Annotated in this window: 48 protein-coding genes, 1 tRNA gene, 1 pseudogene and 1 CRISPR repeat array (2 of these 51 only partly in view); of the genes and pseudogenes, 29 read left to right on the forward strand and 21 right to left on the reverse strand. The window is 45.1% G+C overall.

Annotated elements, in window-relative coordinates; translation table 11 throughout:
- Positions 1–392 carry the beginning of a glycosyltransferase family 2 protein gene (locus ACZ5XY_RS03150; protein ID WP_464742895.1) on the reverse strand. 1,210 nt of this gene lie to the left of the window's left edge, so 392 of the gene's 1,602 nt are visible here — the first part of the coding sequence; the start codon lies at positions 390–392; the stop codon falls past the left edge of the window.
- Positions 393–759: 367 nt separating this feature from the next.
- On the reverse strand, positions 760–2,106 hold the full coding sequence (gdhA, locus tag ACZ5XY_RS03155) for an NADP-specific glutamate dehydrogenase (protein WP_464742897.1): 1,347 nt from the start codon (positions 2,104–2,106) through the stop codon (positions 760–762).
- Positions 2,107–2,754: 648 nt separating this feature from the next.
- On the opposite strand from gdhA, the gene ACZ5XY_RS03160 reads away from it, so the two are divergent.
- The 5 genes from ACZ5XY_RS03160 (at position 2,755) to ACZ5XY_RS03180 (ending at position 6,000) form a co-directional block, all read left to right on the forward strand.
- Entirely contained in the window at positions 2,755–3,117 is a 363-nt protein-coding gene (locus ACZ5XY_RS03160; RefSeq protein WP_464742899.1) for a roadblock/LC7 domain-containing protein, read from the forward strand.
- 256 nt (positions 3,118–3,373) lie between these two features.
- Entirely contained in the window at positions 3,374–3,868 is a 495-nt protein-coding gene (locus ACZ5XY_RS03165; protein WP_464742901.1) for a PAS domain-containing protein, read from the forward strand.
- Between the two features lie 2 nt (positions 3,869–3,870).
- Positions 3,871–4,620 carry a PhnD/SsuA/transferrin family substrate-binding protein gene (locus tag ACZ5XY_RS03170; RefSeq protein WP_464742903.1) on the forward strand — a complete coding sequence of 250 codons (750 nt, stop codon included), beginning with the start codon at positions 3,871–3,873 and terminating at the stop codon, positions 4,618–4,620.
- Positions 4,621–4,689: 69 nt separating this feature from the next.
- On the forward strand, positions 4,690–5,337 hold the full coding sequence (locus ACZ5XY_RS03175) for a hypothetical protein (RefSeq protein WP_464742905.1): 648 nt from the start codon (positions 4,690–4,692) through the stop codon (positions 5,335–5,337).
- A 48-nt stretch (positions 5,338–5,385) separates the two neighbouring features.
- Complete coding sequence (locus ACZ5XY_RS03180; protein ID WP_464742907.1) at positions 5,386–6,000, forward strand: hypothetical protein; 615 nt, start codon at positions 5,386–5,388, stop codon at positions 5,998–6,000.
- A 3-nt stretch (positions 6,001–6,003) separates the two neighbouring features.
- Here ACZ5XY_RS03180 and ACZ5XY_RS03185 read toward each other — a convergent pair whose 3' ends face one another.
- A complete protein-coding gene (locus ACZ5XY_RS03185; RefSeq protein WP_464742909.1) occupies positions 6,004–6,390 on the reverse strand; it encodes a tautomerase family protein in 387 nt (128 codons plus the stop codon).
- A 230-nt stretch (positions 6,391–6,620) separates the two neighbouring features.
- Here ACZ5XY_RS03185 and tenA point away from each other — a divergent pair, with 230 nt between their 5' ends.
- Together tenA and ACZ5XY_RS03195 are read left to right on the forward strand one after the other, a co-directional pair.
- A complete protein-coding gene (tenA, locus tag ACZ5XY_RS03190; protein WP_464742911.1) occupies positions 6,621–7,274 on the forward strand; it encodes a thiaminase II in 654 nt (217 codons plus the stop codon).
- Positions 7,275–7,331: 57 nt separating this feature from the next.
- On the forward strand, positions 7,332–8,030 hold the full coding sequence (locus ACZ5XY_RS03195) for a class I SAM-dependent DNA methyltransferase (protein ID WP_464742913.1): 699 nt from the start codon (positions 7,332–7,334) through the stop codon (positions 8,028–8,030).
- A gap of 107 nt (positions 8,031–8,137) precedes the next feature.
- Here ACZ5XY_RS03195 and bhcD read toward each other — a convergent pair whose 3' ends face one another.
- From bhcD to ACZ5XY_RS03235, 8 genes are all read right to left on the reverse strand, one after another.
- A complete protein-coding gene (gene bhcD, locus ACZ5XY_RS03200) occupies positions 8,138–9,127 on the reverse strand; it encodes an iminosuccinate reductase BhcD (RefSeq protein ID WP_464742915.1) in 990 nt (329 codons plus the stop codon).
- 39 nt (positions 9,128–9,166) lie between these two features.
- Positions 9,167–10,318 (reverse strand): 3-hydroxy-D-aspartate aldolase BhcC, encoded by a 1,152-nt coding sequence (gene bhcC, locus ACZ5XY_RS03205; RefSeq protein ID WP_464742917.1) that lies wholly within the window; start codon positions 10,316–10,318, stop codon positions 9,167–9,169.
- 68 nt (positions 10,319–10,386) lie between these two features.
- Entirely contained in the window at positions 10,387–11,373 is a 987-nt protein-coding gene (gene bhcB / locus ACZ5XY_RS03210; RefSeq protein WP_464742919.1) for a beta-hydroxyaspartate dehydratase BhcB, read from the reverse strand.
- Between the two features lie 847 nt (positions 11,374–12,220).
- Complete coding sequence (locus ACZ5XY_RS03215) at positions 12,221–12,397, reverse strand: hypothetical protein (RefSeq protein ID WP_464742920.1); 177 nt, start codon at positions 12,395–12,397, stop codon at positions 12,221–12,223.
- A gap of 63 nt (positions 12,398–12,460) precedes the next feature.
- A complete protein-coding gene (locus ACZ5XY_RS03220; protein ID WP_464742921.1) occupies positions 12,461–12,952 on the reverse strand; it encodes a flavin reductase in 492 nt (163 codons plus the stop codon).
- A gap of 56 nt (positions 12,953–13,008) precedes the next feature.
- The gene (locus tag ACZ5XY_RS03225) at positions 13,009–14,046 is read right to left on the reverse strand and encodes a methionine synthase (RefSeq protein WP_464742922.1); all 1,038 of its coding nucleotides are present in this window, start codon (positions 14,044–14,046) and stop codon (positions 13,009–13,011) included.
- A 53-nt stretch (positions 14,047–14,099) separates the two neighbouring features.
- Positions 14,100–15,092: a DUF1852 domain-containing protein gene (locus tag ACZ5XY_RS03230; protein WP_464742923.1), complete on the reverse strand. Its 993-nt coding sequence runs from the start codon at positions 15,090–15,092 to the stop codon at positions 14,100–14,102.
- 167 nt (positions 15,093–15,259) lie between these two features.
- Entirely contained in the window at positions 15,260–16,234 is a 975-nt protein-coding gene (locus ACZ5XY_RS03235; protein WP_464742924.1) for a glutathione S-transferase family protein, read from the reverse strand.
- A gap of 447 nt (positions 16,235–16,681) precedes the next feature.
- Between ACZ5XY_RS03235 and ACZ5XY_RS03240 the strand changes: the two genes are divergently transcribed.
- The 11 genes and pseudogenes from ACZ5XY_RS03240 to cas2 all read left to right on the forward strand — a co-directional run bounded on the left by ACZ5XY_RS03240 (position 16,682) and on the right by cas2 (position 28,560).
- A complete protein-coding gene (locus tag ACZ5XY_RS03240) occupies positions 16,682–17,677 on the forward strand; it encodes a diaminopimelate dehydrogenase (protein ID WP_464742925.1) in 996 nt (331 codons plus the stop codon).
- A 214-nt stretch (positions 17,678–17,891) separates the two neighbouring features.
- Positions 17,892–17,968 (forward strand) — tRNA-Val (locus ACZ5XY_RS03245).
- A gap of 286 nt (positions 17,969–18,254) precedes the next feature.
- A pseudogene (locus ACZ5XY_RS03250) lies at positions 18,255–19,476 on the forward strand (Arm DNA-binding domain-containing protein).
- On the forward strand, positions 19,463–19,738 hold the full coding sequence (locus ACZ5XY_RS03255) for a hypothetical protein (RefSeq protein ID WP_464742926.1): 276 nt from the start codon (positions 19,463–19,465) through the stop codon (positions 19,736–19,738). The pseudogene ACZ5XY_RS03250 and the gene ACZ5XY_RS03255 overlap by 14 nt, the downstream one beginning before the upstream one ends.
- Positions 19,739–19,898: 160 nt before the next feature.
- Positions 19,899–22,538, forward strand: a complete 2,640-nt coding sequence (gene cas3 / locus ACZ5XY_RS03260) for a CRISPR-associated helicase Cas3' (protein ID WP_464742927.1) — start codon at positions 19,899–19,901, stop codon at positions 22,536–22,538.
- A 63-nt stretch (positions 22,539–22,601) separates the two neighbouring features.
- The gene (gene cas5c / locus ACZ5XY_RS03265; RefSeq protein ID WP_464742928.1) at positions 22,602–23,351 is read left to right on the forward strand and encodes a type I-C CRISPR-associated protein Cas5c; all 750 of its coding nucleotides are present in this window, start codon (positions 22,602–22,604) and stop codon (positions 23,349–23,351) included.
- Positions 23,348–25,519, forward strand: a complete 2,172-nt coding sequence (cas8c, locus tag ACZ5XY_RS03270) for a type I-C CRISPR-associated protein Cas8c/Csd1 (RefSeq protein ID WP_464742929.1) — start codon at positions 23,348–23,350, stop codon at positions 25,517–25,519. Before cas5c ends, cas8c begins: the two co-directional genes overlap by 4 nt.
- A gap of 48 nt (positions 25,520–25,567) precedes the next feature.
- Positions 25,568–26,446: a type I-C CRISPR-associated protein Cas7/Csd2 gene (cas7c, locus tag ACZ5XY_RS03275; protein ID WP_464742930.1), complete on the forward strand. Its 879-nt coding sequence runs from the start codon at positions 25,568–25,570 to the stop codon at positions 26,444–26,446.
- Between the two features lie 82 nt (positions 26,447–26,528).
- Positions 26,529–27,164: a CRISPR-associated protein Cas4 gene (gene cas4 / locus ACZ5XY_RS03280; protein WP_464742931.1), complete on the forward strand. Its 636-nt coding sequence runs from the start codon at positions 26,529–26,531 to the stop codon at positions 27,162–27,164.
- A gap of 55 nt (positions 27,165–27,219) precedes the next feature.
- Positions 27,220–28,251 (forward strand): type I-C CRISPR-associated endonuclease Cas1c, encoded by a 1,032-nt coding sequence (cas1c, locus tag ACZ5XY_RS03285; protein ID WP_464742932.1) that lies wholly within the window; start codon positions 27,220–27,222, stop codon positions 28,249–28,251.
- Between the two features lie 18 nt (positions 28,252–28,269).
- A complete protein-coding gene (gene cas2, locus ACZ5XY_RS03290; RefSeq protein ID WP_464742933.1) occupies positions 28,270–28,560 on the forward strand; it encodes a CRISPR-associated endonuclease Cas2 in 291 nt (96 codons plus the stop codon).
- Positions 28,561–28,791: 231 nt separating this feature from the next.
- Positions 28,792–33,147: direct repeats of the CRISPR family, unit length 32 nt; unit sequence TTCGCACCCATCACGGGTGCGTGGATTGAAAC.
- 25 nt (positions 33,148–33,172) lie between these two features.
- Here the strand turns inward: cas2 and ACZ5XY_RS03295 are convergent.
- Positions 33,173–33,952 (reverse strand): Fic family protein, encoded by a 780-nt coding sequence (locus ACZ5XY_RS03295; protein ID WP_464742934.1) that lies wholly within the window; start codon positions 33,950–33,952, stop codon positions 33,173–33,175.
- 307 nt (positions 33,953–34,259) lie between these two features.
- On the opposite strand from ACZ5XY_RS03295, the gene ACZ5XY_RS03300 reads away from it, so the two are divergent.
- From ACZ5XY_RS03300 to ACZ5XY_RS03325, 6 genes are all read left to right on the forward strand, one after another.
- Complete coding sequence (locus ACZ5XY_RS03300; protein WP_464742935.1) at positions 34,260–35,123, forward strand: LysR substrate-binding domain-containing protein; 864 nt, start codon at positions 34,260–34,262, stop codon at positions 35,121–35,123.
- A gap of 476 nt (positions 35,124–35,599) precedes the next feature.
- Positions 35,600–35,956, forward strand: coding sequence for a dicarboxylate/amino acid:cation symporter (locus tag ACZ5XY_RS03305; RefSeq protein WP_464742936.1), 357 nt, complete (start codon positions 35,600–35,602; stop codon positions 35,954–35,956).
- A gap of 71 nt (positions 35,957–36,027) precedes the next feature.
- Positions 36,028–37,440: an aspartate ammonia-lyase gene (locus tag ACZ5XY_RS03310; protein ID WP_464742937.1), complete on the forward strand. Its 1,413-nt coding sequence runs from the start codon at positions 36,028–36,030 to the stop codon at positions 37,438–37,440.
- Positions 37,441–37,574: 134 nt separating this feature from the next.
- Complete coding sequence (gene frmR / locus ACZ5XY_RS03315) at positions 37,575–37,850, forward strand: formaldehyde-responsive transcriptional repressor FrmR (protein WP_464742938.1); 276 nt, start codon at positions 37,575–37,577, stop codon at positions 37,848–37,850.
- A gap of 58 nt (positions 37,851–37,908) precedes the next feature.
- A complete protein-coding gene (locus tag ACZ5XY_RS03320; RefSeq protein WP_464742940.1) occupies positions 37,909–39,018 on the forward strand; it encodes an S-(hydroxymethyl)glutathione dehydrogenase/class III alcohol dehydrogenase in 1,110 nt (369 codons plus the stop codon).
- A gap of 353 nt (positions 39,019–39,371) precedes the next feature.
- Entirely contained in the window at positions 39,372–40,187 is an 816-nt protein-coding gene (locus tag ACZ5XY_RS03325; RefSeq protein ID WP_464742942.1) for a carbonic anhydrase, read from the forward strand.
- Positions 40,188–40,323: 136 nt separating this feature from the next.
- Here the strand turns inward: ACZ5XY_RS03325 and ACZ5XY_RS03330 are convergent, their stop codons facing one another.
- The 3 genes from ACZ5XY_RS03330 to ACZ5XY_RS03340 all read right to left on the reverse strand — a co-directional run bounded on the left by ACZ5XY_RS03330 (position 40,324) and on the right by ACZ5XY_RS03340 (position 42,459).
- Positions 40,324–41,277 (reverse strand): NAD(P)-dependent oxidoreductase, encoded by a 954-nt coding sequence (locus tag ACZ5XY_RS03330; protein WP_464742944.1) that lies wholly within the window; start codon positions 41,275–41,277, stop codon positions 40,324–40,326.
- 152 nt (positions 41,278–41,429) lie between these two features.
- Entirely contained in the window at positions 41,430–41,648 is a 219-nt protein-coding gene (locus ACZ5XY_RS03335; protein ID WP_464742946.1) for a hypothetical protein, read from the reverse strand.
- Between the two features lie 76 nt (positions 41,649–41,724).
- The gene (locus tag ACZ5XY_RS03340) at positions 41,725–42,459 is read right to left on the reverse strand and encodes a Na+/H+ antiporter NhaC family protein (RefSeq protein WP_464742948.1); all 735 of its coding nucleotides are present in this window, start codon (positions 42,457–42,459) and stop codon (positions 41,725–41,727) included.
- 282 nt (positions 42,460–42,741) lie between these two features.
- Here ACZ5XY_RS03340 and ACZ5XY_RS03345 point away from each other — a divergent pair, with 282 nt between their 5' ends.
- The 5 genes from ACZ5XY_RS03345 (at position 42,742) to ACZ5XY_RS03365 (ending at position 48,939) form a co-directional block, all read left to right on the forward strand.
- A complete protein-coding gene (locus ACZ5XY_RS03345; protein ID WP_464742950.1) occupies positions 42,742–43,524 on the forward strand; it encodes a hypothetical protein in 783 nt (260 codons plus the stop codon).
- A gap of 69 nt (positions 43,525–43,593) precedes the next feature.
- Entirely contained in the window at positions 43,594–44,052 is a 459-nt protein-coding gene (locus tag ACZ5XY_RS03350; protein ID WP_464742952.1) for a DIP1984 family protein, read from the forward strand.
- A 443-nt stretch (positions 44,053–44,495) separates the two neighbouring features.
- Positions 44,496–46,964, forward strand: a complete 2,469-nt coding sequence (locus ACZ5XY_RS03355; RefSeq protein WP_464742954.1) for a TonB-dependent siderophore receptor — start codon at positions 44,496–44,498, stop codon at positions 46,962–46,964.
- Positions 46,965–47,072: 108 nt separating this feature from the next.
- Positions 47,073–47,780, forward strand: coding sequence for a Fe2+-dependent dioxygenase (locus ACZ5XY_RS03360; protein ID WP_464742956.1), 708 nt, complete (start codon positions 47,073–47,075; stop codon positions 47,778–47,780).
- A 1-nt stretch (position 47,781) separates the two neighbouring features.
- Entirely contained in the window at positions 47,782–48,939 is a 1,158-nt protein-coding gene (locus ACZ5XY_RS03365) for an alpha-hydroxy acid oxidase (protein WP_464742958.1), read from the forward strand.
- On the opposite strand, the gene ACZ5XY_RS03370 is transcribed toward ACZ5XY_RS03365, so the two are convergent.
- The 6 genes from ACZ5XY_RS03370 to ACZ5XY_RS03395 form a co-directional block, all read right to left on the reverse strand.
- On the reverse strand, positions 48,925–51,150 hold the full coding sequence (locus ACZ5XY_RS03370) for a transglutaminase TgpA family protein (RefSeq protein ID WP_464742960.1): 2,226 nt from the start codon (positions 51,148–51,150) through the stop codon (positions 48,925–48,927). The two genes, ACZ5XY_RS03365 and ACZ5XY_RS03370, sit on opposite strands and share 15 nt — an antisense overlap.
- Positions 51,147–52,163, reverse strand: a complete 1,017-nt coding sequence (locus ACZ5XY_RS03375; protein WP_464742962.1) for a hypothetical protein — start codon at positions 52,161–52,163, stop codon at positions 51,147–51,149. Before ACZ5XY_RS03375 ends, ACZ5XY_RS03370 begins: the two co-directional genes overlap by 4 nt.
- A gap of 13 nt (positions 52,164–52,176) precedes the next feature.
- A complete protein-coding gene (locus ACZ5XY_RS03380; protein WP_464742964.1) occupies positions 52,177–53,172 on the reverse strand; it encodes an AAA family ATPase in 996 nt (331 codons plus the stop codon).
- Between the two features lie 101 nt (positions 53,173–53,273).
- On the reverse strand, positions 53,274–53,822 hold the full coding sequence (locus ACZ5XY_RS03385) for a c-type cytochrome (RefSeq protein ID WP_464742966.1): 549 nt from the start codon (positions 53,820–53,822) through the stop codon (positions 53,274–53,276).
- 27 nt (positions 53,823–53,849) lie between these two features.
- Positions 53,850–55,940: an EAL domain-containing protein gene (locus ACZ5XY_RS03390; protein ID WP_464742968.1), complete on the reverse strand. Its 2,091-nt coding sequence runs from the start codon at positions 55,938–55,940 to the stop codon at positions 53,850–53,852.
- Positions 55,941–56,212: 272 nt separating this feature from the next.
- A protein-coding gene (locus ACZ5XY_RS03395; RefSeq protein ID WP_464742970.1) for a hypothetical protein crosses the window boundary here: on the reverse strand, positions 56,213–57,671 show its 3' portion. It continues 392 nt past the right edge of the window; the window shows 1,459 of its 1,851 coding nt (coding positions 393–1,851); its start codon lies beyond the right edge, outside the window — the gene reads right to left on this strand; the stop codon is at positions 56,213–56,215.

A 57,671-nucleotide genomic window follows, 5' to 3' on the forward strand; every position in this document is an offset into this window, starting at 1 on the left:
ATGGCTTCTGCAATCTTAGCGCGCGCCTGCGGCAAGGCTTGATAATCACTGTCCACCACCACAATATGGCTGCAAGCTGGGCTCATCAAATCAAGCGCTAAATTCAGCGCGCCGGCTTTAAACCCTTTGATAAAATCTACGTGATAAAAGCGAACCTTAAGCGCAGGATTTAGGCTTTGACAAAATTTAGCCAGCGGCTCGTAACATTCTTTTTTAGTGTTGTTATTGTCAATGATTAAAATCTCATCACCATCCGCTTTGGTTTTGAGCAAGGATTTAATCGTCGCAATTACCAATTGTGGCGGCTCAGCACAGGTCATCAATTGAAAGCTTAATTTTAGTGGCTGACCTGTCTTTGGTAATTGCTGAGCCGCTGCCATGTTCGTTGTCATTTTTTTATTCCTAAATTGACTGCTCACTAACGAAAATTATTTGTTTGAAGTTATCTTGTCTAAAATTGTAGTTATTAAGATTTGCTAATTATAGAGTTTGAATAAAGTAAGCTTTTTTATAATAGTGAATATCTTTCTTATATAGTGCTTACCAAATGTATAGAAATCAGCAATAATGTAATCCTATGTAATTAATGTAAAAATCTTTTATAAATTAACGGCTTATCGTCCGGCAAACTTTAGGCTACGTCTTTTAGCAGAAATAAATTTTTGCATGAACCAAAAAAAACGCACCTAAGACTAGGTGCGTTTTTCAATTTTAGTTAAACAATTAAAGTAAGTATTTTTCCAGTGACAGAAGCTTAAGTTAGTTCAAAATACCGTAAGCAACCAAGGCATCAGCCACGCGCTTAAAGCCTACGATGTTAGCGCCTGCCATATAGTCAATATAACCCTTATCGGTCTGACCATAACGCTCAGAAGCTTCCGCTGAACTGTCATGAATATTTTTCATGATAGTTTTTAGCTGAGCATCAACTTCTTCAAAAGTTTTGTACTGACGAACGGAGTTTTGGGACATCTCAATGGCAGATACCGCAACGCCGCCTGCATTTGCCGCTTTTCCTGGGGCATAGTGGACGCGGTGCTCGCGAACATAGTCAATGGCGTCAGCGTCAAGCGGCATGTTAGCGCCCTCAACGATGTATTTGATGCCATTTTCAACCATTTGTTTGGCGTCAGCTTCGGTGATTTCGTTTTGGGTGGCTGATGGGATGGCAATGTCCGCTTTGATAAACCAAGGCTTTTGGTTCGCGTGCCATTCGCCGCCAAACTTATTCACATAATCAGCAAGGGGTTTGCTTTGCTCTTTTTGAGCTTTGAGCCAATCAATTTTATCTTGATTAAAGCCGTTGGCATCATAAAGCGTGCCTTGAGAATCAGAAACGCTCAGCACCGTTGCCCCAAGCATGTGCGCTTTTTCAGCAGCATGAAGTGACACGTTACCTGCCCCTGATACCAAAACGCGTTTGCCATCGATGCGGTCATTTTGAGCTTCAAGCATACTTTCTAAAAAGTAAACCGCGCCATAGCCGGTGGCTTCAGTTCGCATCAAGCTGCCACCGAAACCAACGCCTTTTCCAGTTAGTACGCCGCCTGACTCGCGAGTTAGGTTTTTGTACATGGCATACATGTAGCTGACCTCACGACCGCCAACGCCAATATCCCCTGCTGGAACGTCCATGTCTTTACTGACGTACGGGTAAAGTTCGCGCATAAAGGCGTAGCAAAAACGGCGAATTTCGCTGTCCGATTTGCCTTTAGGGTCAAAATCTGAACCGCCTTTACCGCCACCAATCGGCAGTCCGGTTAAGGCATTTTTAAAAATTTGCTCAAAGCCTAAAAATTTTAATACCGATTCGGTAACGGTAGGATGAAAACGCAGACCGCCTTTATAAGGTCCTAAGGCGTTGCTGAACTGGACACGCCAGCCGCGATTGACTTGAATTTCGCCTTTGTCATTTTCCCAATTGATGCGAAAATTAAAAATACGGTCAGGTTCAGTCAAACGTTCAAAAATCTTTAGGGTTTCGTATTCAGGATGGGCATCGTATAACGGTTGAATGGTGATAGCAACTTCTTTGACGGCTTGGATGAATTCGGGTTGATGCGCGTAATTGGCTTCAACTTTTGCGATGGCCTGACTAATACTCATACGTGTTCCTTAGCGGGATAGCGGGAGGGGTGGTGCTTGGCTGCCGGGTCAATAATTTGACTAATTCCGGAGCAGATGGAAAGACAAACCCTTGATGAGGCGCAAAAGCGCGGTTAATTAAGAGTAGGCTAATGAAAAGTCTGCGGGCTCTTACTGCTGATCGCTATTTTAGCGCAAGATGCTCTTGTTGCTGGCATCCGGTATTGAGGTAGGTCATCATCAATCAATGATAACAATACGGCATGCTGAAACATGAACCTATCAAAAAAGCACTGTGCAAAATAGCAAAGCGGTTGATGCGATTTGCGATGAGCCGCTTGGCTTTTCGTATTTAATTTACACGGCTAATAAAAAATGTCAATTATTAAATTTGATTTAACCAATATTTATTATTACAAAATTTTAACACTACGGCAATATGGCTTATTACTAAGCTTACTTTTGTTGTGAACAAAAATCATCTAAAGGGATGAGCGGTTAAAAAATTGAATCAAAAGGTATTGATTGCTTTTCCCTATATTTATTAAAGAACATTATATCAATGTTGACGGCAAACGCTTATAATAATCCACCTTGGCACAAAACTATTTTTGAGCGTCACCCACAGATGGTTTGTATCCGATCCACAATCAGCTATAGGATATTTTTATGCGTACAGATTCGTTCCAGCAAATTCTTGAAGATTTAAACAGCTCATCAGCGGATGTCGAGGCTTCTGCCCTTATCTCAACCGATGGTTTGATGATTGCCTCAGCGCTGCCTACCGGTATTGATGAGGATCGGGTTGGCGCCATGTCAGCGGCTCTGTTATCTTTAGGGGAACGTGCTGGTCGTGAGCTTGCTCGTGGTGGGATTGATCGCATTATGATTCAAGGTGAGCTTGGCTACGTGATCATGACATCAGCGGGTGAAGAAGCGGTGCTAACCATTTTAGCCAAACCAAATGCCAAACTGGGGTTGATCTTCTTGGACATCAAGCGCGCATCAGAAGCCTTAGCAAAACTTATTTGATAAAATCAGCCAACTTTTTGGCATTATTGTTATAAAAAGATAGCTATTTTAAAAAAAACCATTCAGACTGTAGGGATTAACTATTTTTTAAGTAGCTGTCTTGAGGATTTATCCGCCTGTTTACTTAAAAATTTGTCTTGTCATTTAGCGCTAATGGCATAATGAGCCATTTTGGTATAATAAGGCATCAGCGTTAGCGCGTTTGGCAAAGCCACCTATCAAGAAGATAATAACGATAATGAATAAGGAGATTGTTATGGGTTCATCCCTCCCCGATGCCCAAAAACCTGAGATGCCAGCTCAAGAGCTTACTCTAAACTATCATGATGGAACGTCTCGCGTGGTTTACGATACTGGAATCGAGCGCCCCTACCCTGACGGCAAGCTGATTGTTTCAAGAACGGATTTAGGCGGTAAATTAACTCATGTCAATGATGCATTCGTTGAAATTAGCGGTTATGAGGTTGATGAACTGATTGGCGCTCAGCATTATATTTTGCGCCACCCTGACATGCCCCGAGCGGCTTATAAAGATTTGTGGGAAAAAGCCAAAGCCGGCGAAAAATGGCACGGTTATGTGAAAAACCTTTGTAAAGATGGCAGCCATTACTGGGTTTACGCTACGGTTGTTCCCAATATCCGCCATGGCAAAACGGTTGGCTACACGTCCGTTCGTAGAAAGCCGTCGCGCAGTAAAATTGATGCCGCCATCGCGCAATACGCGCAAATGAAACAAGCTGAGGAGCAATGACCATGACTTCTTACAATATGCTGATTGCCCCTGATTTTTCGCCAGAACATTTTGCAGGTTGGCATTTATTTAACACCTTGCTGCAAAAGCGCGCTAAGCTGAATATGCGCTTGAATATGCCTGCCTCGCATGCTGAGCAAAACGAGCTGATTGACCAAGGTGACATCCAAATCATCTATGCCAACCCGTTCGATGCCGCCGCGCTCATTCGCGAGCAAGGCTACCGCGCGATTGCCCGACCGATTGCCAAACCTGATGAAATGGTGATTGTCACCAGTCAAAGCAGCGATATTGAGCAGCTTGAGGACTTAAAAGCTGGCGCAACCATTGCCATGACCAACAATCGCGACGTTAAGCTAATCGGTCTGCGCTTGCTTGAAGCCGTCGATTTGACAGAAGACGATCTAAATTGGGTCATCACCGAAACCTACCAAGCAGCAGCGCGCCAAGTCATGAAAGGTGAGGCGGCAGCGGCGTTTTTCTTATCTGAAACTTACCATAACTTCTCACGACTGACCAAATCGCAATTGCAAGTGCTAATAGAAAGCGATATTGCAGATATCAGTCACGTCTTACTGGTTAAAGAGGACTGCCCTGACGCTCAGCTGTTGACGGAGGTTTTGCTTTCTTTAGGTCAAGACGCGGACAGCAAAGAGGCTTTAAGCGAGCTTGGCATGCCTGAGGGCTTTGAAGCCATGGGCGAAGAGGACGCTGAGTTTATGCTTGATTTGATGGAAACCTTATTAAGCTAGCCGCCTTGGTGACCATTTGGATAGCTTTACGCTAAATTCAGCGGATGACAGTCAATAAGGGATATCATAATGCCAGATACCTTCATCAAAAAAAGCAATGAGCGTGCTGCCCGCAAAACTTTTCGCTACTTTTCAAGAAAAGTGTTCGTGGTCCCCAATAACCGCTATTATCATGAGCAGCGCATCAACGCCGCCCTCCTGCTTAATGAAAAAGAGCCGCTGCAAGGTGCGCTTGCCGATTTTTTTTATGGCTGTTGGTATGATGTCCCTTTTGATGTGGAAGAAATTTTTGATCGCGTTAAAGACCGATTGCAACCGCACATTCAACAGGCGTTCCAAAACTACATTAACAAACTTGACTACATTAAGCTTTGTAGCGAGTTTGCCACCCGCTGGAGTGTTTTGGTGACGCCATCCCTTAACGTTGAAACCCATCGATTGCGAATCAGCAGCGATGACGCGAAAGAGATTGCTAAAAACATCACCAATGAGCTTATGAGTGCTCGTGACAATAGCGACTGGCATGGCGTTGAACAATTAGAAAATGAGTTTTTTGCGCACTGCTTGGCTTGTAATGACCGTCTTGCATTTTCTATTGTTTGGTTCAGGCTTGGCAAAAGTGATTGGCAATTTGACGCGCGCTGGCGGGACTGTCAAGAACAGCTTGAGCAAGGGTCAGCTGACGCTCATTCAGCATCGTTGCCAAACGCCCTTTAATTTGCCCAACAACTAAAGGTTCATTTGATAACAAATAAGGGAGCAGTTATGGCGATTTTGAATAATGTCGATAAAACTTATATCACCTTGACCCCAGCAGGGGTATTTGAGGGTTTTTCACAAAGTGAGCCTAGTGCCAAGCAATTGGCGCTGCAAGCTTTGTTGTCGTACCGTGAAACGATGCTAGCAGCAACTTGGCTTGAAGAGTTCCCTGAGCTTTGGCTTGAAGACTTTATTGAGCAAGGTTTTATCGAGCGCCTTTCAAGCTTTTTGCCGGCACCGAACTTGCCACTTGATCAATTTTTGCCGTATGTGGTGGCAAGCTTGTCTGGAAAGCGCCGCGCCGCCATCGCTTCAGATGAGGGCTTTTGTTTGGCGCGAATTGGCTACTCGCAAGATGAAGCGGATATGTTAAGTGTTGCCGCAGCGGACTTTTCAGGGTTTATGCAGCGACAAAAGCAGCGCGGTTGGGCGGTTGAAAGTCGCGCCATTTCTTTTTTTCAAGAAGTTGATTTGCTCGTTCCTGAAACCAGTTTTGTGTTTTTATGGATTGATAACGCCGGTTATGCGCTTATTTTAGATGGTGAGCCGCTCACCAACAACCGTGCTTTTGTCGAGCTGATTTGGGGAATTAAAACCTCAGCATTACGCTTTGCCGGCTAAGTTTTAAACATTAACTTTATAGGTTAAGTCCAAAGCCTCGTCGCCTGTCATGCCACGAAAGCCCCAACAATGTGGCGGCTGCTCATGAATAGTGATCTCAATATCGACAGGATTAATGCCAACTTTGGCTTCAATTTGTTCAAAAAGCGCGTGAATCAGCGCTTTTTTTGTGGCAACCGTTCGCCCTGCCATCATATTAATGTCAATCACCGTATAGGCATCCGTCCGATCACTGGGATAATAAAAGTCAGCTTTATCTAGCGCCACAAATCGCTGAGCGCGCTTGTCTTCAGGAAGCCCCAGTACCGATTGCAAACAGCCATGAATGACCTCTGACAACTGCGCTTTGATAGGGTTTAATTGAACATCTATACCGTAAATAACGATCATCACCACCTCGAAGATAAAAAGCAATCGACAATTATAAGCTTTTATTTGGTTAACGGCTATCTTGTATTGGCATTTTTAAGAAAGTTTTTGGTTTTTTTGAGCCAAGTTACGCTTAAGCCAAGTCGTTCTATTTGCAAATTGATTCAGCTTGGGCAAACTATGCTATAGTCATCAGCAGTATTTTTTATCTTGTTTCCCGTTAATTTATTTTCATGTCATCAGCAAAAATTATGGATTTTCAAACCTTAAAGAACAACTGCCCAACGTGGGGCGCTTACATTCATCATGAGTTTGTTGAGCAAATAGCAAAAGGCACACTGGCTGCTGACAGCTTTCGCCATTATTTGGTTCAAGATTATTTATACCTCATTCATTACACGCGGATTATGGCGCTAAGTGTCTATAAAAGCCAAACGCTTGCGCAAATGCGCGTTGGTCAAGCTGGAATCAATGCCATGCTTGATTTAGAAATTGGCATGTATTTGGGTTTTTGCCGCGATTGGGGCTTGAATATTCAAGACGTTGAAAGCGCAACTGAATCCCCCGTCACCATTGCCTACTCACGCTATCTTTTAGATGCCGCGATGTCGGGGTCATTGGCGGAGCTTTATGCAGCTATTGCCCCTTGCTTAATGGGCTATGGGGAGATTGGTCAGCATTTAAAAACCAAAGGCTTTATCAAAAATAACCCCTATCAGCCTTGGATTGAGGTCTTTGCAAGTGACGAATTTTGGCAAATTACGGCGCAAAACGAGCAACAAATCAATGAATTATTAGCCAATGCCAATGCCACAGCCAAGCAACAGCAACGATATCAGCAGCTGTTTGATACCGCGGTAAACATGGAAATTAACTTTTGGCAAATGGCACTTAATTTGACTTAAGCTTTTTCACCATTTTCACCCCGTCAACTCTCAAAACAATGACAAAGGACAACAACTATGGCCGCTTTTGATGAACACGCCAATGCCTATGACCGCTGGTTTTTGGACAATCAAAACCTATTAACCAGCGAGCTTAATTTGGTGGCGCACTTTTTGGACAAAGACAGCACGATTTTATCGGTCGGCTGCGGTAGCGGGCTGTTTGAAATGCTGCTGGCAAAAGACCACGACATTCATATCAAAGATGGCGTTGAGCCGTCAAAGGATATGGCAGAAATCGCCAAAAAGCGTGGGTTAACAGTTGCTATCAGCCCTGCTGAAACTTATGACTTTGAGCCAAACAAATTTGATATTATCATGTTTAATGGTAGCGTCAGCTATATCAGTGATTTAGAGCGTTGTATTCAAAAAGCATTTACTGCCCTTAAATCTGGCGGCAAGCTCATTTTGATTGACGTTCCTAAAGAAAGTGGCTTTGCGACCCTTTATAATCTTGCCGCCACGCTTGGCACTTGGGATCATCCATTGCTTGAGCATATCTCACCGAATGACCCCTACCCGATTGAGTTGGTAAAATCAGCAAACTGGCGCACCTCGCAAGAAAAAATCGACACCATGCAAAAAGTAGGCTTTACGGATTTTGAATTCGCGCAAACGCTGACCACCCATCCCATGTTTGCTAATGATACCGTTCAAGAGGTGGTTTCTGGCTGCGACCGCGGCGATTATGTTGCCATTTGCGGCTATAAAAAGTAAGCTCTTAAAATTTAGACAAAAAAATAGCCAAATAATCACTTATTTGGCTATTTTTATATCAGCGCCTACAAGTTAAGCGCTGATCGTTGAATCTATTACAAAAGCAATTATAGCTCGATTTGCTGAGCTTCACCTTTTTTAACCGCAAGTTCAGCGGCAACAGAAGCGATTGCCAAGTCCTGCAGTCCAACGCCAGTACCATCAAAGATGGTGATTTCGTCGTCAGAGCTGCGACCTTTATGCTTACCATTGATAACATCACCAATTGGCGTGATGTCGCTTTCTTTAATTAAGCCTTGAGCCACCGCATGCTGAGCTTCACCAATGGTGATTGACTGGGCAATTTCATCAGTAAAGACGGTAGCTGCTGCGATTAATGCAGGGTCGACTTCTTGCTTACCTTTGGTATCGGTTCCCATACAAGCAATGTGCGTTCCAGGCTTGATCCACTCTTTCATAAGTAGCGGCTCAAACGCTGAGGTGATGGTAATAATCACATCTGCTTCAGCGCCCAATTGCTCACGCTCAACAGCTTCAAATGGGATTCCTGCCTCTTCAGCAATGGCTTGCAAGTTGCCCAAGCGGTCTTTATTTTCGTTCCAAGCAACGATTTTTTCAAAGTTGCGCTGCTCAAGTGCGGCGCGAAGTTGAAAGGTCGATTGGTGACCTGCGCCAATCATACCGAGCACTTTGCTGTCTTTTCGCGCTAGGTGCGCAATAGAAACGGCGGAAGCTGCGGCAGTACGAACTGCGGTCAGATAGTTGCCGCCAACAAGCGCGCGCAATTTGCCCGTATCAGGATCGAACAAAAAGATGGTCGATTGATGGTTGGTTAAGCCCTTGGCTTCATTTCCTGGCCAGTAACCGCCAGATTTTAATCCAAGCGCTTTTCCCGCGCGATCAAACCCTGATTTAAAGCCATAAAGCGCGTCGGCATAGCCAATCGCTTCACGGATGACGGGGAAATTGTAAGCATCACCACGCGCCATCGCTGCAAATACACTTTCAACTGCGCTAAAGGCAGATTCACGATCAATCACGGCTTTACAAGCGGCTTCTGATACGATAACTAGACCGCCTTTGTTTTCCACACTCATTACAAACTCCTTGTAGTTGCTTTTACGTCGTCGATTTGATTAGTAGCCGCGACCACGTGCAGAAACAGGCCAAAGGGCTTCAACTTTGCCGTTGCGAACGCCAACATAGTAGTCATGAATGTTACAAGTAGGATCACAGTGACCTGGAACCAATTTCAATTTTTCATTGATTTTTAGAACGCCGTTTGGATCGCTAACTACGCCGTGCTCATCTGAGCATTTTACGTATTCAACGTCATCACGACCGTAGATGAATGGCAAGCCACTATCCACTGATTGTGCTTTTAGACCAGCATCAACGATGGCTTTGTCGGCTTTAGCGTGGCTCATGACTGAAGTCAATAAGAACAAGGCGTTTTCCCACTCACCGGCATCAATTCGCTTGCCATCTTCATCCAAGATACGACCGTAGTCTGCATCCATGAACGCGTAAGAGCCGCACTGAAGTTCGTTATAAACGCCTGAGTTACTTTCAAAGTAGTAGCTACCAGTACCGCCGCCAGAAACAAACTCTGGCTTAAGACCAATTTCAGTCAAAGCGTCAACGGCATCTTTAACTTGGTCGATAGCCGCTTGAGTTTTGGCTTTACGGTCAGTGTAGCTGTCCATGTGCTGCATCGCGCCTTGGTAAGCTTGGATACCTGTGAACTTCAAGTTTTCAGCGGCATCAATGGCTTTGGCAATTTCAACAACGGCTTCAGTAGTAGTTACACCACAACGACCTGCGCCGCAGTCGATTTCGATGTAGCAGTTAAGCTCAGTGCCGTTACGAACAGCAGCTTCTGATAATTCAGCCACGTTGTCAACGTCGTCAACACAAACGGTGATGTTTGCGCCAAGTTTTGGCAATTTGGCTAAACGGTCGATTTTAGCAGGGTTACGAACTTGGTTTGAAACCAAAACGTCTTTGATGCCGCCGCGAACGAACACTTCAGCTTCAGAAACTTTTTGGCTGCAAATACCAACCGCGCCGCCAAGCTCTTCTTGCAATTTTTGAACGTCAACTGACTTGTGCATTTTACCGTGGCTACGGTGACGCATGTTGTGTTCTTTAGCGTAATCGCCCATTTTTTTGATGTTGCGCTCAAGCGCATCTAAATCAAGAATCAAGCAAGGGGTTTGGATATCTGCTTCGTCCATTCCTACAACCGCAGGAACGTTAAAACCAACTTCTAATTCAGTATCTGACATTTTAATTTCTCCATGTCGTCAGGGTAATAAAGGGTAAGGTAAAAATTTTGTCAAAATGCTTTGCTAAATTAGCACTCATTCCAAGGCAATTTATCAAGGTCAACGTTACCACCAGTGATAATCACGCCAACTTTTTTGCCGGCAAACACATCTTTGTTTTTCAAGATAACCGCTAATGGTACTGCGCAGCTTGGCTCAATGACGATTTTCATATGGCGCCAAGTCAATTTCATCGCTTCAATGATCTCTTCTTCAGTCGCGGTGAAAATGTCAGTAACATAGTTGCTCACAAAATGCCAAGTCAAGTCTTTTAAAGGCACTTTTAGACCATCGGCAACGGTGTTTGGCGCATCATCAGCAATGATGTGACCGGCTTTAAATGAGCGCGCTGCGTCGTCAGCGTTGACAGGTTCAGCGGCGTAGATTTTTACGTTTGGCGCAAGGTTTGACAAGGTCAAGCAAGTTCCTGAAATCATACCGCCGCCGCCGATTGGTGCAACTACCGCATCAAGGGTTTCGCCGCGCTCTTCCATTTGCTCAAGCAGCTCGCGTGAGCAGGTTGCTTGACCAGCAATAACGCGAGGGTCGTTGTACGGGTGCACGAAGTCGCCACCAGTTTCGGCTTGAACTTTGGCGAACACTTCTTCGCGTGAGCTGGTTGATGGCTGACATTCAGTGATGATACCGCCGTAGCCTTGAACCGCGTCTTTTTTCGCTTGTGGGGCGCTGTATGGCATCACAACGTTACAAGGAACGCCGCGCTGACCGGCCGCGTAAGATAATGATAACGCGTGGTTTCCTGAGCTGTGCGTACAAACGCCATTTTTGGCTTCTTCATCAGACAAGCCAAATACGGCGTTTGAGGCGCCGCGAACTTTAAACGCGCCTGCTTTTTGGAAGTTTTCGCATTTAAAGAACATCTCACAGCCTGCCAACTCGTTTAAAAAACGTGAAGTCAACACTGGGGTGCGATGAATATAAGGCTTGATACGCTCATGCGCCTCTAACATATCGTCTAGGGTTGGGATAACCAAACCGTCTTCATTTGTAATCATAAACATACTCCTTGAAAGTTTTATTGTGTTTTTACTAAATGCTTGCAACCTTATCAAAACCATAGATTTAGAGGAAATAGCCCAAACCTAACCTGTCTTTTTTAAGCCTTGCAAATTTCAATACCGCTTGTTTTGCTGTTAACGTGTTGTAGCTTTCATACAAATGCTGAATCAATTGACCATCACAATTTGCCCAAACTACAGTCATTAAGACTTTAAGCTTTGTATTAGCGGTCATTTAAAATATTGGTATTTTACGAAAAATAGGAATTGGTCAAACAATAGCCGCTTCCTAGCGCCTTATCGTCATTGCAACAATCATCATGGCGGCTATCTTTGCTCAGGTTTAACGATTAAAACTCAGGCACAAAGTATTGGCAAGCGCGATTATTACCGAGCAATGTTTGGTTCATTTTTACAAGGGGAGGTCAGCAAGCACTAGCCACTACAATCCTTGTAAACAAAAAACCGTTTTAAAAATTATTTCTTTAGGGTGTTAACCAAATTTTTAGCAAAGTCTTCCTGACTTTTAGTTTTTCTCATCTTGTAGATTCATACAATCATACTGAGATAGAGGTGTTGCAGAGGTTATCCTGCGGAGTTGATGATGATTTTTGCGATAATCATGGCGGTGAAAACTGTTTACGCCATGTTTGTGGCAAATATAGCTATTCACCACGCCGCTGAGTTTCTTTCTCAACAGAAATTTTTACTTAACATACCGAAAATTGCGCCAAATTTCAAGTTTAATTTAAATTAAATTGATTCAGGTCATGCTAGGCTATTGCGCCCACTGCTAAAACCAACAGTAAACGCTAGAGCATAAGTTATTAAAACTGCAAGGTTTTTAGCTGATTACCGCCATCCACCACTGCCCAAGCCATAAATTAACTGTTGTCCAAAATGAGGGAGGAGCGTTTTTCAACTGATTGGGAAACGCCGCTTCTAGCCGCTGACAAGTGGGGTATTGCTGCTGAAGCTTTTGTAAATAATACGCGTAGCCGTGATAAAAAAAGCCATCCAAGATGTCTTTAGGGTCAAGACTATCTTGATGGCAACTTTTGGTCTGTCAGTTCTAAGCTAGATATCAAACCATCTCAACTTGCCGCAACTGATGATAGCCGCGGTTAAAATAAACCAAGCTTTCTTCTTGATTACCCTGTTTGATGGCAATAACGCGGCACATAAAAATGCTGTGCGTGCCCACTTGCTGAATTTGCTCAATTTCACAATCAAAGCTAACAAGCGCATCGTCTAAAATCGGTGCGCCGGTTTTAAGCTGCGACCAACTGCCTTGCTTAAATCTGTCCTCAGAACACAGCTTTGATGCAAAAGTATTAGAAATATGCTCGTGCTGAGCGCCTAACACATTGACGCTCAAGGTTTTATTGGCGACAAAATGCGCGTGCGAACGTGATGAGTGATTCATGCAAACCAGTAACGTTGGCGGCGTATCGGTGACGCTACAAACGGCAGACGCGGTAAAGCCGTGGCTGCCGCTGTCGCCATTGGTCGTGATTACACTCACCGCCGTGGTGAGTCGCGCCATGGCATTTTTAAACTCAGTTGCTTCAATCATCACTCAATCCTAACATTAACTCTTTGATTTAGCCTGCTTGGTTTATTTTGCCCAGTTCAGCTTGACAGCTCTTGACGGACAAGCTTTGCGCCCAAACTTAGCGCTTCAAGCTTACCGCGCGCAACTTGTCTTGGCAGCGGCGCCATTCCGCAGTTGGTCGAGGGGTAAAGCTTATCGGCATCGACAAATTGCAAAGCTTTTCGCAAAGTATCTGCAACCTGCTCAGGCGTCTCAATACGATGCGTTGCCACATCAATCGCGCCAATCATCACTTTTTTACCACGGATGAGTTCAATTAAATCCATGGGAACGTGCGAATTTTGACATTCAAGCGAGACAATATCGATTTTTGACTGTTGCAATTTTGGGAACGCTTCTTCATATTGTCGCCACTCAGAGCCGAGCGTTTTCTTCCAATCGGTGTTGGCTTTGATGCCGTAGCCGTAGCAGATATGCACCGCCGTTTCGCACTTTAGTCCTTCAATGGCGCGCTCAAGGGTCGCCACGCCCCAATCGTTCACGTCATCAAAAAATACGTTAAATGCCGGCTCATCAAACTGAATAATATCCACGCCTGCCGCTTCTAACTCGCGAGCTTCTTGGTTTAAAATTTTAGCAAATTCCCAAGCCAATTTTTCGCGGCTTTTGTAATGATTGTCATAAAGGGTGTCAATCATGGTCATAGGACCGGGCAATGCCCACTTAATCGGCTTGTCCGTTTGCGAGCGCAAAAACTTAGCATCGTCAACAAACACCGGCTTTTGGCAGCTTACCGCGCCTACGACCGACGGCACGCTGGCATCATAACGGTTACGAATTCGGACGGTTTCGCGATTTTCAAAATCGACGCCATCTAAATGCTCAATAAAGGTGGTCACAAAATGCTGCCGCGTCTGCTCACCATCGCTGACAATGTCAATCCCTGCGTGAGTTTGCTCTTGCAAAGACAACCGCAGCGCGTCTTGTTTGGCTTCAAGCAGTTGCTCACCTTCTAATTCCCAAGGTGACCAAAGCTTTTCAGGCTCAGCAAGCCAGGATGGTTTGGGCAGACTTCCGGCGGTTGAGGTTGGTAATATTGGTAATAACAGTGCCATAATTTTTTATCTTTTCAATTCGTTGTAAATTTTAAGCTTTTGTTATGTTGGCATTAAGCAACGATTTGCTTAACGTCATAATTTGCCGCCCAGTTTTCTAAAATATTTTGGTAAGGCTTAATAAAATGCTCTTCGGTAAATTTGCCTTGCTTGACCGCCAATTGGCTGCGCTCTTCTCTATCATAGCCCACTTGGGTGAGCGAATAATCTTGGTAAGTTAAGCTTGGCTGATACACTTGCCCTGCCGCTGAGTTGGCATTGTAAATTTCAGGTCGGTAAATCTTTTGGAACGTTTCCATCGTACTAATTGTGCTAATCAATTCCAAATCGGTATAGTCGCTAAGTAAGTCGCCAGCAAAATAAAACGCAAGCGGGGCAACGCTGCCTTTGGGCATAAAATAACGAACCCTTAAGCCCATTTTATGAAAATAGTCATCGGTCAGTGAGTATTCATCTTGCTTGTATTCCACGCCCAAAACCGGATGCTCGTTGGTGGTTCGCTGATAGGTTTTACTGGTCGAAACGCTCAAGCAAATGACCGGTAATTTGTTAAAACTGGCTTTATAAGCGTCCGAATTTAGCAAATACTGAAACAATTTGCCATGAAGCTCACCAAATTCTTTGGGCGGCGGGCAAGATGGGTTTTTATCAAAATGCTCAAGCAGCACCACGCTAAAGTCATAATCGCGAACGTAAGACGAAAAACTATTGCCAACGATGCCATCAATTCGGCTGTCCGTTTTATGGTCAACAATCGTGGTTTTGAGCATTTCAATCACTGGAAACGCGTCGCCGTTGCCCTCAACGTCCATTTGCGCTGAAATAATATCCACTTCTACCGAATAACGGTCAGCAGTTGGGTTGTCCCAACTTGCCAAGGCATTAAAGCGGTTGTTAATCATATTCAGCGTTTTACGCAAATTGTCTTCACGCTGCTCGCCGCGAGCTAAGTTGGCAAAGTTGGTGGTCAAGCGCGTGCTGTTTGCCGGCTGATAGTTTTCATCAAAACGAATGCTGTTAATCGAACAGTTAAAATCGTGACTCATGTCGTTGCTACCTTAATTTTTTAAAGTAAAACCAAAGTTGTGTTGGTAGCAATCATACCCAATCTCTAACATGAATAAAAATGGTTTAAATTAAAGATAAGATGAATGAAATTCAACTAAGAAAAAGTATCTCTGAAAGGACGTTAAAGTTAGCGCCATAATTTAAGTCAACCCAGCGCCTCACGACCATGAGCACTATTAAAATCAATATCAGGTCCTAGCGGAATGATGTGGTTTGGGTTAATGGTGTCGTGGCTTTGGTAATAATGGGTTTTGATATGCGCCATATTGACCGTTTCTGCCACGCCTTTGGTCTGATACAAGTCACGCAAATAGCCCCAAAGGTTTGGATAATCCACGATTCGGCGAACATTGCATTTAAAATGTCCCACATAAACGCTATCAAAGCGAATTAAGGTGGTAAATAAGCGCCAATCGGCTTCGGTAATTTGGCTACCGGTTAAATAGCGCTGTTGACTTAAGCGGTTTTCTAGCGTGTCCAGCGCCTCAAACAATACTATGACGGCATCACTATAAGCCTGTTGCGTGGTGGCAAACCCTGCTTTATAAACGCCATTATTGATGGCGGGGTAAATAAACGCGTTGAGCTCATCAATCAGCGCAAGCATTGAGGGCGGCGCAAAATCAATAGGATTGGCGCCAATGTCATCAAACGCTGAATTAAACATGCGAATGATTTCAGAGGATTCATTGTTCACAATGGTGTTTAATGTTTTATCCCAAAGCACAGGAACCGTGACTTGACCGGTGTAGTCCGCTTGCGCTGCAAGATAAATTTCATATAAATATTGAGCGTTAAAGATGGGGTCGGCAATCACCCCTGCCGCCGCCTTAAACGTCCAACCGTTTTCGCCCATGACAGGGTTGACAATGGATAAGCTCACCAAATCGGTCAGCCCTTTAAGCTTGCGATAAATTAAGGTTCGATGTGCCCAAGGGCAAGCCAAAGACACATATAAATGATAGCGATTTGGCTCTGCTTGAAAGCCGCCCACCCCTGAGATACCTTTGCTGCCATCTTTGGTGACCCAATTTCTAAAACTTGAGGCTTTGCGCTCAAACCGCCCCGCTTTGGTCTCATACCAGCGGTCTTGCCATTTACCATCTACAAGAAGTCCCATAGCTTTCTCCTTAGTCTGCAAAAACTGACGTCTTTAAAACTGAGATCCTATCTTTACCTCAGCCTTTAATTCAGCCTTTAATTTAGCCGATTTTCGTCTTATATTAGCGAATATTTAAGGTGAAACGCGATTTTAGCAGTTAAAAATTACAAGATAATACAGTACTTTTCATTTGACTAAGGCTTGATCTTTCGTTGTCGCTTCTATTTTAGGTCATCTATTTAAGTTTTTATATTACAAACATATTATGTTTTTTTATAGAGTTTTAGGATGCTAAAATTTAAGTAAACAGCTATCAAAAAAATAGGTAAAATAAATCCTATTCCTGCTGAGCCTAACTTTAATAGTTGATTGTTTGCGGCAGGGATGATAGAGCAACTTTAAATGTAATCGTATTTTCTGTACAGTCATTGACTGTTTTGCTACACCAATCTAAGGCTAATGATAATGACCTCCGTAATTAAAGTCGCCATCGCCGGTTATGGTAACCTTGGCCGCGGCGCCCAAGCTGCGATTAAGCAAAGTCCAGATATGGAATTAGTCGGCGTATTCAGCCGCCGAGATCCTGCTACCGTCACCCTGATTGACCAAAGCGTTCCTGTTTACGCAATGGACGATATTGAATGCTTCAAAGATGACATTGATGTGCTTATCTTATGTGGTGGCTCCAAATCCGATTTGCCTGAGCAAGCACCAAAATTGGCAGGATTATTCAATATCGTTGACAGCTTTGATACTCATGCCAAAATTCCTGAGTATTTTGCCGCCCTTGACGCTCCTGCTCAAAAAGCCGGTAAAGTGGCAATGCTATCGGTAGGTTGGGATCCAGGGCTGTTTTCTATCAACCGCTTGTATGGCGAGGCGATTTTGCCTGTTGGTGAGACTTATACCTTTTGGGGTAAAGGCTTAAGCCAAGGTCATTCAGATGCGGTGCGCCGCGTTAATGGGGTCAAATCAGGCGTTCAATACACCATTCCTTCAGAATCTGCCATGGCGCGAGTTCGCAGCGGTGAACAGCCGACCTTAAGCACGCGTGAAAAACACACTCGCGAATGCTATATCGTCCTTGAAGAGGCGGCTGATGCCGATGCCGTTCGTCACAGCATCGTCACCATGCCAGATTATTTTGCGGACTATGACACCACCGTTCAATTTATCGATCAGCAGACTTTTGAGCGCGACCACAACAAAATGCCTCATGGTGGCTTCGTCATTCGCAGTGGCGTCAGTGGCATTGCTGATGAGCAAAATAGCCAAGTGCTTGAATTTTCATTAACGCTTGGCAGCAATCCTGAATTCACCGCAAGTGTACTTGTTGCCTATGCCCGAGCAGCTTATAAAATGAATCAAACCGGCGAAAAAGGTGCAAAAACCGTACTTGATGTCGCGCCAAGCCTCCTGTCTCCAAAAACTCCTGAGCTTTTACGTAAAGAGCTGCTATAAAGCTTGCTGTTACCACAAAAACAAAAAGCACCAACAGTTCTCTGTTGGTGCTTTTTTATTCAATAGCTTTTATTTTACTATTAAAATTTAAATTTATGATGAAATTTAAGCGTTTAAAATCAGTATTTTAGATAAAAATTGCTAATAGCCCTACAATAATTTAAAAATAATCCTTGCAAAGTCTTAAAAACTTGCTAAAATGCTCATCCTAAATAGGCGTATAGCTCAGTTGGTTAGAGCGCCACCTTGACATGGTGGAGGTCGCTAGTTCGAATCTAGTTACGCCTACCAAATTCAAACCCCCAGTTTAACGACTGGGGGTTTTTTATTGCGTTGATATTATTGGCGTTTTAGACAATTAGCGGAAGCTGATTCTAAAAATTCTACTACTAACTGATTAGGGTTGAAAAACCACTGTGCCCACATTGTGCCCAAGTTGCGCCTAATCATGTTTTTACACTAAAAACTTATTCAAGCTTTTGACCTCTACTCAAGACATCGTAAAACTGATCAAAACATCTAAATTCGTAATTAGAAATATTATTTTTTAGTCTCTTGGGAGGAGATTAAAAAAGACATGTGCACTGGTATTCAAGGTCGCATTAGAAGCCGCTATAAAAAACTGGTGGTCGACTTTCGATACATGGGCGTTCGTTACCGCGAAACGACCAATCTCGTCGATACTCCCGCCAATCGTAAGAAGCTTGAAAAAGTGCTTGAAAAAATGGAGGCGGAGATTACTTTAGGAATATTTGATTATGCTCATTATTTTCCTAAAAGTGATAAAGCAAAAGAGATGATTGCACTACGAGATCGTAGAGCCTGTATTGAAACTGATATGCCGGCGTTTAAAGAGTTTTCGAAGCTTTGGTTTTCTGAAAAAGAAATTGAATGGCGCGATACTTATAAAGGCAAAATCAATGACATTTTAACGATGTATCTACTGCCACATTTTGCCAATAAGCCGCTCGATACCATTAAAAAAACAGATGTCTTAGCCTTCCGTTCATCGCTCGCCAAAGTAACGTACGGTAAGACCAAGAAACATCTGTCAGCGGCACGCATCAATTCGATAATGGTACCTTTAGGTATGATACTAAAAGAGGGCGCAAAACGCTACAAATTTGAAAATCCTTATGAGGATATCAAATCGCTTAAGCAACCAAAAGCAGACATTCAGCCCTTTACTCTTGAAGAAGTTTGGCGTTTTATTGATGGCGTTCGCCAAGATTACCGTAATTATTATTTAGTTCGGTTTTTTACCGGAATGCGAACCAGTGAAATCGATGGTCTTACTTGGGATAATGTCGATTTTAACCGCCGCGAGATTGTAATTAAGCAGGCGTTAGTCAAAGGCAAGATTGTACCGCCAAAAACGCAAGAGTCTTACCGTGCAATTGCCATGTCGCCTTGGGTATTTGAGGCACTACAAGATCAAAAAAAGGTTACTTATAAGCGCTCAGATTATGTGTTTTGCGCTCATACGGGAGCGCCTCTGGATTACAACAATGTGAATAAGCAAGTTTGGCATCCAACGCTGCGACTTTTAGGACTTAAAACGCGAAACGCTTATCAGACGCGCCATACTGCAGCAACGCTTTGGCTAGCTGCCGGTGAGAGTCCTGAGTGGATTGCAAGTCAGATGGGGCATCTCTACCACTAAAATGCTATTTAATACTTATAGCCGCTATGTGCCAAACATGACCCGCCGTGATGGCAGCGCATTTGAGGCGTTAGTTAACCGTATTCAAATGGCTAAAAAAGCTGCAGATGTGGAGAATAGTCATGAAGATCATTGATTATGACAAGCTGCTCTGTGCCCACAAACGTAGCGGTTATATCACGGCTGATGCCAATCTGATTGGCAATCAGCTAATCAAAGATTTAGGAATCCAAGGCGGTACTGGTCTTGCTAGATTTTTAGAGGTAGATGTTTGCTTTGATAATCATAGAGCAGTGCGGATTTGGGTACAAAGGCAGCTCGATAAACAGCCGGATTATCTTATAAATGAGATGCGCAATCAGCTTGAATGTGAGCTAAATTATCTAATGGCAAATTAGCTTAGACTACAAAATATTGTCAACCTCAGATAGCGAAACGTTATCTGAGGTTTTTTTATGCGTCATCTGTTGTCGTTATTCTATAATTTTATGTTGCTCAAAAAAATAAACTAAGGTAGAGTCTATATAAAAGAACAGTTGTTCGGATTAGATAATATATATGAGTAATATTAGTGAAATGAGCCATTATATAAACGTGCCTGATAATAACTTTATTGCTCATGTGCGAAAAAGTGATGGTAGCGAGCAATTGCTCTATGACCATCTAATAGGTACAGCAGAAATAGCTAAAACCTTGGCGACTAAAATTGGCTTGCCGTTAACCGGTGAGCTAATCGGTTTGGTGCATGATTTAGGTAAATACAGTCAAGCATTTCAGACCTATATCAGAGACAGCATTACCTATGATAATTATAAAAATTTAGACCTAGATGAAGACGAAGAAGCGGAGATACTGCTTAAAGGCAAACCCAAACGGGGCTCAGTCGATCATTCTACTGCTGGTGCAATTTATTTGTATCAACAATTTGAAAGTTTATCAACAAGCCGAATCAAGCAAAGTACACAGGAAAAAATTAAAATAGGTCAAGGGCAACTGCTCGCCGATATTTTGTTCATTTGTGTGGCATCACATCACAGCGGGATGGTAAACGTCGTTGATAAAGAAGGACATCGCTATCTTCATTACCGTAAGCAAAAAGAAGAAGACAAGTCCCATTATCAAGAATCGTTAACTAATGCTACAAGCAACCTTTTATTTACGCATTTAAATAAAAATTTTAAAAGCGAAACGCTTAAAGAGTTTATTAATGTTATTGCCAATATATTGATTGATAAGTCATCAACTGCTAAACAAAAAGACTTTTATGTCGGCTTTTACGCACGAATGCTATTTAGCTGTCTTATAGATGCTGACCGCAGTAACAGCATTGCTTTTGAATATCCAAGCCAAGCTCACCTTTTACAATACTCTCGTCCCAATTGGCAAACCACCATAGATAAAGTCGAGGCGCTGTATGACAGTTTTGCCGATAAAGCCAAGCATAGTCCTCCTAATCCCATCAACTATCAACGTAACCTTATTGCTCGTACGTGCTATGAGACAGGGCAAAACGCGCAAGGTATTTATACTTTAACTGTCCCTACAGGCGGCGGGAAGACGCTTGCCAGTCTGCGCTTTGCTGTCCAACACGCTAAGCGCCATCATCTTGACCGCATCATCTATATCATTCCCTTTACCAGTATTATTGAGCAAAACGCTCAAGAAGTGCGGGATATTCTGGAAGAAAAGCAAGCTGATGGCAGTTATGTTGGCGACTGGGTGTTAGAGCAGCATTCTAATTTAGAGCCTGATTTACAGACATGGCAAAGCAAGCTCATTATGGACAACTGGAATGCGCCGATTGTATTTACCACGATGGTACAGTTTTTAGAAAGCTGTTTTGGTGGCGGTACTAAAGGCGTCAGACGTCTGCATCAACTAAGCCGCGCGGCACTTATCTTTGATGAAATTCAAACCCTGCCTATCAATTGCTACTATTTATTTTGTAACGCTATTAACTTTTTGACCCGTTATGCCAACTCAACAGCGGTGCTATGTACCGCAACTCAGCCTGTTTTGAATAATTTGCCCATCGCACATAACGGCAGCCTCAACCCAGCGGTAGAGATTATCGGTAATCGCGATCAATTGGCAGAACTATTCGATACCCTAAAAAGGGTAGAGATTCATGATCATACTGAACAGTCAAAAGATTTAGACAGTATGGCAGGTTATATTAGTGAGAATTTTGCAGAATTTGCCAGCACCTTAGTCATTGTAAATACCAAAATTTGGGCAAGTCAGCTCTATCAAACCTTATCAGAAGCCCTATCTGAAGATGAGCTATATCATTTGAGCACGGGACAATGTGCACGTCATCGTAAAGACTTACTTGCGCAAATTAGAGCACGCCTAAAACAAGGTTTGCCAACTTTGGTGATCTCAACCCAGCTCATTGAAGCGGGTGTTGACGTCTCTTTTGGATCCGTGATTCGCTTCTTAGCTGGGCTAGATAGCATCGCGCAAGCATCAGGACGTTGTAATCGTCATGGTGAAATGAAGGATGAAAATGGCAATCCCACTAAAGGGCAAGTCTTTATTGTCAAGCCAGATAAGGAAAGTCTCAGTAAACTGCCTACCATCAAACTGGGTAAAGAGCAGATGGAAAATCACATTTTACCGCTTTTATCTCGACCTGAAAATCGAGATAAACATCTGCTTGACCCCGATATTATGACTGATTTTTTTAAAGTGTTTTATACAACAGATTTTGCTAAGCAGCAAATGGCTTATCCCATCAAGCAGACTGATGGCAAGTATTTTGGTAGTGATACTATATTTGGTTGGACAAGCAATAATAGTCTAAATCCTGCCGTCGATAATGATAACGCCAGTAGACTTAAAAATGGTCAGTTCCCAAAGTTATGGCAATCATTCATGGATGCAGGACGTGCCTTTAAGGCTATTGATGCCCCGACCAAAGCTGTTATTGTACCGTATGGCGATGAAGGTCGTGAGTTGATTACCAAGCTGTATGGTACACAGGTCAATGATAAAGACTTTTATAAACTGGTACGAGAAGCCCAGCAATATAGTGTGAACGTTTTTCCTTATATGTTTGATAAATTGCAGCAAGAGCACGCTATAGAGCAGGTTAGAGATACCGGTATTTTTACTCTGTCGGAGACGTTCTACGATGAGCATATGGGCTTGAATCTAGTGGGAGATGGCAAGCTTGATTTTATAGAAGGGTTTTGAAACGAGGTAAAGGTTATATAGTCGAATTAATTAAAATTGTCTTAGAAGATAAAAGGATATCAAATGTCGCAAAATATAAAACCAAAAAACTCTATCGAGTTTCTCCTCACAGGGCGAAGCGCTCTATTCACTGACCCCATTACGCGGATTGGTGGTGAGAAGACCAGCTATCATTTGCCAACCTATGAAGCATTAAAAGGCGTCTGTAAAAGCATTTACTGGAAACCTAGTATTATTTGGTACATTGATAAGGTGCGCGTGATCAATCCTATCCGTACACAAACCAAAGGCATGAAACCGAGTAGATACCACAAAGATGGCAATGATCTAGCGTATTACACTTATCTTCATGACGTGGCTTATCAAGTTCAGGCGCATTTTGAATGGAATATGCATCGTCCAGAGCTAGAAGCTGACCGCATCGATGGTAAACACTATAGCATTGCCAAACGCATGGTTGATAAAGGTGGTCGCCAAGATATATTTCTAGGCACAAGAGAGTGTCAGGGCTATGTTGAACCTTGTGAGTTTGGTAATGGTAAAGGTTTTTATGATGATATTGACGAGCTAGGCTACGGGCTAATGTTTCATAGTTTTGCCTATCCCGATGAAACGGGCATAGATGAGTTACACAGTCGCTTTTGGCACGCCGTCATGCGTTTTGGTGTTATAGAGTTTCCTAAGCCAACTGATGATTTGCAAGCCGATAGCCGTAACGGTATGCCCAATCGCTTTGTACGTGACATGAGCGCCAAAACCTTTACCCTCGATGAGAATATTGAGTCTGTTACCCGTACGGAGGAGTTGCTATGAGCTGGTTGCAACGACTGTATCAGACCTATGAGCTGGCCAGTCAAAACGAAGAGATTCAAGCTCAAGAAAGCAGTTTGATGCCCTATTATCATGTCAATCAAAACGTGCAAATTATCGTTACTATCAACGATAAAGGTAATTTCGTTAATGCTGAGGTATGCCGAGACGGCAATGGTAGAGTTAAATCAAGCTACTTGGTTATTCCGGCCACCAATGCTTCTGCCAATCGTACTTCTAAACCAGTTGCTCATCCACTATCCGATAAGCTGCAATATGTAGCAAAAGACTTTCATGGCTACAGTAATAGTGATAAAGACGATTACTATCCTCTTTATGAGCAAGAATTAGCTGCTTGGTGCATCTCTAGTTCTGCTCATCCAAAAGCGCAAGCGGTACTGAGTTATGTGCAAAAAGGAACGCTAGTCAAAGATCTATTAGCCGCGAATGTCTTGATTGCTGATCCGGATGATAAAAACAAACTTGCCTATCCTGAACAAGCCGGCGACTATCCAGATAGTATTTTATCGTCTCTCAATAAAAATCTCAAAGGAGCATTTGACCAAGGTGCAGCGTTTATTGCTTGGCGAGTCACTGCCACAGAATTGGGAAAACAAGCTGAGCATGGTCAGTCTGAAACGTGGCGAGATGCGAGCTTGTTTGAGTCATGGCAGCAGTTTTACGCCACCCTTGATAGCACCGATGGCTTTTGTTATATCACCGGCAAAGACAGTCCGCTGGCAAGCAAACATCCCAACCGCATCCTGCGTAGCGCCACCAATGCCAAGCTGATATCTGCCAATGACTTATCGAGTTTTACCTTCTTAGGGCGCTTTACCGATGATGAAAAGTCCATTAAAGCGCATGGCTTACAAGGCGCAAATATCAGTGCAGTCGTCACTGAAAAAGCCCATGCTGCCCTGTCATGGCTATTGACTCGTCAAGGACGCGAAGAAGCCGGTCAAGCGGTCGTTGCTTGGGCAGTCTCAGGTGACAAACCGCCACAGCCGACTCAAGAAATCAATGAAACTGACCCTTTCGATGTTGAAGAGAACCTTGAGTCAATCAACTTACAAGAAGAGGAAACCCATCTTTTCACAATGACTGAAGATGAAAACTTTGATGATATAAACGATGAAACAGACGATGAGCCAGAACAGAACGAAAAAGGGGAAACGACAGCAAAAGAAGAGGCACGCTCTAAGCTGACCCATAGTAATAACCTAGGTCAGACCTTTGCTAAGCACCTTAACAACACCATGCAAGGTTATCGTCAACAGCTCGATGCTCATGACCAAATCTCAATTATTACTTTAGAAGCTGCTACTCCTGGGCGAATGGCGGTCACTTACTATCATGAAACGCTGCCTGATGATTATATCGATGCCCTAGCGTGTTGGTATCAGCAGTTTTCGTGGTATGCCACTTATAAAGATGTCGAAACCCATGAGCATAAACTGACCATAAAAGCACCAACACCGAGGCTGATAGCAGAAATGGCTTATGGCTCTCGGGTATCAGATGCGCTTAAAAAACAAGTGGTCTCGCAAGTATTGCCTTGTATCGTAGAGGGAGAGGTAAGACGATTCCCGTGGCACCTCGTAGATTTATGTATTAAACGTGCCTGTAATCCATTGGCATTAAAAAACTGGGACGGAGAATGGGAGCAAGCATTAGGTGTCGCCTGTGCTTTATATCGTGGATATCATTTGCGTCAATCAGACCATAAAAAAAGGAGCTATACCGTGGCATTACAAACAGACTATGACAGCCGAGATTACTTATATGGTCGTCTATTGGCAGTGGCGGAAGATATTGAAAACTTAGCATTGCGTATAGCAGATGAGAAACGTAGCACGACTGCTCAGCGATATATGCAACAATTTGCCAACCGTCCATTTACAACATGGCGTAATATTAAGCTTGCTTTAGTACCATATGAAAAACGCTTAAGGTCAAATCGTGAAGGTTATTTGACAAAAATGGAAAACTTGATTGATCAAATCATGTATCAATTTGAAGTTGACGACTATAAGGATGATTCCGCTTTGTCAGGTGAGTTTTTGCTTGGTTATCACAGTCAAAAAATGCAAATAAAGCTGGACAAACAGCAGGCAAAAAAGGCTTTTGAAGATAAGAAGCAGTCAGAAAATACGGATGAAACTGCTTAACTTAAAATTTTGAGTAACTATTTTTAAAACTTAATAAAAGGATAAATCATGACCGCTTCTACTCAAAACTCGATCAGTAAAAAAATTGACTTCGCCCTAATCATTGGGGTAAACAATGCCAATCCGAACGGCGACCCGCTAAACGGTAATCGTCCGCGCACTGACTTTGCAGGTAACGGCGAGATTACCGATGTTTGCTTAAAACGTAAAATACGTGATCGTTTGCAAGAGTCTGACGAGAATATCTTTGTACAGTCGGATGAGAAGAAAACCGATGACTATAAAAGCTTAAAAGACAGAGCAGAAGGCATCTTAGGAAAAGACGTTCTAAATGCGAAAAAAACGCATCGTGATGAAGCAATAAAACAAGCCTGTAATCAATGGTTTGATGTTCGTGCCTTTGGTCAGGTATTTGCTTTTGGTAAAACGACTGGTGCTGATGGTGTATCTATTCCTATCCGAGGTCCTGTTACTATTCAATCGGCATTTAGTTTGCAACCTGTTGACATTACTAGCACCCAAATTACTAAAAGTGTTAACAGTGAAACCCCTAAGAAAGAGGGTGCAATAATGAGTGCAGACCGTATGGGTATGAAGCACCGCGTTGACGAAGGTGTCTATGTGACTTATGGGGCGATTACGCCACAATTGGCAGAACGTACGGGTTTTAGTGATACCGATGCCCAAAAGATAAAAGAGATCTTACCAAAGCTGTTTGAAGGCGATGCGTCATCGGCTCGCCCTGAAGGCAGTATGCAAGTCAAAAAAGTAGTTTGGTGGGAGCATAGCAGTAAATCAGGTCAATATTCTTCTGCTAAGGTTCATCGCAGTTTAAAAGAGTTGCTTGATACTACAGGCGCATTTGATGAAGACGCATTAAAGTCAGCATTAGAAGGATTAGAGCCTGAAATTATTGAAGGGTTTTAGTTTAATTTTTAGTATTTGGTACTTAAGCAAACATCAGAAATGAAGTTTGCTTAAACCTAATAATGAATCAGAGCCAAAAGCCATGCAACCCCTCTACCTATCACGCTTACAGCACTATTTATTCTGCCCGCGCCAGTTTGCGCTTATTGAGCTTGAATGCGCGTGGGAAGAAAATGTGTTTACTGCAGAGGGTCAGGTCATGCATGAAAAAGTTAACTCTGGTGGTCATGACACACGCGGTAGTATAAAGACCGTGCGCACGTTACGGTTGGGTCATGAAGCGCTAGGATTAGAGGGCGTCGCTGATGTGGTTGAGTATCACACGGATGATAACGGTCAGCAGACGCCTTTTCCTATTGAATATAAGCGTGGCAAGCCTAAGTCGCATCGCGCTGACGAGGTGCAGCTATGCGCTCAGGCATTATGCCTTGAAGATATGCATCATTGCCATGTTCCCAAAGGAGCGCTATTTTATGGCAAAACGCGTCGTCGCCATGCCGTTGATTTTGATGAAGAACTTCGGCAGCTTACAATAGATGCTATCAGTGAGTGCCGTCGTATTATTGATACTAGAATGACTCCTAAACCAACTTATAGCACCAGCAAATGCCGAAATTGCTCGCTTAAAGATATCTGCCATCCCAAAATTTTTAATAAAAATGCTAAAACGTGGTTAACTAAAAAAATAGTAACCAGCTTAGAGAGTCTTGAAGACTGATTAAAAGTTATTTGAATTAAAATATTATCCTTATTTATAGAAGGTAGAACTGATCATGCGACCTTTGAAAAATACCTTATTTGTTCAGACTCAAGGCGCATGGCTGAATAAGCAAGGCGAAAATGTGGTCATGAATATTGATTACGAAGTAAAAGGTCGCGTGCCAATCCATAAATTAGATGCGATTGTTTGCTTTGGTCAAGTCTCAGTATCTCCTGCTTTAATGGCGCATTGTACCGACAATGCCATTACTATCACCCACCTTAATAAATACGGTAAATTTCAAGCCCGTATTGAAGGCGCGGTTAGCGGAAATGTGCTGCTTCGCCGCGAACAATACCGAATCAGTGACAATCCTGAACGGTTTCAGCCTATTTGCCATAGTATCATTTTAGGAAAAGTACATAATCAACGTCAGGTAGTTCGGCGCTATTTGCGTGACTACAAATCACAATTGGATGAAAATATTGTAAATCAGCTAGAAACCACTCAAAAGCGGTTAGAGCTCGGGCTTCATAAAATTCTTGCAACTCAAAACTTAGCGGATCTACTTGGCCGTGAAGGTGAGATGGCAAGCCTTTATTTTAGTGTTTTTCCCTATTTTATTCGCAACACTGATTTTGACTTTAAAAAACGCACCCGAAACCCACCCACAGACGCTATGAACGCTCTACTATCTTTTACGTATACCTTGATGACTCACGACTGCCGAAGTGCGCTTGAAACAGTTGGGCTTGATCCGGCTTGTGGTGTCTTTCATCAATTACGACCTGGACGACCATCATTAGCATTAGATTTGGTTGAAGAGTTTCGACCTATTATTGACCGCTTTGTACTGTCGCTTGTGAATAAAAGGCAGCTAAATAAGTCAGATTTTAAACAAGAAGCCAGCGGCGCTGTTGCTTTAAAAGACGATGCAAGGCAGACTTTTTTTAAAGCTTGGCATGAGCGAAAACAGCAGCCTATTTATCATGAATGGTTTGAGGAAACAGTACCCTTTGGTCTTTTACCGCATTTGCAAGCAACCATTATGGCGCGGCATATTCGTGGTGATATTGATGCTTATATCCCATTTTTGTGGAAATAAACAATAAGGAATGTCGTTATGATGATGTTGGTCACTTATGATGTCAGCACAGCAGATGGCAATAGTGCTAAACGGCTTCGGCACATTGCAAAACAATGTTTAAATTATGGTCAACGGGTACAATATTCTGTATTTGAAATTGAAGTCAGTCCAGCCCAATGGACAATGCTAAAGGCGAAGCTTGAAAGCATCATCAATCACGATACGGATAGCTTGCGCTATTATTACTTAGGTAAAAACTGGCAGCACAAAGTTGAACATATTGGCGCAAAACCTGTGTTAGACTTAAACGATGTTTTATTGTTTTGATAAAGCTGATGTTGATAGATAATCTGACTGTAATAAGGTCGCTGCGAACCTATAGCGTACATAAAATCGCTAGAAGATTCGCATTATTATTTAACATATTGATTTTACTACTATTATTGTATAAAAATAAAATTTTGGTAAGCGCTGATCTTGCCAAAATCGCCTACAACTTAAACGTTCGCAAAATCCAAGGTTTATTCTTAACCTTATTAGCGACTTAAGTTAGGGGCTTTCGCACCCATCACGGGTGCGTGGATTGAAACTGACCCTGCGACGCTTGCTGCTTACACTGTGATTTCGCACCCATCACGGGTGCGTGGATTGAAACGCTTGAAAAGTCATAAACTTTAGACACGATGTTTTTCGCACCCATCACGGGTGCGTGGATTGAAACCCCTGACCATATCGAATGAACCGTTCTTTTTGATTCGCACCCATCACGGGTGCGTGGATTGAAACGGCAAGCCTTTGGCGTCAGGTCGAACCAGTTACCGTTCGCACCCATCACGGGTGCGTGGATTGAAACCAAACGACCGTTTTTAGCTGACCGATTTGCGTTCGCACCCATCACGGGTGCGTGGATTGAAACACTGTTTGACAAGCAATCAAGCTGCAAGTCGTAGTCTTCGCACCCATCACGGGTGCGTGGATTGAAACTTAAATGATGCGCAAAGCGAGATCGCATTAGACATTCGCACCCATCACGGGTGCGTGGATTGAAACGAGTTCGGCGCCAATACCAACACTTTTAGACCTTTTCGCACCCATCACGGGTGCGTGGATTGAAACAGCGCAACGGTGATATGTGCGCTATGCGATGGTTTCGCACCCATCACGGGTGCGTGGATTGAAACAGCCGTCAGTTGTGGTCGCAATTTGGCGGCGTATTCGCACCCATCACGGGTGCGTGGATTGAAACTTGCCTGCAATCTTGGAACGCCCTGCAAGACCTTCGCACCCATCACGGGTGCGTGGATTGAAACCCAAAAATCATCGGCGTTATAAGCTTCGCCATCTTCGCACCCATCACGGGTGCGTGGATTGAAACACTGGAACACCGACATTAAATACTACGGACGCCTTCGCACCCATCACGGGTGCGTGGATTGAAACAACACTTGCGCTATCAAAGCCGCAAAAAAGCCAATTCGCACCCATCACGGGTGCGTGGATTGAAACCCTTGTTCTCTCAAACGAGCAGCAAGTCACAGCTTCGCACCCATCACGGGTGCGTGGATTGAAACCCAGCTCACACACTCGTTCGCTGTACTGACCTCTTCGCACCCATCACGGGTGCGTGGATTGAAACGGATATACAGCGTATTGCCTTTAACGTAACTCTCTTCGCACCCATCACGGGTGCGTGGATTGAAACGTAGTGCTGGTGTTTATTGTAAGGGTGGAAACTTCGCACCCATCACGGGTGCGTGGATTGAAACATGATACGGGTGTATCTCGTAACCGTTATCACTTTCGCACCCATCACGGGTGCGTGGATTGAAACATATCCAAAAACGGCTGATAATTCATTTTTATTCATTCGCACCCATCACGGGTGCGTGGATTGAAACCTTTGCCAGAGCCCCTGCTTATAAATGACTTTATTCGCACCCATCACGGGTGCGTGGATTGAAACCAAGTCAGATAATATTGCCCGCGCTTGGCTGCGGTTCGCACCCATCACGGGTGCGTGGATTGAAACACGCCCAAGGTAGCAGCATGGCGCCAACCATTGATTCGCACCCATCACGGGTGCGTGGATTGAAACACATACTCGTCAAAACACGGATCGCCCTCAACGTTCGCACCCATCACGGGTGCGTGGATTGAAACAAATCCCCCATGTGAGGACGCTTGTCCGGTCGGTTCGCACCCATCACGGGTGCGTGGATTGAAACACGCCTTAATTCAACCAGTTAATAAATTACATGTTCGCACCCATCACGGGTGCGTGGATTGAAACTAGTCGGTCAGGGCTTTTTTGTGGTTAAAATTTATTCGCACCCATCACGGGTGCGTGGATTGAAACAATCGCGTTGGCAATTCTCGGCTCAATGCAAATTTCGCACCCATCACGGGTGCGTGGATTGAAACTTTGTTTATCGTTCATCACTTGCGAGCGCTTGCTTCGCACCCATCACGGGTGCGTGGATTGAAACAAAAGAGGTTTTCGCAAACGACAGTGCGGTAATGATTCGCACCCATCACGGGTGCGTGGATTGAAACTTAGCGCCGATATTTTGGGTGTGCTGAACGCTATTTTCGCACCCATCACGGGTGCGTGGATTGAAACTATTCTTTTGTGCCTAAATCCATCATCACACTCATTCGCACCCATCACGGGTGCGTGGATTGAAACAGGAAACTTGCCGCGAATGCGGATCATATAGCCGTTCGCACCCATCACGGGTGCGTGGATTGAAACACGTAGCAGCTTGTGAACCAAGCTATTAAGTGATTTTCGCACCCATCACGGGTGCGTGGATTGAAACTTGGCAGCACCTTCAGCATTCATCAGCTCCTCATTCGCACCCATCACGGGTGCGTGGATTGAAACCGTATAATCAGCGTTTGCAGTTAATTTTTGCCAGTTCGCACCCATCACGGGTGCGTGGATTGAAACATGGCGTAATCTTGGCGTAATAAATTGATTAATTTTCGCACCCATCACGGGTGCGTGGATTGAAACTTAGGTCATACCGAGCTTGCGGTGCCAGTGACCGTTTCGCACCCATCACGGGTGCGTGGATTGAAACCATTTATAAACTGCCCAAGGCGTAATTTTTAATTCGCACCCATCACGGGTGCGTGGATTGAAACCGCAATTAAGAGCAGACGCGGCAAGTGGCAACATTCGCACCCATCACGGGTGCGTGGATTGAAACTGTGTGGACCTATCGCCAACACAAAGACTTGCATTCGCACCCATCACGGGTGCGTGGATTGAAACTTGAATTAAGGCGTTTCGCTGCTGTGACTTGTTTTTCGCACCCATCACGGGTGCGTGGATTGAAACCTGACTATAACCAAACAAATAACGATTAGCAATCTTCGCACCCATCACGGGTGCGTGGATTGAAACAGATTATCAGGTGCTGATCAAAGAGGTGCGCTCATTCGCACCCATCACGGGTGCGTGGATTGAAACCTGACGAATTAAGCGCTATTGCTTTGATTGAGCCTTCGCACCCATCACGGGTGCGTGGATTGAAACCGTAGTCAGGACACCAAAAGTTATCAGGTTTGGTTCGCACCCATCACGGGTGCGTGGATTGAAACATGCCGTGTCTTGGAAAGATGCCGCGAATGTCTATTCGCACCCATCACGGGTGCGTGGATTGAAACAACGCATTAGCAAAAGCAAAAAATGAAACTGGTCATTCGCACCCATCACGGGTGCGTGGATTGAAACGCGCCTGGTACGCCTGTGATTAAATGTATCATGTTTCGCACCCATCACGGGTGCGTGGATTGAAACTCAAGCTGCAAAAGATGCCGCAACTGCTGCAATTCGCACCCATCACGGGTGCGTGGATTGAAACCAAGCCAATAGCTACGGACGAAAAGACACGTCATTCGCACCCATCACGGGTGCGTGGATTGAAACAAGTTGTGATAATGGCGTGTTGTCAGCAATTATCTTCGCACCCATCACGGGTGCGTGGATTGAAACATTGTACTGGTCTGCATTCACCATGCTGCTGCTTCGCACCCATCACGGGTGCGTGGATTGAAACAAAAACACCTTTACTGGCAGTCAACTGTCTGCATTCGCACCCATCACGGGTGCGTGGATTGAAACTGCTTGGAATTAGTGGAACACGCCAAAGGCGATTCGCACCCATCACGGGTGCGTGGATTGAAACATCGGTAATACTTTTTGCGGTGAGTATGTTTTTTTTCGCACCCATCACGGGTGCGTGGATTGAAACATTGTCCGGTAACGGGTCGCCGTCTACTTCATACATTCGCACCCATCACGGGTGCGTGGATTGAAACCGCTGTGACGATAAAGGTGGCAATGGTACGTGGTTCGCACCCATCACGGGTGCGTGGATTGAAACTTGCCATGTGTTACCTCTGTGCTGCTTATTTTATATTCGCACCCATCACGGGTGCGTGAATTGAAACCGAGATGATGACAGCATTGGCACATCCGGACTTTTCGCACCCATCACGGGTGCGTGGATTGAAACATTTAACCGGAAAGATTACGATTGATGGCAGTGTTCGCACCCATCACGGGTGCGTGGATTGAAACAGTCGACACACCTTTTGTTGATATGCGGAGCGGCTTCGCACCCATCACGGGTGCGTGGATTGAAACTAACGTCATTAGTCCCACCCATCACTATGATAATTCGCACCCATCACGGGTGCGTGGATTGAAACGAGATTAGATAATGCGGGGCATAAAGACTCTTTTTCGCACCCATCACGGGTGCGTGGATTGAAACATATCCAACCCCTCAAAGTTTTAGTGTAGCAAGTTCGCACCCATCACGGGTGCGTGGATTGAAACTCACAAAATCATTGTTTTGACCGCGCATAATCATTCGCACCCATCACGGGTGCGTGGATTGAAACCTTATCACGCCCCGTCATCAGGCTTTTAACATAGTTCGCACCCATCACGGGTGCGTGTTAAAATTTGTGCGGACAAACTATAAAATCGCTGAGCGCTACCATCACTTTTGGCCAGCATCCGCTCCGTAATTGCCCGAGTTAGCCGTCCATTACCATCATCAAAAGGATGCAGCGTCACAAACCATAAATGCGCGATACCCGCTTTGATAACCAAGTCCAAATCATCTTGCTTACTTGGCGGCGTATTAAACCACTGTAGAAAACGATCTAACTCATCAACAAGCCTATCTGCATGAGGTGCAACAAAATGGACGCGCTCTCGACCGTAGCCTCCTGAAACCACCTGCATAGCGCCTTGACTGTCATCTCGAAGCTGACCAACTTTAACTTTATAAAGCCCACTATAACCTTCTGGAAATAGCGCTCGATGCCAACTGAACAAATCTTCTAATAATAGCGGCTTATCAAAATAAAATGTCGCAGCCAGCATCATCTCAACCACTGCATCAATCTCTCGAGAAGCGGCTGGCAAATCATGGTCATCAACTCCTAAATGACGAGCAACAGACGATCGTACTTGATCGGCTTTTAAAACCTCACCTTCAATTTCAGATGTTTTTACCACCTCGAGAGTAACAGCATCTAATTGAGCCTCAACATTTAATTCAAACCCAAGGGTTAGCAATTTGCCAAGAAGCTGACCTTGAAGCAATCGCACTTGACTGACGAGCGGCAGCAGTTTTTTATCTGACCACTGCCACTCGGTCCAGTTCGGATGCTCATGAATATAAGTGACATGCTTCATAATAAGACCAAAATCTGCGTAAATTAGAGAGTTATTCTCCGTATATTATGCAGAGATTAAAGTTAAGAAACAAGAAAACTCATAACTAAAATGAGTCGTCAAACTGAGTTTTCTTAATAACAAAGTCGCAAATAATAGAAGAAACGGGACTGATAAGAGTAAAAAAATAAAAAGAATGAAGGTGAAATTACTAAAAACTTACTAACTATTTTCATCGTTAGTAAGTTAGCATACCTTCAAAGGCGTGACAGCATAAAATAAACTAATTGGCGCGAGCTATCTTGCTTAGACCATCGTGGTGAAATCAATGATTAGAGAACTTAAAACCTTTGTCGCCGTTTGCGAATTGGACAGTTTTGCTGCTGCTGCTAGGCAAATCAATCTGACGCAATCTGCGGTTAGCGCTCAAATAAAGACCTTAGAGGATGCCTTAGGATTACCCTTATTTACCCGCTCCGCTCGAGCCATCACGCTTAATCAGCAAGGCAGACGAGTGCTGCCTATCGCCAAAGAAATTTTAGCGCTTTATGCGACGATGCAATTGCCTTCAAATACGGATATTGCAAGCTATTATGGTCAGCTTAAAATTGGTGCTATCAATTCAGTGCAAGTGGGTATTTTACCTGAAGCCTTAAAAGCGATTAAAACCTTAGCGCCGCTCATGCACACAGAAGTTATTCCCGGTCGGTCAACCGAGTTTTTCAAGCAGCTAGAAGAAGGCAGTATAGACGCTGCCATCACGGTGCAGCCGGCTTTTGCGTTACCTAAGTCTATCGTCATCGAATCCATTATGATTGAGCCTTATGTGCTGATCAGCCCCAAAAAATGGGAATTTCACAATCTAAGACAAACTTTGGAACAGCATCCTTTTATTCATTACACCTTAAAGTCCTCCGCCAGTACAAAATTAAGTAGCTTCCTAAAACAGCAAAATATCAAAGTCAATACCATCATGGCGATCAATGACCTTGATGCTATTGTCAGGATGGTCGAGTCAGGATTAGGAGTCGCCCTAATCCCCTATGCAGGGCTTTGGATTAGGACGGCAGCACCGGTACAAGTTCACCATTTAGGAAATCGGGATTTGGTTCGAGAAATTGTGCTTGCTTATCGTTATGTCGATCGCCAACATCCCAAAATTAATGCGTTAAAGCAGGTATTATCATTGTGATTTGTTTATTATTTATTTTGAGGCAATATCATAGGCTTTACTTTAAGTCATAACTCTAGGCAGACCTTTTAATGCCTAGCTCATCTTTGGTCTTATTTCTAAAACAGCTCCCTTTTCCTGTCCCTCCTCGTCTTTATGCGGCTATGAGACAAACTTAACGACAAGCTTAATGAATTAGCCCAAATTTTTTTTGGGCTGAGAACGGATTATTTACGTTTTTCTTGCTACTTATTCTCAGTTACGATGATGAAACTTTATTTAATAGCGCAAAGCTAATGCTTAGATCTTATTAGCTCAAAGCCTTACTGATCTGACTATCTTTGAGCCTTTGCCTTACATTTTTCGATTCAAGAAAACAACAATCAACGGATTATTTGTTGTCTGAGTGATCAAAAAATGGCTAGTTCATAGAAGCTCAATGATGAACTATCACCAACTTAACTTTGGGCATTGCCGGCTATCTGACGGTGATCTTGATGTCAGTGCTAGCCTCAATCGGTACGGCTGGCGTTCCGGGGGTGGGGCTGATTATGCTTTCTATGGTATTTTCTCAAGTGGGACTGCCGATTGAAGGTATTGGTTTGATTTTGGGAGTTGACCGTATTCTCGATATGCTTCGAACTGCGGTGAACGTCGGCGGTGATGCCGCGGTGACGGTTATCGTGGCAAAAATGGAAAATGAGATGGACGTTGCGGTTTATAACGATCCGAACGCTGGCGCAGAAACGATGTTCGATGATCATATCGATGCCGATAGCGAACGTGAATTATCCGCGGTATTTAGCGATAACCTACTGGGCAGTGAGTATGACGAGATAAAGCAAAGCTCATAGCTTAAACCTAAGAAAATTATACTTTTTTCAATAACTTAACATTAAGAATCCCTAAAACTATGGAAACTACCATGCTACAAACTAACGATCAGCCGCTGATTCGAACTGAAACAGACTTACTTGGCGCTCAAGCTGTCCCTGCAACTGCCCTTTACGGTATTCAAACGCAGCGCGCTCACCAAAACTTTAACATTACAGGCGTGCCCATCAGTCACTTTCCGGAGTTGATTAAAGCGCTAGCCATGGTCAAATTTGCGGCGGCTCGCGCCAATCATCAACATGACTTACTGAGCAATGAAAAGGTCAATGCCATTACGGAGGCGTGTAAGGATCTTATTCGTGGCGAGCATCATGAGCAATTTATTGTTGACTTGATTCAAGGCGGCGCTGGTACGTCAACCAACATGAATGCCAACGAAGTGATTGCAAACCTTGGCTTGGCAAAGATGGGCTTTAAGTACGGTCAATACAGTCACTTGCACCCTAATAATGATGTCAACCGCTCGCAGTCCACCAATGACGTTTATCCAACGGCGGCACGACTAGCCATTATATTTGCAGCTCAGCCGCTTAAAGACGCCGTAGCTAACTTACAACAAAGCCTTGCGGCTAAAGGTCAAGAATTCAGCACCGTTCTTAAAATGGGTCGAACCCAAATGCAAGATGCGGTACCGATGACTTTAGGTCAAGAATTTAATGCCTTTGCCAGTGACTTAGGTGGTGAGACTGCTCGTATTGATCACAGCTGCCGACAGTTATGTGAAGTAAATTTAGGCGGAACGGCTATTGGCACAGGAATTAATGCGCCTAAGGGTTATGCGCAATTAGCTATTAATGAACTGGCAGATATCAGCGGCTTGCGCGTGCGGCTTGCCCAAGACTTAGTAGCCGCAAGCTCTGATATGGGCGCTTTTTTGACCTTTTCAGGAACGCTTAAACGCTTAGCCATAAAATTGTCTAAGCTTAGCAATGATTTGCGACTGTTGTCGAGCGGTCCACGCACCGGCTTGGGTGAAATTAACCTTCCCGCCATGCAACCGGGATCATCGATTATGCCTGGTAAAGTGAACCCCGTCATTCCTGAAGCCATGAACCAAACGGCATTTCAAATCATGGGTACGGACATGACCGTGACCATGGCAGCAGAAGCAGGTCAGTTACAGCTTAACGCTATGGAGCCGTTGATTGTCTATAACCTATTAAATAACGCTCGCATGCTAGAAAAGTCCATTCGAATGCTCGATGAGCTTTGCATTCAAGGCATTACAGCCAATGAAGCTCGCTGCGCTCAGCACGTCGAAAACAGCATCGGCATTGTGACGGCTTTGGTGCCGCATATCGGTTATGACAATGCCAGTCGTATTGCAGGTCATGCTTTGCTCAACGGCTTAGGGGTTGCTGAATTGGTGAGACAAGAAAAGTTACTAAGCGATGAGGAGCTGGCAGCGATTTTATCTCCTGATACGATGATTAATAACGTTTAAATTTTGCTTCAGCCAATCTTGCACCATGACTTAGCTTAAGAACTTTCATACTATAGGGGGGTATGGTATGATTGCTCAAGCGATAATTGATTGTAGTCTGTTGCTGAATCCAAATCAAAGAAGGTTAAAGACCGATGCCATACAATGATCGTGAAAAAAAACAAGCCATTACTCGGGTCAGGCGTATCAAAGGTCAGCTAACCGCGCTTGAGCAGGCGATTGAGGAAGGTACCGAATGCGGGGTCATTTTGCAGCAATTGGCGGCCGTTCGCGGCGGCGTCAATGGGCTGATGGCAGTCATTCTTGAAAGTTATTTAAAAGAAGAGTTTCCCGACAACGGCTCAAGAACGGATTCACAACGTAAGTCAATTGACGAAACCATCGCCATTGTAAGATCATATCTTCGCTAGTAGCTAGTCATGCTATGTTTTTTGATAAAGATTAAAACGATGATAAGGAAATGACATCATGAAATCACGTGCAGCCGTGGCTTTTGAGCCAAACAAACCCCTACAAATTGTTGAGATTGACGTTGAGCCACCGCGCAAGGGCGAGGTTTTAATTAAAATTACCGACACCGGCGTTTGCCATACCGATGCCTTTACGTTATCAGGGGAAGACCCAGAGGGCTTATTTCCTGTGGTGCTTGGTCATGAAGGCGCAGGGGTTGTCGTGGAAGTTGGCGAAGGGGTTACCAGTCTTAAGCCTGGCGATCATGTGATTCCGCTTTATACTGCCGAATGCGGCGAGTGCTTATTTTGTAAGTCCGGTAAAACCAACCTTTGCGTTGCCGTTCGGGAAACTCAAGGCAAAGGCGTGATGCCTGATGGTACCACCCGTTTTTCCTATAACGGTCAGCCGCTTTATCATTACATGGGCTGCTCAACGTTTAGTGAATATACCGTCGTGGCTGAGGTTTCCGTCGCAAAAATCAATCCTGAAGCCAACCCTGAACACGTCTGCCTACTAGGCTGTGGCGTTACCACCGGAATTGGCGCGGTGCACAATACCGCAAAGGTTCAAGAAGGTGATTCTGTTGCCGTTTTCGGTCTTGGCGGTATCGGTCTTGCGGTCATTCAAGGCGCGCGGCAAGCAAAAGCCGGTCGCATTATTGCCATTGATACCAATCCGGCAAAATTTGAGTTAGCCCGTCAATTTGGCGCAACCGAGTGCCTCAACCCAAAAGACTTCGACAAACCTATTCAAGAGGTATTGATTGAAATGACCGGTTGGGGCGTTGACCATACCTTTGAATGTATTGGCAATGTGGATGTGATGCGCTCAGCATTAGAAGCGGCTCATCGCGGTTGGGGTCAGTCCATTATCATTGGGGTGGCGGGCGCTGGTAAAGAGATTTCGACTCGACCCTTCCAGTTGGTCACAGGTCGCACTTGGAAAGGCTCAGCGTTTGGCGGGGTTAAAGGTCGCTCGCAGCTTCCTAATATGGTCGAAGATGCGATGAAAGGCGACATCGATTTGGCGCCTTTCGTGACCCATACCATGGGACTTGAGGACATTAATAAAGCTTTTGATCTTATGCATGAAGGTAAGTCGATCCGTAGCGTTATTAAATACTAAACCGCTTTAAAACGGCGAGTTCTAGCCAACAATAAGCGCAAGCAAAGTCATGAAAATTGTGTCTTTGCTTGCGCTTTTTTTTGCGACTATTGAAACGGCTAACAAGTTCGTGAGGCAGTCGCTTTGTCGCTAAAATGGCAGGATAGTTTCAGACTTATTTTGATCATTAGTGCAATTTTGTTGTTAAAATAAAAAAACCACAATAAATTAAGGGTTATTTTGTGTAAAAGTTTGCTAATGCTTTATTATTCTGTTACAACTCTTTCTAGTTTAATAATGTTTGCTAAATTTCGAAACATTTTAGGCTGATTATTGGAATTTTTAGATTAATCTTTTATTTTAAAGGACATATTATGGCTCGTTTTTATTTAAGTGCAGCAATTATCAGCGCTTGTTTGGTCAGTTTAACGGCGTGTTCAAACTCGCAAACGCTTCCAAAAGCAACGACCACTACCCTGCCAGACCATGCTAAGGCAGCAGCGTCAGCCCCTAAATGGTCATATGAGGGCAAAACGGGACCTGAATTTTGGGGCGATCTTGAAGAAGCAGGCGCTTGTAAACTTGGTGAAGCGCAGTCACCGATCAACATTCAGCAAGCTCATGCCAGCCTTGATGCCGCGCCTTTAATGAATTATAGTAAAAATGCCGAAATTCGTATTCATGACAACGGTCATACCATTGTTTACACCCCAACCACGCCAAACAATAGCATCACCCTCAATAATGAGCGATTTGAATTAAAGCAGTTTCATTACCATACGCCAAGCGAGCATCAATTTAATGGTCACGCCTACCCTGCTGAAATGCACTTTGTTCATGCCAATAGCTCAGGAAACTTAGCCGTCATCGGGGTGATGCTCAACCAAGGCGCCAGCAATCCTATGGCGCAGCAGCTTCTTAACGGCTCAAAACTCAGTGCCAAAAATAAAACGGACTTTACGGTCAACGGTATTGACTTAAATGCTCTTATTCCTGCAAAAGCTACGTTTTACCATTATGATGGCTCATTGACCACGCCGCCATGCTCCGAACAAGTCCAGTGGTTTATTGCCAATCAGCCCCTTGCCTTAGCTAAGGATCAGATCGCCATTATGACAAACTTATATGATGGCAATAATCGCCCAACCCAAAATCAAGGTTCGCGGACAATTAAGCAATTAAGCAATTAAGCAATTAAGGCTTACTTTAAGCAATTAGGGCTTATTTTAAGCAAATTAAGCAAAAAAAAGCTCAAAACCGCGATGGCTTTGAGCTTTTTTATAGGGGTCATCAAAAAAACTTTATTAAAAAGTGACTACAGCGACTTTAAATGACGATATTTTTTTGATCACCTTTTGCCCATTGAACGATATTATCAAAGGTAATTTCAGCTCGTCTCACCATAGCTTCTTCGGTGGCATAGCCAATATGCGGAAGCAAAACCGTATTGGGGGCGGTTAAAATAGGATAATCGGCAGGAATTGGCGGTTCCATATCAACACGATCCAAACCTGCCCCTGCAATGACGCCTTGGTGAAGCGCTTCTGCCAACGCGTCATTATCCACAATAGGACCAATTGCCGTATTGATTAAAAAAGCACTGTCTTTCATCAGGGCAAGCTTATCAGCGTCAATCAAACCTTTGGTCTGATCGGTAAGCGGCATATGCAGGCTGACAATATCACTTTCTGCCAATACCTCATCGAGTGACTTATACTGAACGCCTTTTTCGATCAGCTCAGGCTTTTCGCTACGGTTATAAGCGATCACCTGACAGCCAAACGCCAAGCCAATTTCGGCAACCGCGCGCCCAATATCCCCTGTGCCAAGCACGCCCAGCGTTTTGCCTTTTAAATCAAGCTGCCGATAGCCAGCTTTGGTACCGCCTGATCTTACTACTTTTTCTAAAGGAACCATGCTGCGCAGCAACGCAATGATCAGCCCAAACGTCAGCTCCGCAACCGAGTTGGTGCTGTAGCCGGCGGCATTTGAAACGCGAATGCCTTTTTCTTTACAGGTCTCTAAATCAATATGGTTATAACCGGTAAAGGCAATAGAAATGTATTTTAATTTTTCAGCAGCCGCAATCACCTCACCACTTAACGGGGTATTGGCAAGCACCAAAACTTCCGCGTCTTTGATCCGCGACTTGATCGTTTCCTCATCTAACTTACCATCCTCAAACACCAACAGCTCATGACCTTGATCGATCAGCGGTTTTGAGATGCTTTTAAATGCCTCAGCACTGATGCCTAAATATTCTAAAACTACGATTTTCATTGATTATCGTTCCTAACTTTTTTGGTCTTATTTAATAAAACAGCTAAATTAATTTTTAAGTGTAGCACTATTTAGCAGTTTTTAAAAATGACCAATCTTTGCATAAAAAAAGCCCTAGAAAAAATTAGGGCTTTTTTTATTAATCTTTAAATTTAAGAAACTTCAGAAATTTTGACATCGGAAAACTTTTTTACGCCTTTATTTTTTTTATTGTTCCAAACCACCGCCAATCCCAAATAGGTCATCACCACCGAGACAATCGGACTTAAAAGGTTCATGAACGCATAAGGCGCAAAGGCAAAGCTGCCGATCCCAAGCGTTGCGGTGGCAAATGCGCCAAACGTCGTCCACGGCATTAATGGCGCAAACATCAATCCGCCTTCACTGACAATTCGCGCCAGCATCGCTCAGCTTAATCCCACTTTATCAAAGGACGATTTGAACAGCTCACCATTTAAAATATAAAATCGCAATCGGCAACATCACCAAAGGATTAAGGTTAAAATTGGCGGCAATAATGCTTCGAGTTTCGCTGATGATCTCAAGATTGGCACTGCCTGAGCCGTATTGAATGCCAAAATAAATAAACAGCGCTAAAGTCAGTAAAAATGCCGGAACAATGGTTTGAACCATCGCTTTGATCGCCTCGTACAAATCTGCCCCTGCTGACATGGCGGTCAAGTTTGGGGTGTCCGAAACCGGCGACATTTTATCACCCGTCACCGCCCCTGAGATAATCATTCCGGCAGTTACCGGCAAAGGCACGCCAAGACCTTGACCGGTGCCAATGAGCGCAATGCCGACCGTGCCGACCGTTCCCCAAGACGTTCCGGTGCAAAGCGCGGTGATGGTGCATAAAATAAATCCTGCCGGCAAAAAGACCGTCGGCGAAATAAAGCCCAAACCGTAATAAATAATCGCCGGAACCGTTCCTGCTGCCATCCAAGCCGCGATAATCGCCCCAATGGCAATAAAAAACCAAAGCCCGAAGGTGGACTCACCAATGCTGATTTTAATCAGCGCCATTAAATCGTTAAATTTATAGCCTAATCGGCGCGAAATTAAAGTAACAAACACCATGCCAAGCAGCAAGCCCACTTGAATGGAAACGGTTTTAAACACCATAAAACAAACCACCAAGCTTGCCACAACGGACAGCAAAGCAAGGGCGGACAGCAGCACGGTTGGTTTTTTAAAGGGCGGTAAATCAGCGGCGTTCTGATCAATCAGCGGCTTTTGCCTTCTATGAATGGACGAATTTGAAATAAAAAATATGGCTAAAAAAAAACGCGCTTATGATAACGAAAAAGAATGCCTTAGAATGATGATATTACCAAATAGCATGGTTGCCAAAATGAGCCTTTAGCTACCTAATAATCAAGCTTTTGTTTTCTTTTATAAATTGATTGCGCTATGATAGCCCCCAGTTGCGACAATTAATCAAACTTATCTTGAGACTTTGCTATGACTTACCTTAACCGTCATTTTGGTTTTGCGGTATTGACTGCCCTCTTTTTGAGCGGCTGCGCGGATAAAAAGGAAGCCACAAGTGAGCAAACTGATGCCGCGCCAGCGGTTAAATCGCAAACTGCTAACGATGACCAAACAGCAAATGCCGATGCGCCAGTAGTCGCTAATCAAAATTCGGCGACCGCACAAATGCCTGATGCGGTTGCAAAAAACGCCCCAAAATTTGCCGCCGTGACCGATCATTTGGCGCTAAAAGAAGGCGAGGATTGGAGCTGGCAAGCGCTTGCAAAGCTTCCAAACATCAAAGAGTGGCATCAAAAAACACCCGCACGCAATGAATATGACCCTAATGACCCAACTTATTCTATTGGCGCTAGCTTATCAGATTATGGCGGCATCTCAGCTTATGGTGACGAGTCTCAACCACACTTAATCGATATCGGCTCTGCGCAAGGTGTGATGGATGACGAAGAAGGCAAAGAAGTTTACCGACTTGAGGATTTATTTAGAGTAAACGAGCTGACCCAAATAAGATCCAACTGCGAAACCTCTGCTGACGATCTAATATCTCAGCAGTTTTATAAATGGCAGAAACAAGGCTATCAGCCGCTTTATGTTGTAGCCATTGTCGATCATGCAAATGCCGGTACCAGTAGCGGGTTTGCTATTGCAAAAGATATGAATGAGTTTTTTGATCCTATCTATAACAATTCGGGGATTGATATCCACACTTATGATACAGAAGGCAATGATCTTGAGTGCACCTTTGAGCTTTGATTTATTTTTCAATTGATAGCTGCTAAACTGATAAAAACCTGAATCACAATTCATAATCAAGGCGGTATTATGACCCTTGCTGAAGCGCTATTAATCCGCAGCGATTTGCAAAAAACTTTAGCTCAGCTGAAATCTCGCATTGCCAATAACGTCAAAGTTCAAGAAGGCGATTCGCCAAGCGAAAACCCCAATGAGCTGATTAAAACCGCTGAAAATTTGGTTGATGAGTTAGCAACGCTTATTGCAAGGATTCACCGAACCAATGCTGCTGCTAAAATTGAGTCGGGTGAAACCATGCTGAGCCTTTTGGTGAAGCGCGACGAGCTTGAGATGCGCCATAAGCTGTTAACGGACGCGATAGAGGCGGCTCACAGCGATACCGAACGCTACAGCCCGCGCGAAATCCGCTGGACGGCAACCATTGCCACCGCGCCACTACAAAAACAAGCCGACGACATTGCCATGCAACTTCGCAAGCTTAACATCGTCATTCAAGCCCACAACTGGCAAATTCAGCTGTTAGATTGAGTTTTGCCACCCCAGATTGGAGCCGATTGGGCGAGTGTCAGACCCCGCGATGCCGCTGCAGGGGGTTTTAAATATACTGCCGCGGCTTGCTCCGCGCTGCGGGCAGGCGCAAAATCACCCATCATGCCCAAACTTATGACTTGTTATCGGTCATCTGTTATTTATCACTACCCGTCACTGACAATCGGCTTCAGTTTTATTTCATTTTTTACCTTAACGCCCCTAAATCTATGGGGCTTTTGCTTTTTTTGCCTTTAAAAAATTCAAAGTTAACTTTCTTAACCTTTCTTAATGTTTTTTCATAAAAATTGCATGTCAAATCAATGGCTTAATTTTTGAGTTTAAAATAGCGCTTGCAAATGTAACAAAAATAAAGATAATGATAACAATTATCGTTAGTAATAACACTTTTGCTTACTTAAAGCTATGTTGAGGATACAGTTGTGCCAAAGGATTTGTCAAAACTTAACGCTGAAATCAATGCTTCTACCGCGCCAAAACAGCCATCAACCCCTATTACGTTTAATCGCCATAAGTCGTCGCTGACCCAAGCGCTGATGATGGCGTCCGCCGTACCTTTAACCGCATTTTCAGGACTGGCAGTTGCTGCAGGAAATGAGGCTGCCCCTAATGCCACCTTGCCTACCATCAATGTTTATGCCGATGCTCAAACTGAATTTAAAAAAGACAAGCTTGAAAACGTCAAATATACTCAGCCGCTCGTGGACACGCCGCAAACCGTTTCAGTCATCACTGAGGCATTGATTGAAGAGCAAAAAGCGTACAGTTTGGCAGAAGCCTTGCGAAACACGCCAGGGATTACCATGCAGCTTGGCGAAAACGGTCGCAGCAGTGAGGGCGATGCGATAAGCTTTCGCGGATTTTCAGGCGACAGCTTATTTTTAGTCGATGGCATTCGTAACATCTCCCCCGTCAGCCGCGATACCTTTAACGTGGAGTCCGTTGAGGTCACTAAAGGGGTCACCGGCACTGAAGTTGGTCGCGGGGCAGCAGCAGGCGCGATTAACATCGTCACCAAAAAGCCCAAAGCATTTAACGACTCCTCCGTGACACTTGGCGTTGATACTGCCGCCAAAGCGCGCTTAACTGCCGATATGAACCAAGTTTTTGATGGTAATATCGCCGGTCGCTTAAATTTATTGTACGAAAAAGGCGATGTCGTTGGTCGTGATGAGGTCGAAAAAGAAAGCTTAGGAGTTGCGCCGTCCGTCACTTGGGGACTTGGAACGCCAACACGCGTCACCGCTGGCGCTGAGCTATTGCGCCAACGCAATGTTCCTGATGGTGGCATCTCAACGGTCGGTCTTGATGGCTACTACCAAGGTCGCACGGACTATAAGGCGTCTGAGCTTGACGTTTCAGCCCTAAACGGCAAACTTACCGCAGCGCAAGCAGCCACTGAAATCAACGCGGCTAACCAGGCGCTCAACACAGCGACAGCTATCGATAGCAACAACTATTACGGCAATAAAGACGACTTTGAAGACGTTGACAGCCAGCTTTATAACCTCATCGTTGAGCATGATTTTAACGACAAATTACAGCTGACCAACACCACCCGCTACGCTGACAGCAGTTTAAAGCGCGAAGTTTCTGCCCCTTACCGCGCTTACAACACCGCCCTTAACGTGGACAATTCAGGAAAAGTCACTGAAGATGCCGCGCTTAAAGACTTAGGCTTAAACGCCGCTGACCCAAACAGTTGGCGCGTTCGCGCGATTCGCCAAGGCGTTGACCGCAGCAACACCACGCTTGCCAACCAAACCAACATTAACTTATTTGATGTCAAAACCGGCAGCATCTCACACGACATCAGCACTGGAATTGAACTGCTTCACGAAAAACAGGTCAATCACGGTCTTGCCCGCAATCCTGACACTAATGATTATCCGTTGTTATATAACCCCGATGTCAATGCCCCACAAAGCCAAATGGAACTTAATGGCGCAAAAACCAAAGGTCAAACCAAAACGGTTGCCGGTTATGTTTCAGATACCTTATCATTTAATGAGCAATTAAAAGTAAATCTTGGGCTGCGCGCGGACAATTATCACACCACCTTTGAAGACATCGCCGCTGATGGCAAAACCAGTGAGCTGACTGACAGCGATACCTTAATCAGCTATAAAGGTGCGGTTATTTACAAACCCACCCAAAAATCTAGCCTTTACGGCAGCTACGGTGTGTCGCAAACGCCGCCTGGTAGCAGCAACTTTAGCCTTGCCAACTCAGGTCGCGGTGGCAATAGCCCCAACAGCAACCCCATTTTTGACCCGCAAGACACCAAAAGCTTTGAGATTGGCGGTAAAATTGACGTCTTAAATGACCGCTTAAGCCTAGGCGCAGCTTACTACGACACCACTCATGAAAATGAGCTTGCCGTTTTGGATGCCACCACTAACACTTATACCCAGTTTGGTGAGCGTAGCATCAAAGGGGTTGAGCTGACCGCTCAAGGCGAGATTACCCCGCGCTGGCGCTTAAACGCCGGACTGCAAACCATGAAAACCAAAATCAAAGATGGCACCACTGGGATTAACTCCGAAGGCGCATCTGCCCGTTGGTCGCCTGAATTGACCGGAACGCTTTGGAGCAGCTACGACATTAACGATAAATTTACCATCGGTGGCGGCGCGCGCTATGTGGGTGAGCAAAAACGCCAAGCTGACCCCAATGCCGATTTGAGCACCACCAATATGCCCGTCATTCCTGATTACTGGGTTGCCGATGCGTATGCCTCTTATCGCTTCAACGATGCGTTATCTGCTGACTTAAACGTTTATAATATCTTTGATAAAGAGTATATTGAAACGCTAAATAACGGCGGCGGTCGCGTCACCTTAGGCGAGCCGTTAAATGCGCTAGTCAGTTTAAAATATAAATTTAGATAAGCGCTAAAACCGCATTCACCATAAAAGTCATAACCTCATTTGGGGTTATGGCTTGTGTTATTTTCAATCGCTGAATAAAAAAACCAAAAACAAATCAAGGCGCGGATTATGCTGCAAGTCATTGAAAACGTATTGCCTGCCGATTTAATTGAGCAAATCATCAAGCGGCTTGAAAGCACGCAAGCTCATTGGCAAGACGGCAAACAAACGGCAGGCGCGGTCGCTAAAAATCAAAAGGACAACCTTCAGCTTGACCGAAGCTCACCGGAGTATGAGCAAATCGCCGAAGTTTGCTTGCAAGCGCTCAAGCAGCATCCGGTTTTTATGTCCGCCGCCTTGCCCAAAACCATATTACCGCCGCTATTTAGCTGCTATGAAAACGGTCAGCATTACGGCAATCACGTGGACAATGCCATTTTACCAAACCCTAAGACCCATCAGCTGCTGCGCTCCGATTTGTCCTTAACGCTATTTTTAAGTGACCCTGACCGCTACGAGGGCGGCGAGCTGATTGTTGAGGACAGCTTTGGCAGCCATCAAATCAAACTGGCGGCAGGCGACGCCATTTTATACCCCTCAACCACCTTGCACCGCGTCAATCAAGTGACCTTTGGCAAACGCTTAGCGCTGGTCACTTGGGTTCAAAGCTTGGTTCGCAGCCATGAGCAGCGGCAAATTTTGCATGATTTGGACATCAGCCACATTTTAATGCGCCAAAAATTGCAATCAATGGGCGCAATTGAGTCAGTCGCCCGTGAGATTGACGCGCTTAATAAAAGCTATCACAATTTGCTTCGGCTTTGGGCGGACTGCTGATATGGCAAGCGCTCAATGGCAACCACTTTGGTCACAAATCCCCGAGCAACTGGTCAGCTTGCCCGATTATGAGGCAGCGGCTCGTGAGTTTTTGCCGCAAACCATGCAGGCGTTGTTGTTTGAAAATAATTTGCAAGAACAAGACACCAATGCGGCCGCTTTAGATAAGCTGTCTTGGGTTCCAAAAGTGCTCTGCCCTGCCATTCCAAATTTAGCGTGTCATCTTTACAATCCAAACTCCGCCGCCGTGCTTGACCTTCACCTGCCGCACCCGCTTTGGCTCAGTCCCGTTGCCCATCATAAGCTTTATCACCCAATGGGGGAGCTGGCAACGCTTGAGGCGGCAAATTTATTGCAAACGCCTTGTATTTGGAGCAGCTTAGGAACTACGCCCTTTGCTCAGCTTTTGGTCAATGATAATTTGCCAAACGCCGTTCAGTGGTATTGGCAGCCGCTACCTACGACAAAAGAGCTGAGCGTAAAGCAATTGGTCGAGGCGTTTGAATTACGCCGTGAGTATAATTTGCAGCTAATTGAGAACTTGGTTCATCAAGGTGCGTCGCTGCTTATCTTAACCGTTGATGCGCCGCATTCCGGTGTTCGAGCGGTCAGTCGGCGCTCGGGCGCAAGTATTTCGCCAGAATATCAAGCGGTTAATCTGCCAGCAACTGCCCAAAAAGCCGCGCCAACTTTGGCAACATTAATGGCAGAAGCGCCAACGTGGGAGGATTTGGCTTGGCTTGTGGCGCGCTGTCCGGTTCCGGTATTACTCAAAGGTGTTTTGGACAGCGACGATGCTAAGCGCGCTCAAGCTATCGGCTGCGCGGGGATTATTGCCTCCAATCACGGCAGGCGCGTACTGGCAGATGTTTGCCCTGTTGCCCAGTGCTTGCCCGCCATTCGCCAAGCGGTTGGTGATGATTTTGTGATTATTGCGGACGGCGGCGTGCGCTCAGGAAGCAATTTGGCAAAGTTGTTGGCACTTGGGGCAAATGCAGCGGCAATCGGTCGCGGTTACATTTACGGTTTGGCATTGGCAGGAGCGCTTGGTACCGCCCACGTTATCAAACTGCTGCTTGAGGAGCTTGAAGTCACCATGGCTATTTTGGGCGCAAAAGATATCAATGAGTTAAAAAACTTGCCGTTATTTCAGTCTTGATTGCAGCGCTTTCACCTGATTATTTAAACGCTCAAGGGCGTGTTTGTAATCGGTGTTTGTTGGCTCAAGCTGACTTAATCTGCCATAGCGCAACTGCCGATAAGTATTCCTGACTTCATTAATCGCGCTTTGCAATGGCTCATTGTCGGCTGATAACGCCGCTTGAAGCCGTTTTAACCAAGCCAATTGCCCCTCAATAGCCATTTTTAATAAGTCAGGATGGGTTTTACTGATTTCTTTATTGAGCATCACCAATGATTTGTCTGCCGGATGAATATATTTACGCCGACGAAGCCAAATCATAAGGGCAATCAGCGTCATCACGATTGCGGCGGTAATAGCAAGCCAAAGGATTTGCTGGGTGATGGTTTTGATATGAAACCATTTTAACAGGGCATTGGACTGCTTATCTTGGTCGTAGCCGACGATGTCTTTTTGCCAATAGTAGCTTGCTTGGTCAGAAAGCCTTCGCAGCGATTGCAGCAGCTGATACTGCTGATAGCTAAGCTGCGCGCCTGCGCCATTGCCAAACATCGAAGCGCCGCGCGATTGGGTCAAGGCGTCCATCCCTTGCTCAACGCGCTCGGGGGCAACAAAAGCGGTCGGGTCAACGCGAACCCAGCCTTGACCCTCAAGCCAAACCTCCGACCACGCGTGGGCATCCATTTGCCGGACTTCCCAAACGTTGCCGCCACGGCTTAATTCGCCGCCTTGGTATCCTGCCACCACCCGCGCCGGAATCCCTGCCGCGCGCATCATAAAGGTAAAGCTTGAGGAGTAATGCTCACAAAATCCGGCGCGCGTGCCAAATAAAAAGCTGTCGATGCGGTCGCGATCAAGCTTAGGCGGCGATAAGGTATACCGAAAATCTGAACCATTAATCCAGCGCTCAATGGACTGAATATAGCGGACAGGGTCATTGCCAGATTGGTTAAATAGCTGAACTGCCAATTGTTTTGATTTGCCATTTCCTGAATTTGGTAAGGCTAAATTTAGCCGTCTGTCGGCATCACTTAATATCGGGTCAATGACCATTGGCGCAATTTTTAGCGCTTCATAGCGAAATTGCTGAGTGACCGGCTGCGGCGTTACCAAGGTAAAATTTGAGGTCATTGCCACATCAGGGCGCTGCGAAAACGGATAATCAAGCCCAAACAGCCAGCGCTGCTGCGTCGGCTCTAAAATAATCTCATAGCGGCTTGGCTCAAGCTTGGCGCTATCGGGAGCCGTGGCAAGGGCATTATTCAGCCAAGGCGGCGTTTGCCGGTTGGGCGACCATTGCCAAAATGCTTGCTGCTGATAGTCCGGTCGCCAAGTGACGCCATCAAAGTCACTAAACACCAAGCCGCGCCAATAAAGCTCGCTTTGGTCGGGTCGTACTCCTTTAAAATCAACGCGAAATGCCAGCGCCGTGGACTGCCCCAAATTGGCAAAATCCCCTGGCGACATACTGTCGGACACGCCCGTCGTTGCTTGATTGCCGGACAGCTGAACCGACCAAAGCGGCGGTAATCTTGGGAAAAATAAAAACAGCACCACCAAAAGCGGCAACGCTGAAATGCTTAATATCCCAAGCGTTCGCAACCTGCCGCTTCCGGCTTGGTTGCCGTCATCATTTAGCGCAATAAATGCCAAAAACACCGCTAGCGTGCCGATGATGACCTCTAAAGTCGTCATCAAGCCTTGATCCATTAAAAATAAGGCGGCAAGAACAAACAGCGATAAATTAAGCACCACGTAAGCGTCGCGCGAGCGGTACAATTCCCAAAGCTTGCTGAGCAAACACAGCACCAAAAACGCCACCCCCATATCCAAACCAAATCCGGTTTGATAGGTGAGCCAAAGCCCCAACAGCCCAAGCAAAAACCCAAACATCTGCATGCCTTGGTACAACCGCTTAAGCACTTTGGCTTGTTTAAATCGCGATTTGATAATGGGTAACTGGGCGATGATGCTAATCACCGCAAAGCCAATCAGCCAAAGCGGCAGGTGCGCGGCGTGCGGCAGAATCACCGCAAATTGCGAAATCAACACCCAATAATAAGCCGGAAGCGCCACCAGTTTTTTGATTTTGGATAACGGTCTTTTATCCGCACTATCGGCTTCGCTTAGCGCCGTAGGTTGACCCAACGCCAAACGCTCAAAGCTTGAAGCATTTTGCAGCAATCGTAAATCCGCTGCTAACTTAGGTTTTGAAAAAATAGACTTCATGGCGCTTTAGCAAGCCTTAGCAAGCATGCTTGCGTAAATTGCGCGCCTTGACCAATCGGCGCGGCAGCCGCATCCGGTAGCACCAATTGAAACGGCGTTCCCAACCGGTCAAGTTCATTGACCCCAAAGGCAAGCTGCGACAGCTTTTGCTCATGGGTGCTTGCCGGCATATCCGCATAATCCAAGCGAAACTCTTGACCAACAGGGTCGGCAAAATGCTTGGTCAGCATCCCTTGACCGCGCGCCACGTGCGCCCAAGATACCCGTGCTAGCGACTCGCCCTCCACATAGCTTGACAGCTGCTCAAAGTCATCTTGACCTTGAATTGAACGCCCACTGACCGCGCTGTCGCTCGTTTGTGCCGCCACAAACTTGGTTTGCCAATCAAAAGCCATTGGCTTTGGCGTCACCCAAGTCACTTTGGCAAAATAGACATAAGACCACGCCCGCATAATGCCAAGCGGATACGTCGATTTGATAATAAGCCGTGGCAGGGTCAGCTTTCCGCGGTTGATGGTGGGAACAGCAAGACGAACCTCTGCTTCTTTTTTAAGCTCCGGCACAAGAACGCGTGACTTGTCTTGATTCAGACGGGGGTTGTTTTTTGCTTTTGGCGCTGATTTTTCAGATTTTTTATCAACATCAAAGCTTAATAGCAGCTGCCTTCGCGGTTGCCGAGCATCATTAATCAGCTTAATGGTCACCCAAACCGGCGCGCCAACTTCTGCGGTAGTGATGTCAACAAGCTCAACTTTGAGTCCTGATACGTGAGTAAAAGTGAGGTGAAAGCTGATAAACCAAACGCTTGCTAAATAAAAAAACAGCCCCAAAACGAGGTTATTGGCATAATTGACACCGGCGATAAAGGTGATGACCAGCAAAACCGCAAACAGCGCGCCTTCTTTACTAAAAAAGATATAAACGCTGCGCAAATTGAGCTTAACGCGGTCACTTTTTGGCGCACGCTTGGCAAACCACTGCGCCATGACCGTTGATAAAAAAGGCGATTTCAAAACTTCCGCCTCCTTAAACGGGAACTTCCGCCAAAATGCGCTCGGCAATGCTGAGTGCCCCCGCCCCGCCAACATGCGCCGGAATAAAGCGCTGCCCCAAGCGGTGATTGCTCACGGCAGCAAATACCGCTTGAATGTCCTCGGGCGTCACCTCGGAGTGACCAGAAACAAACGCATAAGCTTGCGCGGCGCGCTGCAACGACAACACCCCGCGCGGTGATAAGCCATGATACTCCGAGCTCATTCGCGTTTTGGCAACCAGCCGCTGCAAATAATCGAGCACCACATCGGCAACAAACACTTGGCGAACGCCCAATTGCGCCTGCTGAACGGCGCTCACATCCATCAGCGCCGCTAAATGGCTTAACAACGCTCGCCTGTCTTCACCTTGCAGCAGCGCGCGCTCAGCTTTTGGCGAGGGAAAGCCAAGCGACAAGCACATCAAAAAGCGGTCAAGCTGCGACTCTGGCAGCGGATAAACGCCGGCTTGCTGAAGCGGATTTTGGGTGGCAATCACAAAAAACGGCACAGGCAGCACAAAGGTTTGCCCATCTTGGCTGACTTGACGCTCCTCCATCGCCTCAAGCAGCGCGCTTTGCGTCTTGGGGCTTGAGCGGTTAATTTCATCGGCAAGCAGCAACTGGGTGAAAATAGGACCTTTTCGAAAGCTAAACGTCATCAACTTGGGGTCATAAATGCTCATTCCCAAAATATCCGCCGGCAGCATGTCGTTGGTAAATTGAATTCGGTTAAAGCTTAGCCCTAATAGCTGCGCCAAGCCTTGCGCCAGTGTTGTTTTTCCCATCCCTGGTAGGTCTTGCAATAACAAATGCCCGCCTGCCAAAATGCAGCTTAGCGCCAGCTTCACGACATCGCTCTTGTCTAAAATCACCTCATTCATTTTAGTCAGCAGCTGAGCGATTTGCTGCTGACTGTTTTGATAATCGACCGCCTGCAAATCCGGCGTTGAGGTTGGCAAATGATTGTTCAGACCTTCGTCATACGACATAACAGACACCAAATTATTATTATAAAAATAAGAAAGCCGAGCTTTTTTCTTGTAGTTGTTGTTCTAAAACGGCATTTTAGCAACCGTTATTGAAAAAGATATTAAAATTGCGGTGCCGGCGGTTCGCCCTCAATAATTTCTACCGCTTCATTTTTCATTTGTGGTCGGCGCTTGAGCGTTTTGTTCACCGCCTCGCTCTCTTCAAGCGTCGGCGGCACTTCGCGCAAGGTGGACAAATAAGCAATGACATCGGCGCGCTCACGGGCGTCCGGCATGGGGTCGGCAAGCATTTTTGAGTCTGGAAGCGCGTTATCCACATCAGCAATGTAGCGGTCAAGCGTTTTAGCATCCCAAACCCAGTTTGATTCAGTGAGCGCTTTGCTGTATTTGTAATCCTTTAATAACGCCGCTTTTGCACCATAAATGTTCATCAATTGCGGGCCTTTTTTATTAAATCCTGCCTTTAATTGATGACATTGGGCGCAAGCCTCATCATAAATCAGCGCCCCGTTATCGGCATCACCTTCGGTAAATACCGGCAAGCTGACTTCAGGGCGGTAGTCTGGTGGCAGTTTTTCACAGCCACTTAACACCGTCAAACCCACTACAGAACAAAAAACTAGCCGTAACACAGGATAAATCGTCAACATAACCTTCTTAATTTATTTGGCGCGCTCTTAAGACTTAGCAACGCTCATGGTAGGGCTTGGCTCTTCAAGATAGTAGCCTTGCAAATAGCGCGCGCCCACGCTCCAAGATACCGACATGGTCGCCGCATCCTCAATATAAGGCATCAACACGGCACTGCCAAGCTCATTGGCGCGGGTAACTAAGGACTTGACCGTTTCCAAGTTCTCATGATTGTTAATGCCCTCAATATAACTGCGCGCCAGTCTTATCATATCAGGTCGAACAAAGCTTGCAATCTCAAGAGATTTGGGAGAGGTGCCAAAGTTATTGATACCCACCTGACAGCCGTTACTTTTTAGCGCTGAAAATATAGACTTAGCAACGGTTAAATGATTGCTGACGTCTTGCTCATTAAACTGCAAGGTTAAGGCAGCAGGCGCACCGCCAACGGCATTAATCAGCTGCGTGGCAACGCTTGGCAAGCGCTTGTCTGTTAAAGACGCACTGGTCAATTGTACCAATACCCTTGCCTCAGGATGACTGCGGCGAAACTCGCTTAAACGCTTACAGGCGTTAATTAAAACCCAGCGGTCAATTTTTTCGCTGAGGTCGTGGGTTTTAGCAACTGACATAAATTGATCCGGCGTTAGCACTGTGTTGTTGCTATCGCTAAGCGGCAGGCGCAAATAGGTCTCAAAAAAGTCGCTGCGATCCGTTTCAATATCATAAATCGGCTGAAACCGCAGCTCAAAGCGATTGTTGCTGATGGCATCAATTAACGCTTCGGCTAAGGCGTCATCATCGCTGTTGGCATGCTCACTTGGGTCATATAAATGATAAGCATCACCGTGATTTTTGGTGGCAATATTGACATCATTAATCGCGTCTAACGCCCGTTCAAGCAGTACGGTAGGCTCAGCAGAATTGGGATCAATTTTGACGATACCGATACTTACCGTGGTGCTTGTGGTGCGGTCATTGACCTCGATCAGCATCGTTTTGATGCGCTCGTTGATGCGAGAGGCAAGCTCAGTTAGCGCTTGGGTGGTATAATTTTCAACTAAAATGGTAAAAGCGGTGTCACTAAAGCGGCTGACCAAACCGTCCTCAGCCATCTCTTCAAGGGTGAAGCCAACTTGCTTTAAAGTGGCATCCACCCCTTGAATACCAAGGCTTGAGCTGATTTTACCAATATTATCTAAATGAATATAAAACAGCGCCCCGCGCGTTTTATCATGAATCACCTCTTGATAAAGCTTGTCAAGCTGATCTTCAAAGCCGCGGCGGTTATAAAGTCCGGTTAAGCTGTCTTGGCGTTCGGCAGCGGCGAGGCGCTTGGCAAGCTCTGCATTCAGGTCATTATTTTGCTGAATGATAATTTGGGTGACCGGCTCACCATCAAGGGTTGCCGCCGCAAGCTGTAATTTGGCAGCAAAGGTGCTGCCATCGGTGCGCCGGCTTTCAAATTTAAACTCCACCTGATCACGGCTGCCTTTTTCAAACTGGCGCAAAAAATGTTTAAAGCCTTTAACATTATCTACGCCGGCGATAATATCCACCACAGGAACGCCCAGAATATCTTCAGCACTATCAAAACCAAACATTTTTAAATAAGGCTCATTGGCAAAAATATGAATACCTTGGTCTAAATACGCCACCGCACTTTTAGAGTTTTTGATTAAAATATTGGCGCGCTGCTCAGCTTCCATCAACACATGGCGAATGGTTTTAAGTTGCCTGCGGCTGAGTACATTGGCATGTTGCAAGCAAATTGCCATAACCACTTGCGTTTCTTTGTCCGCCAACAAAGCTTTGACCATCGTGCCATCAATAACTGCCGGCAAGCCATCGCTGTTGCGACCGGTATCTGCCATCTCATCGCTCATTAAGCCCACCACGGGCAAATCAAGACCTTGCTCTTGAATCAGTCCGATGACATCGGTAAATTTTAAATCGTAAGCCTTACCAAAGACCAAAACGTCCCAAGAGTGCCGCAATGCCTTAAGCAGCTCCTCTTTGTCATCTAAAAAGCCTAAATTTACCTTGTCATAATAAGCTTGCAGCAAACCGACCAAGCGCTCAGCATAAAGCTGGTCTTCATCAATTACTAATAAGTCCAATTGGGCGTTATTTCGCATATCAGGCCTTGTTTATTTTAATCAGCTTGGGACAACGCTTTAATCAGCAATTCCACAATAAAAATAGGATAATAATTGACATAGTATAATCACTCTTGCTATGACCGCAAGCTGACAGATCAGCGTGACTTGATACTGATTAAGTTTAGTTAAAATTATGTTACGATACCATATCCTTTCGGTAATAATCAGCAACAAAACTTTATTAGCATAAAAAAGTGGCGGTTTCATTGATAAACCGCCACTCTATATATTTTTTATGGCTCAAGTGGTTATAACCGGATCACTTCAAACTGCGTGAACTCCTCCGTGCTTAAGATCACCTCTTGCAGCCGAAGCGTTTTTTGTTTGTCATTTAAGCGGATCACCACTTTATCCCCAGCTTTAAAGTGATAGGAGGGGACAAGCAAACTACAATTGGTGCCAAGCGCCTCTTCGGCAGCTAGCAACAAGGCAGGAACAAAGTTTTGTTTCCGGCTGTCGCGCTCATCCACCCGCAGCGCACAGGCAGTTGGCGAATGACCTAAAATTTGCGCTTCAGCTTCAATAAACTCATCTTCCAGTGACAACCAGCGGATCAAGCCAAGCGCGTTTGCGGGCGGTGAAGCGTTATGCTCGGTGAGCAAAAATAGATTCATAATTTGTAGGTGCGGCGGCGCTGTGGCTAAAAATTTTTCTAGCACCGCTTCTTCACCTGCTTGTGCCTCATCTAAGCTGATGGGCTCAAAAATTTGATTTAAAGGCGGGGTGATGGGCGCTATCAAATTCTGATTTCGGTTTTTTTTGGTAACTAACTGCTCAAAAGCGGCAACATCTTGAACCGTCAGCAAGCGCAGTGTTCGAAATTGCGACATCGCGCCTTGATGATTGAGTATCTCTACCTCAAAGCTATGATTTTCTGCATCTTTTTTGGGAGCCGTATCATATTGCGGCAAATAATCTAAAGACAGATCATGAAGCGCAATCAAGTCCATCAGCGCCTGCTTTCCTGCGGCATGAAAATGAATGTCGTTAAAGCGAGTGACGATGGTGGCGCGCGTTTTGGGGCTATATTTAGAAGGCGCTTTTATGGAGCGATCTAAATAACGATGAGAAATCGCCATCAAAATCTTAGTGACCAAGCGGTATTCGGTCAAGTTGGTATTCATCAATAGCAGCGTATTTTGGCGCAGCCGCAGATACTCGGCTAAAGGCTCAAGCTCAATGAATAAACAACAGTGACCATCAGAATACGGATTGATGCTAGACGCCGTTGACACGTACTCAGGGGGGTTGTGACTGTTTAAGTCCACAAAAATTCGGGTCGCCGATTGCGGCGCAAATGAAGCATTGATATGAGACGCCCACTCAGGAAGCAAGCGCTGAATCAGCAGCATACTGGGTCTGCGCATCGCAATCACATTCAAAAGGCTGTGCAAACAAATTTGGCAATACAACTGATGAATATTGATTGCAGTCTTAATGACCATTTGCATGCTTAAATTGACATGCGTAACCTCAAAGCGGCAAGCTTCGGAATACAAATGATGAATCGCTTGCCAAGACTCCGCAGGGATCTTTTGATAGCAAAGCGCAAACTCATAATGCAGCTTTTGATGAATTGCAAGCGCATGATAAATGGCACAAGCTAACACCAACGGCTGATCGTTCTCGGTACTGGGCTTAAACCAGCCCCAAACCGAAGCGTTTGAACGCTTTGGGGATTTAGACTCAGCAGGATTATTGGCAGCT

It is taken from the genome of Psychrobacter sp. GTC18467 (genome assembly GCF_055397455.1).

What these genes read in the sequence shown, in the direction of transcription:
- gdhA (WP_464742897.1), bottom strand. Translation starts at nt 2,106, where the DNA reads ATGAGTATTAGTCAGGCCATCGCAAAAGTTGAAGCCAATTACGCGCAT.
- ACZ5XY_RS03160 (WP_464742899.1), top strand. Translation starts at nt 2,755, where the DNA reads ATGCGTACAGATTCGTTCCAGCAAATTCTTGAAGATTTAAACAGCTCA.
- ACZ5XY_RS03165 (WP_464742901.1), top strand. Translation starts at nt 3,374, where the DNA reads ATGGGTTCATCCCTCCCCGATGCCCAAAAACCTGAGATGCCAGCTCAA.
- ACZ5XY_RS03170 (WP_464742903.1), top strand. Translation starts at nt 3,871, where the DNA reads ATGACTTCTTACAATATGCTGATTGCCCCTGATTTTTCGCCAGAACAT.
- ACZ5XY_RS03175 (WP_464742905.1), top strand. Translation starts at nt 4,690, where the DNA reads ATGCCAGATACCTTCATCAAAAAAAGCAATGAGCGTGCTGCCCGCAAA.
- ACZ5XY_RS03180 (WP_464742907.1), top strand. Translation starts at nt 5,386, where the DNA reads ATGGCGATTTTGAATAATGTCGATAAAACTTATATCACCTTGACCCCA.
- ACZ5XY_RS03185 (WP_464742909.1), bottom strand. Translation starts at nt 6,390, where the DNA reads ATGATCGTTATTTACGGTATAGATGTTCAATTAAACCCTATCAAAGCG.
- tenA (WP_464742911.1), top strand. Translation starts at nt 6,621, where the DNA reads ATGGATTTTCAAACCTTAAAGAACAACTGCCCAACGTGGGGCGCTTAC.
- ACZ5XY_RS03195 (WP_464742913.1), top strand. Translation starts at nt 7,332, where the DNA reads ATGGCCGCTTTTGATGAACACGCCAATGCCTATGACCGCTGGTTTTTG.
- bhcD (WP_464742915.1), bottom strand. Translation starts at nt 9,127, where the DNA reads ATGAGTGTGGAAAACAAAGGCGGTCTAGTTATCGTATCAGAAGCCGCT.
- bhcC (WP_464742917.1), bottom strand. Translation starts at nt 10,318, where the DNA reads ATGTCAGATACTGAATTAGAAGTTGGTTTTAACGTTCCTGCGGTTGTA.
- bhcB (WP_464742919.1), bottom strand. Translation starts at nt 11,373, where the DNA reads ATGATTACAAATGAAGACGGTTTGGTTATCCCAACCCTAGACGATATG.
- ACZ5XY_RS03220 (WP_464742921.1), bottom strand. Translation starts at nt 12,952, where the DNA reads ATGATTGAAGCAACTGAGTTTAAAAATGCCATGGCGCGACTCACCACG.
- ACZ5XY_RS03225 (WP_464742922.1), bottom strand. Translation starts at nt 14,046, where the DNA reads ATGGCACTGTTATTACCAATATTACCAACCTCAACCGCCGGAAGTCTG.
- ACZ5XY_RS03230 (WP_464742923.1), bottom strand. Translation starts at nt 15,092, where the DNA reads ATGAGTCACGATTTTAACTGTTCGATTAACAGCATTCGTTTTGATGAA.
- ACZ5XY_RS03235 (WP_464742924.1), bottom strand. Translation starts at nt 16,234, where the DNA reads ATGGGACTTCTTGTAGATGGTAAATGGCAAGACCGCTGGTATGAGACC.
- ACZ5XY_RS03240 (WP_464742925.1), top strand. Translation starts at nt 16,682, where the DNA reads ATGACCTCCGTAATTAAAGTCGCCATCGCCGGTTATGGTAACCTTGGC.
- ACZ5XY_RS03255 (WP_464742926.1), top strand. Translation starts at nt 19,463, where the DNA reads ATGAAGATCATTGATTATGACAAGCTGCTCTGTGCCCACAAACGTAGC.
- cas3 (WP_464742927.1), top strand. Translation starts at nt 19,899, where the DNA reads ATGAGTAATATTAGTGAAATGAGCCATTATATAAACGTGCCTGATAAT.
- cas5c (WP_464742928.1), top strand. Translation starts at nt 22,602, where the DNA reads ATGTCGCAAAATATAAAACCAAAAAACTCTATCGAGTTTCTCCTCACA.
- cas8c (WP_464742929.1), top strand. Translation starts at nt 23,348, where the DNA reads ATGAGCTGGTTGCAACGACTGTATCAGACCTATGAGCTGGCCAGTCAA.
- cas7c (WP_464742930.1), top strand. Translation starts at nt 25,568, where the DNA reads ATGACCGCTTCTACTCAAAACTCGATCAGTAAAAAAATTGACTTCGCC.
- cas4 (WP_464742931.1), top strand. Translation starts at nt 26,529, where the DNA reads ATGCAACCCCTCTACCTATCACGCTTACAGCACTATTTATTCTGCCCG.
- cas1c (WP_464742932.1), top strand. Translation starts at nt 27,220, where the DNA reads ATGCGACCTTTGAAAAATACCTTATTTGTTCAGACTCAAGGCGCATGG.
- cas2 (WP_464742933.1), top strand. Translation starts at nt 28,270, where the DNA reads ATGATGATGTTGGTCACTTATGATGTCAGCACAGCAGATGGCAATAGT.
- ACZ5XY_RS03295 (WP_464742934.1), bottom strand. Translation starts at nt 33,952, where the DNA reads ATGAAGCATGTCACTTATATTCATGAGCATCCGAACTGGACCGAGTGG.
- ACZ5XY_RS03300 (WP_464742935.1), top strand. Translation starts at nt 34,260, where the DNA reads ATGATTAGAGAACTTAAAACCTTTGTCGCCGTTTGCGAATTGGACAGT.
- ACZ5XY_RS03305 (WP_464742936.1), top strand. Translation starts at nt 35,600, where the DNA reads ATGTCAGTGCTAGCCTCAATCGGTACGGCTGGCGTTCCGGGGGTGGGG.
- ACZ5XY_RS03310 (WP_464742937.1), top strand. Translation starts at nt 36,028, where the DNA reads ATGCTACAAACTAACGATCAGCCGCTGATTCGAACTGAAACAGACTTA.
- frmR (WP_464742938.1), top strand. Translation starts at nt 37,575, where the DNA reads ATGCCATACAATGATCGTGAAAAAAAACAAGCCATTACTCGGGTCAGG.
- ACZ5XY_RS03320 (WP_464742940.1), top strand. Translation starts at nt 37,909, where the DNA reads ATGAAATCACGTGCAGCCGTGGCTTTTGAGCCAAACAAACCCCTACAA.
- ACZ5XY_RS03325 (WP_464742942.1), top strand. Translation starts at nt 39,372, where the DNA reads ATGGCTCGTTTTTATTTAAGTGCAGCAATTATCAGCGCTTGTTTGGTC.
- ACZ5XY_RS03330 (WP_464742944.1), bottom strand. Translation starts at nt 41,277, where the DNA reads ATGAAAATCGTAGTTTTAGAATATTTAGGCATCAGTGCTGAGGCATTT.
- ACZ5XY_RS03335 (WP_464742946.1), bottom strand. Translation starts at nt 41,648, where the DNA reads ATGTTTGCGCCATTAATGCCGTGGACGACGTTTGGCGCATTTGCCACC.
- ACZ5XY_RS03345 (WP_464742950.1), top strand. Translation starts at nt 42,742, where the DNA reads ATGACTTACCTTAACCGTCATTTTGGTTTTGCGGTATTGACTGCCCTC.
- ACZ5XY_RS03350 (WP_464742952.1), top strand. Translation starts at nt 43,594, where the DNA reads ATGACCCTTGCTGAAGCGCTATTAATCCGCAGCGATTTGCAAAAAACT.
- ACZ5XY_RS03360 (WP_464742956.1), top strand. Translation starts at nt 47,073, where the DNA reads ATGCTGCAAGTCATTGAAAACGTATTGCCTGCCGATTTAATTGAGCAA.
- ACZ5XY_RS03365 (WP_464742958.1), top strand. Translation starts at nt 47,782, where the DNA reads ATGGCAAGCGCTCAATGGCAACCACTTTGGTCACAAATCCCCGAGCAA.
- ACZ5XY_RS03370 (WP_464742960.1), bottom strand. Translation starts at nt 51,150, where the DNA reads ATGAAGTCTATTTTTTCAAAACCTAAGTTAGCAGCGGATTTACGATTG.
- ACZ5XY_RS03380 (WP_464742964.1), bottom strand. Translation starts at nt 53,172, where the DNA reads ATGTCGTATGACGAAGGTCTGAACAATCATTTGCCAACCTCAACGCCG.
- ACZ5XY_RS03385 (WP_464742966.1), bottom strand. Translation starts at nt 53,822, where the DNA reads ATGTTGACGATTTATCCTGTGTTACGGCTAGTTTTTTGTTCTGTAGTG.
- ACZ5XY_RS03390 (WP_464742968.1), bottom strand. Translation starts at nt 55,940, where the DNA reads ATGCGAAATAACGCCCAATTGGACTTATTAGTAATTGATGAAGACCAG.